Below are 57,671 nucleotides of genomic sequence, written 5' to 3'. Positions count from 1 at the left end.
AAACTGCACCGGCAAAAGGAGCAGCAGGCAAGGTTAAAGTAGCTTCCAGCATATCAGATTCAAGCGGCGCGAACATTGCTTTCTCACTGACTGGCGCAGCCAACGATAATTCAAATGCAATAAAACTAGCCAATGTGTTAACAGGTGATATAACCATTAATGGTAAAAAGACAAGTGTGCTGGATTACTATTCAGGTCTGATTGGCGAGCTGGGAATTAAAGCACAAGAAGCAAATCGTTTGTCGTCTAATACTGAAACACAGCTGAATGACGCGGACATAAACCGCCAGCAAATGAGCGCAGTTTCTTTAGACGAAGAAATGACGAATATGATTCAATTCCAACACGCATACAATGCTGCCGCAAGAATGGTGACTTTACAAGACGAAATACTCGACAAAGTGATCAATGGCATGGGTGTAGGAGGAAGGTAGGTAGATCAAATGAGAGTAACACAAGGTATGATTCAGCAAAACTCATTGAGATATATCGGTTCAAGCTACTCAAAGCTGGATAAACTTCAATCACAGATTTCGTCTGGAAAAAAATTCTCAAAAGCTTCCGACGATCCTGTATCAGCGATGAAAAGCTTAAAGTATAATACGCAATTGTCTCAAGTGCAGCAATATCAAAGCAATGCTTCTCAAGCCTTTACCTGGCTCGAAAACACTGAAACAAACATTACTGAAGGAATTGACATCTTATCAAAGGTCAGAGATTTAGCTGTCCAAGCTCAAAATGATACAAACGGCGAAACGGAGCGGCAAGCGATGGGTGTTGAAGTGAAGCAGTTAAAGGACCAGCTTTTAAATATTGCTAATACACAAGTGAACGGCAGATATATCTTTAATGGCACAAATTCAGACAAGCCTCCGGTTACAGATAACGGAGACGGAACTTATACTATTTCTGATACTGCTGATGTCAATGTCAATATTTCTAATAATATGACATTGAAAGTGAATTCAGATCCAAAGTCAGCTTTTGGTGGCACTTCTGGAAGCGGACAGAATGTGTTTGAAATGCTTGACTCATTTGAGAAGGCGCTTAGTTCAGGTTCAGTCGATGGGATGAACAGCGTTTTAGATGATATTGATCAATTTTCTGACGGCATGAGCGCTGAACGTTCTGATCTTGGAGCGAGATATAATCGTCTTGAACTGGTTAATACAAGGCTTTCAGCTCAAGAAGAAACAGCTACAAAAGTGTTGTCAGACAATGAAGATGTAGAACTGGAAGAAGTAATAACAGAGTTTATTGCGCAGCAAAGCGTGCACAGGGCTACTCTGTCTGTAAATGCGCAAATTGTTCAGCCTACATTGATTGACTTTTTAAAGTAAGCGGCTCTCAGGAGTTCGCTTTTTTTATAGTTCGGGAGGTAGAGTGATGCAAATCCCCAGATTGATTATGCATAGTGTTCAAGGAAAAATTGGTTTAACAACGACGCCTGCCAATTTAAAAATGGAGCAGCCGCAAGCCGATCTTGAGATTCAGCAGCCAAACGCGGAAATGGAAATATCGGTGACACCTGGAAAACTTACGATTGACCAGACGCAAGCATGGGAAGAATTAGACAGAAAACATATATTCAAACGGATTGAAGAAGCCGCCCAACAAGGCCGTGAGGATGTAATGCAGGGTATAGCCCGCACAGCAGAAGAAGGGGCCGAGCTTATGAGAATTGAAAATAAGGGGAACCCAATCGCTTCACAAGCAAAGAGGAACTCTGAGATGCATCAGATTCAATTAGGTGAGAATTATGCTATTTCTCTTTCAAGGGTGAAAATACAATATACCCCGTCACAGCTTGATATTCAGATTACGCCGCGAAAACCTGTTATTGAGGCTGAACCGCGAAAACCAATTGTTGAATATACGCCGGGAGACGTTAAGGTTGACATGCTTCAATACCCTGATTTAAATATAGATGTAGAATACCCAAAAGAATCATCAGAAAAGTAAACAGAAAAGGATCGTGAACAATGATCATTCATACGAAATACCATGGCCAAATGAACGTAAAAGAGGAGCAAATTATTCTTTTTGAAAACGGGATTCCCGGCTTTATAGAGGAAAAACAGTTCGTCATTCTTCCGCTTTCAAAAGACTCTCCATTCGTGGCGCTGCAGTCCGTCACTTCGGAAAATCTTGCGTTCATCGTTGTAAGTCCGTTCATCTTTTTTAAGAATTATGAGTTTGACCTTGATGAATCAACTGCGGAACTTTTGGATATCGATCATATTGAAGATGTAGAAGTCATGACAATCTTGACGATGGCTGAGCCATTCGAAAAATCTACTGCCAATTTATTGGCTCCCATTATTGTAAATCGCAAAAACATGATGGCTAAGCAAGTCGTTTTACACGACTCCTCATATACGACAAAGCATCTGATTGGAGGAGAATCATGCTAGTTTTATCGCGGAAAATAAACGAAGCGATTCAAATAGGTGCTGATATTGAAGTGAAAGTCATTGCGGTTGAGGGTGATCAAGTGAAACTCGGAATTGACGCCCCAAAACATATCGACATTCACAGGAAAGAAATTTATTTGACCATTCAGGAAGAAAATAACCGTGCTGCAGCGTTATCCAGCGATGTGATCTCCGCATTATCCTCACAAAAAAAGTGAGGATTTTTTTATTTTTGTATTAACAAATTCAGAGACAATCCGATATTAATGATGTAGCCGGGAGGAGACGCAAAAGACTCCGCCAGTTATAAAAATGAGGCACAAGGACGTGCCTAAAAACATATTCAGGGAGGAACAAAACAATGAGAATTAACCACAATATCGCAGCACTTAACACATTAAACCGTTTAGGCGCAAACAACGGTGCTAGCCAAAAGAACATGGAGAAGCTTTCTTCAGGTCTTCGTATCAACCGTGCGGGAGATGATGCAGCTGGTCTTGCGATCTCTGAAAAAATGAGAGGACAAATCAGAGGTCTTGATATGGCTTCTAAAAACTCTCAAGATGGAATCTCTCTTATCCAAACAGCTGAGGGTGCATTAACTGAAACTCACTCTATCCTTCAACGTGTTCGTGAACTTGCAGTACAAGCAAACAATACTGGTACTCAAGACGCTACTGACTTAGGTGCTATCCAAGAAGAGATCAATTCTTTGAAAGAAGAAATTGGTGGTATGACAGGTGGAAGTAAAGGTATCTCTGATAGAACTGAATTTAACGGTAAGAAGCTCCTTAATGGCGACTTTGCAACTAATAAATTAACATTCCAAATCGGTGCAAACGCAGGGCAGCAACTTGCAGTTAATATCGGTGATATGAGTGCAACTGGACTTGGAGTTGACGCTATCGATGTTACTGCATTCAAAGATGATGCAACAGCATTTGATACACAGCTTGGTTTGATTGATACTGCTATTAACAATGTTTCAACTCAACGTTCAAAACTTGGTGCGGTACAAAACCGTCTTGAGCACACAATCAACAACTTGAGCGCTTCTGGTGAAAACCTGACAGCTGCTGAGTCTCGTATCCGTGACGTTGACATGGCGAAAGAAATGAGCGAGTTCACAAAGAACAACATTCTTTCTCAAGCTTCTCAAGCGATGCTTGCTCAAGCAAACCAACAGCCGCAAAACGTACTTCAATTGTTACGTTAATTTTAAAGAAGACCTTGGCGTTGCCAAGGTCTTTTATTTATATGTCTAACTCCGAATCATTCTCCATGCTGTCATTAACTCATGATATAATAACCGGATTCTCCACTAACTTATTATAAATGTATTTCCAAACAAGAAATTTAAAACGGAAGAGATTTTTTCCAAAAATATGTGTAATCTTATCTCGATTTAGTCGATATAAACGTTAGATTGGCGCATAGGGGATGATCAATTGAACATTGAAAGGCTCACTACGTTACAACCTGTTTGGGATCGTTATGATACTCAAATACATAATCAGAAAGATTACGAGAATAAAGTTCCTGCTCATCAAGTTTCATATACCAACCTTTCCGAAATGGTAGGGGAAATGAACAAGCTGCTGGAACCTTCGCAAGTTCACCTGAAGTTTGAGCTTCATGAGAAGTTAAATGAATACTATGTAAAGGTAATAGAGGACTCTACAAATGAGGTCATTCGTGAAATTCCGCCAAAACGATGGCTTGATTTTTATGCGGCTATGACTGAATATCTTGGGTTATTTGTAGATGAAAAAAAGTAGATTAGGAGTGGTTTGAAATGGTCACGAGAATAACAGGTCTGGCATCAGGAATGGATATAGATGATATCGTCTCAAAGCTGATGAAGACAGAAAAAGCGCCGCTTGACAGGCTGACACAAAAAAAACAGACTCTTGAATGGCAGCGTGACAGCTATCGTGAAGTAAATACAAAAATAAAAGAATTGCAAGATTATATGTCTAAAAATACGCTGACATATCCGAGTACGTATCAGAGCAAAACGGTGAAAAGCTCAGATGAATCTGTGTTAACTGCTACAGGAAACGCAAGTGCGCCAAACTCTTCTTCTACTGTTGAAGTAGCAAGCTTGGCAACCGCGGCGACGTATAAAGCAAATAATTATACGGGATACACGCAAGGCGATTATAATTTGGCATTTAACGTTGTGGCGCCTGGTGAGACAACGGCAAAGACAGTAAACATCAGTGTGACAAGCGCCGATACAATTGATAATGTGATTTCTAAACTTAATAGCTCTGATCTCGGAGTATCAGCATTTAAAGATAAAATTTGGAACGGCACCGCGTATGTGGAAACGATTGCGTTTTCTTCTAAAGCCACAGGTTCAGGCGGCAGCATACAGGCGGCAAATTCTGCTTCAGCCGACTTTATGTCCGGCCAGCTTGGATTTTCTTTGGACGCCGATAATAAGCTAACTGCTTACAAAGAAGGAACAAATGCAAAAGTCACAATTAACGGCTTTGAAATGGAGAAGCTGACAAACAACTTTACAGTTAATGGTGTTACCTATTCGATCAAAAATACAACTGCAGCATCTGGTCCTGTTACGACAGCTGTTTCGACTGATGTTGACGGGATTTACAATCAAATTAAAGAGTTTGTAGACAAATACAATGAATTGGTTGACAGCCTGAATGGAAAGCTTCAGGAAGAAAAATACAGAGACTATACGCCGCTGACGAGTGAACAAAAAGAAGCAATGTCCGATAAAGAAGTAGAACTCTGGGAAGCAAAGGCGAAAAGCGGTTTGCTGAGAAATGATAGCAGTATCAGCACCGGTACGAACCAAATGCGGTCTGATTTTTATTCACAAGTAAATGCGGATGGGAAATCCTATCAATTAACTGAATTTGGCATCTCGACTTCAGGTACTTACCAATTGCGGGGACATCTAGAGATTAATGAAGACAAACTGAAAGCTAAAATACAAGAAGATCCGAAAAGCGTCGCAGCTTTATTTACAAGCGGGTCGAGCAGCAGCGCATATAGTGATAAAGGGATTATGAAGCGCATCGGTGACACGCTGAAAAGTACAGTGAAAAGTATCGAAGCAAAAGCCGGTAACTCTACAATGGGCGCCAATAACTACTCAATCGGTAAAAATTTAAACACGATCAGCACTGATATTATCAAGATGCAGGATCGGTTGAATTCGATAGAAAACCGCTACTATACAAAATTCAGTGCAATGGATTCTGCGATTCAAAAAATGAACGAACAATCGTCCTATTTATCACAGCTTCTTGCACAATAAATGTAATTTGGAGGATGACACATGGCGATCCAAAATCCTTATACAGCCTATCAGCAAAATTCGGTGAATACCGCTACACCCGGTGAACTGACGCTTATGCTGTATAATGGCTGTTTGAAATTTATACGACTTGCCTCTCAGGCCATTGAGAATGATGATATGCAACGAAAAAATGAAAATCTGATTAAAGCGCAAAATATCATTCAAGAATTAAATTTTACACTTAACCGCAACATAGAGCTTTCCGCTTCCATGGGTGCGATGTACGATTATATGTATCGAAGATTGGTACAGGCAAATATCAAAAATGATATGAGTATGCTGGCTGAGGTTGAAGGCTATGTAACAGATTTTCGGGATGCTTGGAAACAAGCCATTCAGAGTGAACGGAAGGACCGGCACGGATCAGGCGGAATCGCATGAAAAACATAGATCAACTGTACACTGAAACGCAGAGTATGCTGTCGCACATACAACAAACACCCGAAAGCGATGAACTTTTAAAGGAAATTGAAGACTTTGTGGCTAAACGGTCTGAACTGATTCAGGAAATATCTCTGCCGCTTTCAAGGGAAGAACAAAAGCAGATGAAGCTTGTTTTGGAATGGGACCAGGCTATTGTGAAGGAAATGGGAAGACTGAAGCAGTCAATCGCAGCAGAACTTCAGCAGGTAAAAAGAAAACGTACAATGCATACAACGTATTTAAATCCTTATAACAACATTACGATTGACGGCAGATATTATGACAAGCGTAAATAGGTGAGTGCCTTGAAGAGCATTGAAGATTATACGCTTTTATCAGCTTATTATCATCTTCTGTTTACTATTGAGGAAGGGCTATGTTATTTGATAGAGGCTGAACAGAATTTATCAAAAACAGAAGGGGATCGGATCTATCAAGATCTGATCCAAGCCTTTTTTTATTTGGATTCAACACATTCCACACTTCTCTTTATTATGGATTCGCGTTGTGCTGAAATTTGTGTGAAAGCATTTGACCAAATTTTTGCAGAGTTTGATCAATTGGTTTCTTTCTCTTTTCCCTCTCATGAGTTCTGCGAGTATTTAAAAGAACATTTTCTGAATCATTATAGAAAATGGATGCTGTCCATACACCAATGTATGGAACCTTTTGTTATCAATTAGGCGTGTGTGAGGTATTTGTTTCTTTTAATCAGCATATACATATACCTCCGAACCGCCAATGCAGCAGGAAATACAAACACAAATCGACAAATTTCACTGAATTTTCACAAAAAGTTTACGTTTTGGCAGGATTGGTGCAGGGTAAAGGAGAAATAGATACATATCCTTAATAAAAGGGAGGCGTTCTTTGATGAACTATAACATCAGAGGAGAAAATATTGAAGTGACACCCGCGTTAAAGGATCATGTCGAGAAGAAGATCGGCAAGCTGGAGCGTTATTTTGACCATAGCGTGAATGCTGATGTGAACGTCAACTTGAAGTTTTACAATGACAAGGAGTCTAAAGTTGAGGTTACAATTCCGATGACAGATCTGGCGCTTCGGTCCGAGGTGCATAACGAGGATATGTACAACGCAATTGATCTCGCTACAAACAAACTGGAACGTCAAATCCGCAAGCATAAAACGAAAGTAAACCGTAAATTCCGTGAGCAGGGCTCTCCGAAGCATTTATTGGCAAACGGCCTTGACTCTGATACAGATATTGCGGTTCAGGATGAAATTGAAGAGGATGAGAGCTTGGACATTGTCCGTCAGAAGCGCTTTAATTTAAAGCCGATGGATAGTGAAGAAGCGATCTTGCAAATGAATATGCTCGGCCATAATTTCTTTGTTTTCACAAATGCGGAAACAAACCTAACAAATGTCGTGTACCGCCGAAATGATGGGAAATATGGCTTGATTGAACCGACTGAATAATGAAGAGAAGCCTTCCGTAATGTCCGCGGAAGGTTTTTGTTGTTTCTTATTTGCAAATTCTTTGGAAATAACAAAAGGTATGATATGATAATGAGAGGTATACATGGACTAGTAAATTATTTATACATGCCTGCAAAAACAGGCATGTGATGATAGAGGAGCGTTATAAATGCTTGGAATTTTAAATAAAATGTTTGATCCAACAAAACGTACGCTGAATAGATACGAAAAAATAGCTAACGACATTGATGCAATTCGCGGAGACTATGAAAATCTCTCCGACGAGGAGCTGAAACATAAAACGATTGAATTTAAAGAGCGCCTTGAAAAAGGGGCGACAACTGATGATCTTCTTGTTGAAGCATTCGCCGTTGTTCGGGAAGCTTCGCGCCGCGTAACCGGCATGTTTCCGTTCAAAGTCCAGCTCATGGGGGGCGTGGCGCTTCATGACGGAAATATCGCGGAAATGAAAACAGGGGAAGGGAAAACGTTAACCTCTACTCTGCCTGTTTATTTAAATGCATTAACAGGTAAAGGCGTACACGTCGTGACTGTCAACGAATACTTGGCAAGCCGTGACGCTGAGCAGATGGGGAAAATTTTCGAGTTTCTCGGTCTGACTGTCGGCTTGAATTTAAACTCAATGTCAAAGGATGAAAAACGGGAAGCTTATGCCGCTGACATTACTTACTCTACAAACAACGAGCTTGGCTTCGACTATTTGCGTGACAATATGGTTCTTTATAAAGAGCAGATGGTTCAGCGCCCGCTGCATTTTGCGGTCATTGATGAAGTTGACTCTATTTTAATTGATGAAGCGAGAACACCGCTAATCATTTCTGGACAAGCTGCAAAATCCACTAAGCTGTATGTACAGGCAAATGCGTTTGTCCGTACGTTAAAAGCGGAGAAGGATTACACGTATGACATCAAAACAAAAGCTGTTCAGCTTACTGAAGAAGGCATGACGAAGGCGGAAAAAGCATTCGGCATCGATAACCTCTTTGATGTAAAGCATGTCGCGCTCAACCACCATATCAACCAGGCCTTAAAAGCTCACGTTGCGATGCAAAAGGACGTTGACTATGTAGTGGAAGACGGACAGGTTGTTATTGTTGATTCCTTTACGGGACGTCTGATGAAAGGCCGCCGCTACAGTGAGGGGCTTCACCAGGCGATTGAAGCGAAGGAAGGGCTTGAAATTCAAAATGAGAGCATGACCTTGGCGACGATTACGTTCCAAAACTACTTCCGGATGTATGAAAAGCTTGCCGGTATGACGGGTACGGCTAAGACAGAGGAAGAGGAGTTCCGCAACATCTACAACATGCAGGTTGTCACGATTCCTACTAACCAGCCTGTTGTCCGTGACGATCGTCCGGATTTAATTTACCGTACGATGGAAGGAAAGTTTAAGGCCGTTGCGGAGGATGTCGCACAGCGTTACATGACGGGACAGCCTGTTCTTGTCGGTACGGTTGCGGTTGAAACATCTGAATTGATTTCTAAGCTTTTGAAAAACAAAGGGATTCCGCATCAAGTATTAAACGCCAAAAACCATGAACGTGAAGCGCAGATCATTGAAGAGGCCGGCCAAAAAGGCGCAGTTACAATTGCGACAAACATGGCGGGGCGCGGAACAGATATTAAGCTTGGCGAAGGTGTAAAAGAGCTTGGCGGTCTCGCTGTTATCGGTACAGAACGACACGAATCACGCCGGATTGACAATCAGCTTCGAGGACGTTCCGGACGTCAAGGAGATCCGGGGATCACCCAATTTTATCTTTCTATGGAAGATGAATTGATGCGCAGATTCGGAGCTGAGCGGACAATGGCGATGCTTGACCGTTTTGGCATGGACGATTCTACTCCAATTCAAAGCAAAATGGTGTCCCGCGCGGTTGAATCGTCTCAAAAACGTGTCGAAGGCAATAACTTCGATTCACGTAAACAGCTTCTGCAATATGATGACGTTCTTCGCCAGCAGCGCGAGGTCATTTATAAGCAGCGCTTTGAAGTTATCGACTCTGAAAACCTGCGTGAAATCGTTGAAAATATGATTAAATCTTCTCTCGAACGGGCAATTGCGGCTTATACACCAAGAGAAGAACTTCCAGAGGAGTGGAAGCTTGACGGTCTTGTGGAGCTTGTCAACACGACTTACCTTGACGAAGGCGCGCTTGAGAAGAGTGATATCTTTGGCAAAGAACCTGATGAAATGCATGAACTCATCATGGACCGCATCATGACCAAATATGATGAAAAAGAAGAAAAATTCGGCGAAGAACAAATGCGTGAATTTGAGAAAGTCATCGTGCTTCGCGCCGTCGATTCAAAATGGATGGACCATATCGATGCGATGGATCAGCTCCGTCAAGGGATTCACCTTCGTGCTTACGCGCAAACAAACCCGCTGCGTGAGTATCAAATGGAAGGCTTTGCGATGTTTGAGCATATGATTGAATCAATTGAGGACGAGGTCGCAAAATTTGTGATGAAGGCCGAGATTGAAAACAATCTTGAGCGTGAAGAGGTTGTACAAGGCCAGACAACGGCTCATCAGCCGCAAGAAGGCGAAGAAAGCAAAAAAGCGAAGAAAGCACCGGTTCGTAAAGTGGTTGATATTGGCCGAAATGCACCATGCCACTGCGGAAGCGGAAAAAAATATAAAAATTGCTGCGGCCGGACTGAATAGTTCGAGTCAGGCAAGTTTTTGACCGCGGCGCTTTGAGCGCCCGCGGATCTTTTAATGAGGTGAATTGGAATGGAATTATCAGAAATCAGGGCAGAGCTCGAAAATATGGCTTCTCGTTTAGCGGACTTTAGGGGGTCTCTTTGACCTCGAATCAAAAGAGGCCCGCATTGCTGAGCTAGATGAACAAATGGCTGATCCGGAATTCTGGAACGATCAGCAGAAAGCCCAAACGGTCATCAACGAAGCAAATGGTTTAAAGGATTATGTCAATTCCTATAAAAAATTGAATGAATCCCATGAAGAATTGCAAATGACTCATGATCTTTTGAAAGAAGAGCCGGACTCAGACCTTCAGCTTGAACTTGAAAAAGAACTAAAATCATTAACAAAAGAGTTCAATGAGTTTGAGCTTCAGCTTCTGCTCAGTGAGCCGTATGATAAAAACAACGCGATTTTAGAACTGCACCCTGGTGCTGGCGGTACGGAATCACAGGACTGGGGCTCAATGCTTCTCAGAATGTATACCAGATGGGGAGAACGCCGCGGCTTTAAGGTGGAAACGCTCGATTACCTTCCGGGTGATGAAGCGGGAATCAAGTCAGTCACATTGCTGATCAAAGGACACAATGCCTACGGTTATCTCAAGGCGGAAAAAGGTGTCCATCGTCTCGTGCGAATTTCACCGTTTGATTCTTCAGGCCGCCGTCATACATCATTCGTATCTTGTGAAGTCATGCCTGAATTTAACGACGAGATTGATATTGATATCCGTACGGAGGATCTTAAAGTTGATACGTACCGTGCAAGCGGAGCGGGCGGGCAGCACGTCAACACGACGGATTCAGCGGTTCGGATTACGCACTTGCCGACGAATGTGGTTGTAACGTGCCAAACAGAACGCTCACAAATTAAAAACCGTGAAAGAGCCATGAAAATGCTGAAGGCCAAGCTGTATCAGCGCAGGATTGAAGAGCAGCAGGCAGAGCTGGATGAAATTCGCGGTGAACAAAAAGAAATCGGCTGGGGAAGCCAAATCCGCTCTTATGTATTCCATCCGTATTCCATGGTAAAAGACCATCGGACCAATACAGAAATGGGGAACGTTCAAGCGGTAATGGACGGTGACATTGATACATTTATTGATGCCTACCTGCGTTCTAAGCTTTCATAAGCACAAAACACACCTGATATATTCAGGTGTGTTTTTTCATTCCTTCATATCCTTGATTTCACTGCTGCTTTAGCATATTACCACTTTATTTGGGTGTTATTTACATCTGATCGGGGAAGGATTAAAATGCTATCGGAGAGCAATGGAAGAAACGGAGGATATATGATGGACATACGGAATAACACATATCGGATTTTACGGGATTATGTATACATACTGATAGGAGCAGCAATTACAGCCGTGTCCTTTAATGTATTTTTGCTTCCAAATAAGATTGCCGCCGGCGGTGTCAGCGGAATCAGCACAATTTTACAGTCATATGGTTTTGAAGCAGCGTATGTGCAGTGGATTATTAATATCCCTTTATTTATTGCCGGTGTCGTTTTGCTTGGCGGAAAATTTGGTCTTAAGACGCTCGCGGGTTCTGTTTTTTTGCCGCTTGTCGTGTTTTTGACAAGAAATATTCAGCCGGCTACCCATCATGAGCTTCTGGCGGCGATTTTTGGCGGCGTCGGCATCGGTGTCGGAATTGGCATTGTGTATTTAGGGAAAGGTTCGACTGGCGGAACCGCCTTGGCTGCACAGATCATTCATAAGTACTCCGGTCTGTCATTGGGAACGTGTCTTGCCATCATTGACGGATTGATTGTCATTACGGCTATGATCGTATTTAATATTGAGCAAGGCTTATATGCCATGCTTGGCGTCTTTGTGTCCAGCAAAACGATTGATGTCGTTCAAGTCGGCTTTAATCGTTCAAAAATGGCGCTTATTATTACAAAGCAGGAGCAGGCAGTCAAGGAAGCCGTTTTACAGAAAATCGACAGAGGCGTGACGAAAATTTCCGCAGTCGGCGGATATACTGACGATGACCGCCCGATTTTAATGTGCGTGGTTGGGCAAACTGAATTCACCAAATTGAAACAAATCGTCAAACAGATTGATGAGTCTGCTTTTGTGATTGTAGCGGACGCGAGCGAGGTATTGGGCGAGGGTTTCAAACGCGCTTAAACGAGGTTATAATATGGTAGAGATCGTAAAGGAGTTGTGCTTCTCAACATGAAATCAAAGTTATCGATACTATTGCTTGGACTTACTCTTTCCGTTCTGTTGGCCGCCTGCGGTTCAAACGATGCAAAAGAAGAGAAGGCAGACACCGGCAGCAAGACTGAAGCCTCTGCATCCGAAGGGGAAGAATTATATCAGCAAAGCTGCGTAGGCTGTCACGGCAAAGATTTAGAAGGTGTATCAGGGCCTAATCTTCAAGAAGTCGGAGGCAAATACGACGAACACAAAATTGAAAGCATTATTAAAAACGGCCGGGGCAATATGCCGAAGGGGCTTGTAAATGATAAAGAAGCCGCTGTTATTGCCAAATGGCTGTCGGAAAAAAAGTAAGATAAAAAAATCTTTGCCGCAGCGCAGGCAAAGATTTTTTTATGCCCTGACAATATGAATGAAAAGAAACTGTAATAGTATTATGTCTAAATTTGACGTATAATGAAGTGTGTTGAAAAATAAAAGTTTCAGATTTTTCATCTTTTTACAAATGAATAGGTCATAAATTGTCGAATGTATTCGACGAGTGTGACCGTGTGATAAATAAAATGATATAAAAGATTAGGTGATTTCATGATAGAGATGAAGGAAGTATACAAAGCCTATCCGAACGGTGTAAAAGCGCTTAATGGGATTTCTGTTGACATTCATCCCGGCGAGTTTGTGTATGTTGTCGGTCCGAGCGGTGCGGGTAAATCTACTTTTATTAAAATGATATACAGAGAAGAAAAACCGACAAAAGGACAAATTTTAATCAATCATAAAGATCTCGCTGCAATTAAAGAAAAAGAGATTCCTTTCGTGCGCCGTAAAATAGGCGTTGTCTTCCAGGATTTTAAGCTTCTGCCGAAACTTACTGTTTTTGAAAATGTGGCATTTGCCCTTGAAGTAATTGGAGAACAGCCGTCTGTCATTAAGAAACGGGTGCTTGAAGTGCTTGATCTCGTGCAGCTGAAGCATAAAGCGAGACAATTTCCTGACCATCTTTCAGGCGGGGAGCAGCAGCGTGTATCTATTGCCAGATCAATTGTGAACAACCCTGATGTTGTCATCGCTGATGAACCTACAGGAAACCTTGATCCGGATACGTCATGGGAAGTCATGAAGACGCTGGAGGAAATCAATAACCGCGGGACAACAGTCGTAATGGCGACACATAACAAAGAAATCGTAAACACCATTAAGAAACGTGTCATTGCAATCGAAGATGGTATCATTGTGCGTGATGAGTCAAGAGGGGAGTATGGTTCATATGATTAAAATTCTCGGGCGCCACTTGCGTGAGAGTTTTAAATCTCTCGGGAGAAACACATGGATGACATTTGCATCCATTAGTGCTGTAACAGTTACGCTGATTTTAGTCGGCGTGTTTTTAGTGATTATGCTGAATTTGAATAACATGGCCACGAACGCCGAAAAACAAGTCGAAATCAAAGTTTTGATTGATTTGACGGCAGACCAGAAGGCACAGGATAAACTGCAGAGCGATATTAAGGAACTGAAGGGCATTCAGAGTGTCACTTTTTCATCTAAAGAAAAAGAGCTTGACCAGCTGGTTGACAGCTTTGGCGACAGCGGTAAATCCCTGACGATGAAGAATCAGGAAAATCCGCTTAATAACGCATATGTCGTTAAAACAACAGATCCGCATGATACGCCGAACGTGGCAAAAAAGATTGAAAAAATGGATCATGTCTATAAAGTCACGTACGGTAAAGAAGAAGTCAGCCGTTTGTTTAAAGTGGTCGGCGTTTCCCGCAACATCGGAATCGCGTTAATTATCGGACTGGTATTCACGGCGATGTTCTTGATTTCCAATACCATTAAAATTACAATTTTCGCAAGAAGAAAAGAAATTGAAATCATGAAGCTTGTCGGTGCGACGAACTGGTTTATCCGCTGGCCGTTTTTCCTTGAAGGATTGCTGCTTGGCGTATTCGGTTCAGTGATTCCGATTGCATTGGTGCTGAGCACTTACCAATACCTCATCGGCTGGGTCGTTCCGAAGGTTCAAGGATCATTTGTCTCTCTTCTTCCTTATAATCCATTTGTATTCCAGGTTTCGTTAGTGCTGGTTGCAATCGGAGCAGTAATTGGAGTATGGGGAAGTCTGACTTCCATCCGCAAGTTTCTGCGAGTATAAAGAGAAAAAGCCGTCCCGCTTCTGTGGGCGGCTTTTCTTTTGCCTTCTTTTTCTTCTATGATTACATGAAATCTCCATCCTCTACATATACTATCTCTAGGTTTTGATAAAGACAGTCTGGCATACAGGAGGAGTAAAGGATGAATCAAAAGATAATGGCTGTGATCGCAGCGGGGAGCATGCTGTTCGGAGGCGCCGGTGTATATGCGGGAATGAACCTGCTTGAGATGGATAAGCCCCAGACTGCAGCAGTTCCCGTCACGGCACAAGCTGACTCTGAACGGAATAAGGCTATGGACAAAATCGAAAAAGCGTATGAGTTAATTTCGAATGAGTATGTAGAAAAAGTTGATAGAGAAAAGCTGCTCGAGGGAGCCATCCAAGGAATGCTGTCTACGCTGAATGATCCTTATTCTGTCTACATGGACAAGCAGACAGCTAAGCAATTTTCTGATTCTCTTGATTCCTCATTTGAAGGCATTGGGGCTGAGGTTGGAATGGCAAACGGCAAAATTATTATTGTTTCCCCATTTAAGAAATCGCCAGCGGAAAAAGCCGGGCTTAAGCCTAATGATGAAATTATCAGCATCAATGGAGAATCAATGGCTGGCAAGGATTTAAATCACGCTGTGTTAAAAATAAGAGGAAAGAAAGGGTCAAGCGTTTTAATGAAGATTCAGCGGCCGGGCACGAAAAAGCAGCTGTCATTCCGGATTAAGAGAGCTGAGATTCCACTCGAAACGGTATTTGCTTCAGAGAAAAACGTGCAGGGGCACTCTGTCGGATATATCAGCATCTCTACTTTTTCCGAGCATACCGCGAAGGATTTTGCAAAAGCGCTGGGCGGTCTTGAGAAAAAAGGAATTGATGGCCTTGTTATTGATGTCCGCGGCAACCCGGGCGGATATCTTCAAAGTGTGGAAGAAATTCTTAAGCACTTCGTTACAAAGGATAAGCCGTATATTCAGATTGCTGAGCGCAATGGAGATAAAAAACGATATTTTTCAACCTTGCCCCATAAAAAAGCGTATCCTGTCAATGTGATTACGGATAAAGGGAGTGCCTCCGCATCAGAGATTCTTGCCGGCGCATTAAAGGAAGCAGGACATTATGATGTTGTAGGCGATAGGTCTTTTGGTAAGGGGACGGTTCAACAGGCTGTGCCAATGGGGGACGGCAGCAACATCAAATTGACGCTCTACAAGTGGCTGACGCCAAATGGAAACTGGATTCATAAGAAAGGAATTGAGCCGACCATTGCGATGAAGCAGCCTGATTATTTTTCCGCCGGACCTTTGCAGCTGAAAGAGCCGCTTAAAGTGGATATGAACAATGAAGATGTTAAGCATGCACAGGTATTATTAAAAGGGCTTAGCTTCGACCCGGGACGTGAGGATGGCTATTTCAGCAAGGACATGCAAAAAGCGGTTTTGGCCTTTCAAGATCAAAACAAGCTGGATAAGACGGGTGTAATCGATATTCGCACTGCTGAGGCCTTAAATCAGCAGATAGAAAAGAAAAAATCAAACGAAAAAAATGATTTGCAGCTTCAAACAGCGCTGAAATCACTATTTGTAAAATAAAGGAGATGGTCTTCCATCTCCTGTTTCTTTATACTTAACGAGTGAATGAATCATAAGTCACATAAAAAATGAGTTTTTGACAAGAAATTAAAAAAATTTCACAAATAAACATTTATAAAGGACTGTGATTACCCGATATCAATATATGAGAGAGACTTTCTAACGAGATAATATGCATTTAAAATGAAACTTTTGCAAGTTGCCTAGTCTCTGTTTACTTCATACAATATAAGAAGGTTCTAAAAAGAACAGTAATCAGGTTTATGGCAGCTGTAAGACAGGTATTTAATGAGAAACGTTAGCGAAAATGCTTGTTAGCACTCCAGTACTGCTGCTTATACTGGCCCGTGCTTATCTGTATAAAGAAAATGGGGGTTCACAATTGAAGAGGGCAAGTATTGTGCGTGAGAAAAAATATTATGAATTAGTCGAACAATTAAAAGACAGAACACAAGATGTAACATTTTCAGCTACAAAAGCACTAAGTCTTCTTATGCTGTTTAGCAGGTATTTAGTCAATTACACCAATGTCGAATCAGTAAATGATATCGATGAAGAATGTGCCAAACATTATTTTAACTACTTAATGAAGAATCATAAGCGATTAGGAATCAATCTGACAGATATAAAAAGGTCGATGCACTTGATCAGCGGTTTATTGGATGTGGATGTAAACCATTATTTAAAGGATTTTTCATTATCGAATGTCACGCTGTGGATGACGCAAGAGGGATAAACGCTCCCGAGGATATCCAAGCCATTTAATATTTGATAGAATAGATGTAATATGTTTGGCTTGAGGCGGTGAAAGATAGTGTCTGTTCAATGGGGATTTGAACTGTTAAAAAGCGTGGGCCTGTTCTTCTTGCACCCGCTTTTCTGGTTTTTTATCATGATAAGTCTGTTTTTCGGCTATGTAAGGATCAAACGGGAAAGAAAAACCTTTCATACTAGAATAGCGGATATTTATGATGAACTGAAATTTACTTATACAAAAGGACTGATCCCTGGCCTCCTTTTGTCGGTTGTTTTAGGCGTACTCGGAATCTCGATTCCTCTCGGTTTACTTGCGATTATTGCCGTTATCACTGCAGCGGCAGCGCTCACTCTTCGCGCAAACTGGATGTCTGCTGCATATATCGTAAGCGCGAGTATGCTGATAGGTTTCGGACTGCAAATCAATCAGGCGGAACCTTTTCTGGAGAGATTCCCGCAAGGATTTGCAGTTGTCTGGCCGGCTATGGCTGTGTTTTTGGGCTTGTTGATTATTATTGAAGGAGCGGTTGCTTATCGCTCTGCACATGTGAGAACATCACCGGCAATTGTCTTGAGCAGCCGAGGTTTGCCGATCGGGCAGCAGTTGGCAAACCGGATATGGCTTTTGCCGTTGTTCCTTCTCGTGCCTGGCAACGGATTAGAATCACATGTCAGCTGGTGGCCTGTGTTTACCATTCCGGGCGGATCATTCCATTTTCTATGGATTCCGTACTTTGTCGGATTTGGACAAAGGGTGCAAGGGTCTCTTCCTGAAACGAGCATAAGGATCACAGCGAAACGTGTTTGTATTCTAGGCTTAATCGTCACAGCTCTCGGTGCAGCGGGTTTACTGTGGACGCCGCTTGCGGGTGCAGCCGTATGTGCGGCTGTATTAGGACGTATTTTTCTATCCATTAAGCAAAGGGTGAATGATAACGCGGCTCCGTTTTATTTCTCGAAACGTGATCAGGGCTTAATGGTGCTTGGGATTATACCAAATACGCCGGCTGAGGACCTGGAATTGAAAATTGGAGAAGTCATTACTAAAGTGAATGGCATACCGGTTAAGAACGTATCTGATTTTTATGAAGCGCTCCAGCATAACCGTGCATATGTGAAGCTTGAAATTATCGGTTTGAACGGAGAAATTCGTTTTGATCAAAGAGCTTCTTATGAGGGAGAACATCATGAATTGGGCATCCTTTTCGTAAAGGATGAACGTGAAGACGAAGCAGCCGCTTTGTCTGGATCATAAAAGACAGCCCAGCACCGCAAGAATATGCGGTGCCGGGCTGTTTTGCGTTACGCTGAGTTTTTTTCCATCCGTGCCGTTTCATCAGATTTGATGCCTAATGAAACAAAAACGCCAATGATGGAGACAGCGAAGAGAATGATAAATAAGGTGTGGTATCCGGAAATCAGACCGATTAAGGCTGATGAAATAATGCTTCCGAAATAACGGAAGGTCGAGAAAATGCCGGACGCCACTCCTGACATGCCGGGATCTACTGTGGCAAGAGATGATATCTGCATGCTGGTCAGTCCCACTCCCGATGCGAGCCCGCCTAGAATAAGGGAGATCATAAGGAACAAGACAGAATGAGAGCTGCTTAACAGCAAAAATAATAGATTCGCACCAGCCATCATCGCAAATGAAAGAAAAATGATTTTTTTTGCTCCCCATTTGTGATGGAGCTGTGCCCCCACCCAGTTGCTGGCCGACATGAAGATCGAAAATACAGAGAGCGCCATGCCGCTGTTAGACGTATTGAGCCCAAATTGGCTCGTCATGAATAACGGCATGATCAATAAGACGGCGTACATCATCAGATTGCTTAATAAGACTGATAGGTTGGCATTTGTAAAGGTTGAGCTTTTAAACAGTCTAAAATCTATGATTGGGTGCTTTGTGCGTTTTTCTCTTCTGAAAAAAAGCGGGACAAAAAGAAGGATCAATACACTGTATACCGCATAGCCCCATGAAGTTTCATTTTTCGTCAGCAGGATGATTGAAACGATGCTGCCTGCAAGCAGGAGAGAACCGATAATATCCAGCGGCGCGTCAGATTTGTTTTCTTTATATTGTGGGAACATGGTTAATGCCGTAATTAAAGCAATGGCGAGAAACGGGATGTTGACCCAAAAAATCGAATGCCAGCTAAAGCTGTCAATCAGCAAAGAGCCGATGAAAGGCCCAAGAGCGGCGCCAAGCCCCGCGCCAAGCCCAAAAAATCCAAACACCTTCGGAAGGCGCTTTTCAGAAACAACGTGACGGATAATGGCGATGCTATTTGGCGTAAGCAGTGCGCCGCCGACAGCCTGCAACGCCCGAAAGACAATCAACAGCACCAGGCTCGGTGAGAGGGCGCAGCCTAAAGACGCGATTAGAAAAAGGCCGACGCCCCATAAGTACATTGTTTTATTGCCGTACATGTCACCGAGTTTTCCAGCAATTGGCTGTGTGACGGCCATCACGATTAAATAAACGGTGACCACCCAAGTGATGCTTGCGATGGACTCGTTATACGTATGGGATATGGATGAGAGCGCGACCGCGATCATCGTTGAGTTGATGGGAGCGAGGATGGCCCCTAATAATAGCGAGACGATCAGCGCCCATTCTTTTCTTGAGCTCATTGGGATCCTCCTTCTTGTTATGCCAAGGAAATCATCAAGAAATTCCTTTGACAAACAGAGCTGTGCTATGCTCCAGCATTTTTTCCTGGGACATTGAAATCACCCTGTCTCCTAAATGGAGACGGTGAATAAAATAACCAAAAATGATCGACATGAACACGTCGGCATGCTCCGCTTCATCTCCTGACTGAATAACCCCTTTTTCGCCCATTGTTTTGAGATAATCAACCAACAGCTGTTTCATACATTGGGGATATTCAGTGACGTGGTTGATGACCCCCTGAAACATGGCCGGTTCACGAAAACTGATTTTAATGATATCTTTTCTTCGTTCGAGCTCCTCCAAGAGACAGGTTCCGATATGAAGCAGGTCTTTGTACAAATCTCCTTCGGTTTGTTCCAGAATGCTGCCTTGATTTGAGGAATACTGAGAAAGCAAAACCTCGACCAGTCCCTGCTTGTTTTTGAAATTCCTGAAAATCGTCGCTTCACTTACGTTTGCTTTTTCCGCGATTTCTTTTGTCGTCATAGCGCGATATCCTTTTTTGACGAGCAGCTGCGTGGCAGCATCAAGGATTCTCTTGTTTGTCGATCTCAATACGCTTCACCTCACGAATATACTGGCAGGACAAGTATACACCTGCCCCGCTTGTATAAGAAAGAGCGGGAACGCATCAAGCCCGGCTGACAACCGTGATTTTGCCGCTGCTTCCGTCGACGGTGACGATATCCCCGTGTCTAAGTCTTTCTGTTGCCGTACGGGTGCCGAGTACGGCGGGAATGCCGTATTCGCGAGCAATAATCGCAGCGTGGGACAAAATGCCCCCTGTGTCTGTAATAATCGCTTTGGCGTCTTGAAACAGGCTGGTCCATAGCGGGGTGGTCATTTTGCAAACGAGGATGTCCCCAGACGCGAATTGAGAAAATTCACTGGCGTCCCGAATGATTTTTACTGGACCTGTGGCAATACCGCTTGATGCCGCGATGCCAAAAATGTGATTCTCCGTGTTTTTTTCATCCTCAATAACAGCGCCGACAATCTCTTCAGCGATTTTGAGCTGTTCTTTTGTCGGAGTACCGAGGTAGGCAGGGGCTTTGGCCAGCTCATACTCATGAAAGGCCTGTCTGCGTTTTTCAGCTTTTTCTTGCAGAGATACAGGATGAAGGAGCGCGTTTTCCACTTCATCATCATACAAGAACCAAAGGTCCTCCCGATCTTGAATGACACCATGTTTCACCAGCAATTCACCTACCTTCAGCAGGAAGACCCTCGCCTTGGCATCCAGCATGGCATCGATATAAAAGTGGTGGTCATCCATTATATTTGCAGAGTTCAGCGTCCACTGATAATACTGGTCAAATTGTTCTCGTACGTGGGGATCTTCTATGTTTTCCAAGAAGTCATGATATAATTTCTCTCGTTTTTCTTTCGTTTTCTGAAATTCATTGTCAAAATGATAGCCATTGCGGACGTAATTTTGAATATTGGCCAGAGCAAAATACGGATTTTCTGCCCAAATCTGTTCAATCAGATCATGGCTCTTTACAGACCTCCACCCGTAATCCTGCAAAAATTCATGAATGTTCTTCAGAAAGTGTCTGCCCTCATCTGTTTGTTCTAATTTTTCTTGGAGCTGTTCCGGCTCGGTGTTTTCAAAAATCGCCAGCAGATTCGGGTTTTCCCGAACTTCAACGGAGTATAGCCACAGGCAGCGGTCAGTTTCCAGTGATTTGTTCATTTTTCCTGTCAGCATTTCGTAAAAATGAGCGGTTTCAGACTCTCCTTGAATGTGCTGGTACATCGCTCGCAATTTGTTTGTCAGAAGCATTTGCGGGAAAACAATATTGAAATGTTCATCATAAGCTCTGAGATAAAAGGCTTTTAACTTTCTAAAAGCATCGAGTGCGCTTTCAGCAGTATGATCAGTTTGTGCGAGCTGATCCAGCGTCTCGTAAAATGGAAGGTAGGTGTGTTTGATGATGTCATACATACGCTCCGATAATATCGGAAAAATCTCTTTGCCGCAGTCCTCATCAGGCTGATGTCCGCCTTGATTTTTGGAATAAATGTGCCCGCGATAAAGCTTCACTTCTTCTGCAATTGCCCCAAGCGGAAACTTTTGCATGTTTCTCTTCAAGCCGTATTCCATAGCCGGTACAATGAATGATGAAAATAACGGACTTACCGGACCTTCAATATTTGACTCCATGTTGATCCAGAAATCTTTCATATCGGCGTCTGTCATCATGAAGCTGCGTTTTTCTTCTGCCGCTTTTTTGTCCTGTTCAATGGTTGTGATCGGGCGGGCTTGCAGAAGGTATACTTGATGATTAGCGATTCCGAATTCGATATCGACTGGATATCCGTACAGGTCTTCGGTTTTTTTCGTGATTTCAGCCAGTTCAATCACTTGTTCATCTGTAAGGCAAAAACGCTTGCGCATATCTTCGCTCGTTTCTTTTTCAGCAATTCCTTCTGCCGCAGACTCCATGTAGATTTCCTTTGTGCCTATTTCTTTCTGAATCTCGAATGAGGATTTATTGACGATAAATGTGTCCGGGGTGACGCTTCCAGAGACGACAGCTTCTCCTAAACCATAGCTTGCGCTGATTAATAGCTCTCTATCATCATGGGTAACAGGATTGCGGCTGAAAATAACACCTGACACTTCTGAATCAATCAGCCCCTGAACGACAATGCCCATTAACGGTTCTGTGATTTGATTGTTCATTTTTTTCTTATAGGTGCTGACTCGGCCTGAAAAAAATGAGCCCCAGCATTCTTTCACTTTAGCCAAAAACTCTTCCTCTGTTTTGATATTTAAGTAGGTTTCGTATTGGCCCGCGAAGGAAGCGCCTTCTAAATCTTCCGAGGCGGATGAAGAACGCACGGCCACAGAGCGGTATGATTCTCTTAGCTTGTAAAAGGAATCCGTCAGCTCCTCTTTCAGTTCATCAGAAAATGTTCCGGCAATGATCCCGCTTTCAATGCTTTCGCTAGTCTCATGAAGCTGGTTTTCCTCCATAAAACGGGCAAGCGCATTCGTCTGAATAATAAACCCGTCTGGTACAGGAAGACCGTGTTTAGTCAGTTTAATCAAATTCATGCCTTTTGCTCCAGCCAGCCGGCTGGACTCTTCTGCTTGGCGAAAAATAACAGAATACATATTTGAACCCCCATTCCTTCATATTTTTTCTCTCTAGTCTTTTATAACGGAGCCTGTGTTCAGAAAAAATGATAGTAAACACTATCGTTCAATTGTAGATTTTCAGGAAAATGCTGTCAAACCCAGAAAGTCCTAAATGAAATGAATAGTTAAGTTAGTTAGAATATCACGAAAAATACAGTCGGACTGGTGCAGTATGCCTATTTTTCTTTTATTCTCGAATTTGGAGAAGGGCATGTATAAACAAAAATAGAACAGCGGCACTCATGTATGTAATCAATTTATTTTTTTAATAGAATAAGTGAAATCATTGTTGCTTTGCTTGTTGTCCTGTAGTCACTCGTCATCGATTTCAGTCTCAAATACACACTTTCTCCCCGCTTAATCGTCGAGAGGTGACCATGATCTTCTGCTTCGAGAACGGTTGTCTTCTCAGGAGCCACATACTGAATTTTAAAATCGTCGCTTTTTCCGCTTGGAGAAGTAAGCGAAGCGGATCGATCACGCTCGCCGGCTGTTTTGTTTTTCCATCGGCGGCCGTCTGGGGCTTTCATCTATAATGATTATCCGGAAGCACTTCATCGGCTAAACCTGTGATTGCAGGAGCGGGATGCGATGCCATCAGGAGGAGACTGGGTAGTACGGCTGCTGTTAAAACAGATGTAACGAACTTGAATTGCATATTCGTCCGCCCCCTGTCCATTTTTATTGAGCTTTCGTAACTGCTAAATCAACCTATTCTATTATTTATCTAGTTTTTTTTCTGTCAGCCGGAACCAAAGTGCAGATATGATGATTGATTTAGGCTGAAAAAGGGTATGGTGTACAAAGAGGGAACGATTGAATGATTGTCCGATTCTTCATTTTTTACTATAATCAGATCAGATGAAGAATCCCTGAGGAGGGTTTTTGTTGATTACAAAAGCCGTTTTTGCATTATTTTTCCCTTTTATGCTTGTTGTGCTATTTACAAGAGTTACCTTTAATCATTATGTGGCGATCGCTCTAACAGCTGCATTGCTGTTTGCCTCCTATTTAAAAGGCTATACAGAAACGTATTTTATTGTAGGGTTGGATGTTGTGTCTCTTGTGGCCGGCGGACTGTATATGGCTAAAAAAGCTGCTGAGAAAAAAGAAGAATAAATCGGACATAATGAATATAAAAGACTGAATTCCTGCTTTTGCGTTTGAAAGCAGGTTTTTTATACACGAAAACAGCTGGAAATAAAAAACCACCGAACTTTAGTTCGTATTTTTGGTGATTTTGCTTTCCGTTGTGTTACTATATCTATAGGAAGATTTCGTTAAAGAAACGGAGGCTTATTTTGTGAAAGATCGCTTTGAGTTAGTCTCGAAATATCAGCCCCAGGGAGATCAGCCAAAAGCCATTGAAAAACTTGTAAAAGGGATTCAGGAGGGCAAGAAGCATCAGACTCTGCTGGGCGCGACAGGAACGGGCAAAACATTTACAGTGTCCAATTTGATTAAAGAAGTCAATAAGCCGACGCTCGTGATTGCCCATAACAAAACCCTCGCCGGACAGCTTTACAGCGAGTTCAAGGAATTTTTTCCGAACAACGCTGTCGAGTATTTTGTCAGCTACTATGATTATTATCAGCCGGAGGCGTATGTGCCTCAAACGGATACATTTATAGAGAAAGACGCTAGTATTAATGATGAAATTGATAAATTGAGGCACTCCGCAACATCGTCTTTGTTTGAACGGAGAGATGTCATTATTATTGCGAGTGTGTCTTGTATATATGGTCTCGGTTCGCCGGAAGAATACCGGGAAATGGTTTTGTCTTTGCGGCCTGAAATGGAAATCGAACGCAACGAGCTGCTCAGAAAGCTTGTAGACATCCAATATGCCCGCAACGATATCGACTTTCAGCGCGGTACATTTCGTGTGCGCGGAGATGTAGTGGAAATCTTCCCGGCCTCTCGTGATGAACATTGTATAAGAGTTGAGTTTTTCGGGGATGAAATCGAACGGATCCGAGAAGTTGATGCCCTGACAGGAGAAATTCTCGGCGACCGCGATCACGTCGCGATTTTCCCGGCATCCCACTTCGTAACGCGTGCCGAGAAAATGGAGAAAGCGATTCAAAATATCGAGAAAGAGCTCGAGGAGCAGCTGAAGGTCATGCATGAAAATGGCAAGCTGCTTGAAGCGCAGCGTTTAGAGCAGCGGACAAGATATGATCTTGAAATGATGCGGGAAATGGGTTTCTGCTCCGGCATTGAGAACTATTCAAGACATTTGACGCTTCGGCCTCCTGGTTCAACGCCATATACGCTTCTTGATTATTTCCCCGACGATTTCATGATCGTGGTGGATGAGTCGCATGTGACGATTCCTCAGGTGCGCGGTATGTTTAACGGAGACCAGGCGCGGAAACAGGTGCTCGTGGATCACGGCTTCCGTCTTCCATCGGCGCTTGATAACCGTCCGCTCCGTTTTGAAGAGTTTGAAAAGCATATGCACAATATCGTGTATGTATCTGCTACGCCAGGGCCGTATGAGATTGAGCACACGGATGAAATGGTTGAGCAGATCATCCGTCCGACCGGTCTTCTTGATCCGCTCATTGAGGTGCGTCCGATCGAAGGCCAGATTGATGATTTGATCGGCGAAATTCAAGCAAGAATTGAGCGAAATGAACGGGTGCTCGTCACAACCTTGACGAAGAAAATGTCAGAGGACCTGACCGATTATTTGAAGGAAATCGGCATTAAAGTAAACTATCTACATTCGGAGATTAAAACGCTTGAACGGATTGAGATCATTCGCGACCTTCGCCTTGGCAAGCATGATGTGCTTATCGGCATCAACCTGCTGAGGGAAGGACTCGACATTCCTGAAGTATCTCTTGTCGCGATTTTGGATGCGGATAAGGAAGGTTTCCTTCGTTCGGAGCGGTCGCTGATCCAGACTATCGGACGGGCAGCCAGGAACTCGGAAGGCCGCGTCATTATGTATGCCGATAAAATAACGAAGTCTATGGAAATTGCGATGAATGAAACAAAACGCCGCCGTGAGCAGCAGGAGCGGTTTAACGAAGAGCACGGCATTACGCCGCAAACAATAAATAAGGAAATTCGTGATGTGATTCGTGCCACAGTAGCAGCTGAAGATAAAGCAGAATACAAAACAAAAGTCGCGCCGAAGCTGTCGAAAATGACGAAGAAAGAACGTCAGAAGGTCGTTGAACAGATGGAGCACGAAATGAAAGAAGCAGCCAAGGCGCTTGACTTTGAAAGAGCCGCGGAGCTTCGCGATTTACTTTTAGAGCTAAAAGCGGAAGGATGATGAGCAAATGGCTATGGATCGGATAGAGGTGAAGGGAGCCAGGGCGCATAACCTGAAAAATATCGATGTAACAATTCCAAGAGACCAGCTTGTCGTTGTCACGGGTTTGTCAGGATCAGGGAAATCCTCCCTTGCCTTTGACACTATATATGCAGAAGGGCAGAGACGGTATGTCGAGTCGCTGTCTGCCTATGCCCGCCAGTTTTTAGGGCAAATGGATAAGCCGGATGTTGACGCGATTGAGGGACTGTCTCCCGCCATCAGCATCGATCAGAAAACAACGAGCCGCAATCCGAGATCAACTGTCGGTACGGTAACTGAGATTTATGATTATCTTCGCCTTTTGTATGCGAGAGTAGGAAAGCCGCATTGCCCTGAGCACGGGATTGAGATTACGTCGCAGACCATTGAGCAGATGGTGGACAGAATTTTGGAATACCCGGAACGGACGAAGCTTCAAGTTCTGGCTCCAATTGTTTCAGGCCGCAAAGGCGCTCATGTCAAGGTGCTGGACCAGATCAGAAAACAAGGTTATGTCAGAGTCAGAATTGACGGCGAGATGGCAGAGCTTTCTGATGATATCGAATTAGAAAAGAATAAAAAGCATTCGATTGAGGTTGTCATTGACCGGATTGTGGTGAAAGAAGGCGTGTCAGCCCGTCTGTCTGATTCATTGGAAACAGCGCTTCGCTTAGGTGAAGGACGGATTATGATTGATGTCATTGGTAAGGAAGAGCTGATGTTCAGTGAGCATCATGCCTGTCCGCACTGCGGATTTTCAATTGGCGAACTTGAGCCGCGGCTGTTTTCGTTCAACAGCCCGTTCGGCGCGTGTCCGACGTGTGACGGTCTCGGAATGAAGCTTGAAGTGGATGCGGATCTCGTCATCCCCAATCAAGAATTATCATTAAAGGAGAATGCGGTCGCCCCTTGGACACCGATCAGCTCACAATATTACCCGCAGCTGCTTCATGCGGTCTGCACCCACTATGGAATTGATATGGATGTGCCGGTAAAAGAGCTGCCGAAGGATCAGTTGGATAAAGTGCTGTATGGCAGCGGAGATGATTTGATTTATTTCCGTTATGAAAATGACTTTGGGCAAATACGAGAAGGCGACATTCAATTTGAAGGCGTCTTGCGCAATATTGAAAGACGCTATAAGGAGACAAGCTCTGATTTCATTCGTGAGCAAATGGAACAGTATATGTCTCAAAAGGCTTGTCCAACATGTAAAGGCTACCGGTTAAAGAGAGAAGCGCTTGCCGTACTGATTGACGGCCGCCACATCGGAAAAATTACCGAGCAGTCTGTAACTGATGCACTCACTTTCTTCAAAGGCCTTACCCTTTCTGAGAAGGATATGCAGATTGCCAATTTGATCTTGCGCGAAATTGTGGAGCGTTTAAGCTTTTTAGACAAAGTCGGCCTTGATTATCTGACATTAAGCAGGGCGGCGGGAACATTGTCCGGGGGAGAGGCGCAGCGTATCAGGCTGGCAACGCAAATTGGCTCACGTTTATCCGGTGTGCTTTATATTTTAGATGAGCCGTCAATCGGGCTGCATCAGCGTGATAACGACCGATTGATCAGTGCCTTGAAAAATATGAGAGACCTTGGAAACACGCTGATTGTTGTCGAACATGATGAGGACACAATGATGGCAGCCGATTATTTAATCGATATAGGGCCGGGAGCCGGCATTCATGGCGGACAGGTGATGTCTGCGGGAACGCCGGAAGAAGTGATGAAAGATCCAGATTCATTGACAGGAAGCTATTTATCAGGGGAAAAGTTCATCCCATTGCCTCCTGAAAGAAGAAAGCCGGACGGCCGTTACATTGAGATAAAAGGCGCTGCAGAAAACAACCTGAAGAAAGTGAATGCCAAGTTCCCGCTTGGAACATTCACAGCAGTTACAGGGGTTTCCGGCTCAGGGAAGAGTACCCTGATCAATGAAATTTTACACAAGGCACTGGCGCAAAAGCTTCATAAAGCGAAAGCAAAGCCTGGCAGCCATAAAGAAATAAAAGGCTTGGATCACTTGGACAAAGTCATAGACATTGACCAGGCGCCAATTGGAAGAACGCCGAGATCCAATCCTGCGACATACACCGGAGTGTTTGACGACATTCGCGATGTATTCGCGCAGACAAATGAAGCGAAGGTCCGCGGCTATAAAAAAGGCCGTTTCAGCTTTAATGTGAAGGGCGGCCGATGTGAAGCCTGCCGCGGAGACGGAATTATTAAAATTGAAATGCATTTCCTTCCTGACGTGTACGTTCCGTGTGAGGTATGCCACGGCAAACGTTATAACCGGGAAACGTTAGAAGTGACGTACAAAGGAAAAAGCATTTCCGATGTGCTTGATATGACTGTTGAAGATGCTCTTTCTTTCTTTGAAAACATCCCGAAAATCAAGCGTAAGCTCCAAACCCTTTATGATGTTGGCTTAGGTTATATTACGCTGGGCCAGCCGGCAACGACCTTGTCAGGCGGAGAAGCGCAGCGTGTGAAGCTCGCATCGGAGCTGCACAAACGCTCAACGGGGCGCACCCTCTACATTTTAGATGAGCCGACGACGGGCTTGCACGTCGACGATATCGCCAGACTCCTTGTCGTGCTTCAGCGTTTGGTGGACAATGGCGATACAGTCCTCGTTATTGAGCATAATCTTGATATCATTAAGACGGCGGATTATATTGTGGATCTGGGGCCTGAAGGCGGAGCAGGTGGCGGAACCATTGTCGCGTCAGGTACACCTGAGGAAATCACCGAAGTCGAAGAATCGTATACAGGCCGTTATCTGAAGCCTGTTATGGAGCGTGACAAAAAACGCATGACATCGATCTTGAAAGCGAAAGAAACAGCTACATCTTAATATCCTCTATTCAGAGAGGTTTCAGCTTGTCAGCAAGTCCATCTTTGGGCTTAGCAGGCAAGCTTTTTTTATGGCCTAGAGGGTGAAGTTCACATTTGTGTCATCATTTCATTTTTTAGTGGAGAAAATTTCTTTGGAAAAACGCCTGAACATTTACAAAGAGCTGTCGATATATGAATTGAAAGGCGAATATGTTTTCCATATTAGGTGAAAAAGCCCTAATAAGGGGTTTAAAGTATCCTGATAAAGTTAGAAGCTTTAATGGAATCTCATACGCCAGAAATCAAAGAAAAGGAAGTCTTTGATTTCAAAACATATACACATGGAGGTATGTTACACATGAGAATTAACCACAATATCGCAGCACTTAACACACTAAACCGTTTAGGCTCAAACAACGGTGCTAGCCAAAAGAACATGGAGAAACTTTCTTCAGGTCTTCGTATCAACCGTGCGGGAGATGACGCAGCGGGTCTTGCGATCTCTGAAAAAATGAGAGGACAAATCAGAGGTCTTGAAATGGCTTCTAAAAACTCTCAAGATGGAATCTCTCTTATCCAAACAGCTGAGGGTGCATTGACTGAAACTCATGCGATCCTTCAACGTATGCGTGAACTTACTGTTCAAGCGGGTAACACTGGGACACAACAAAAAGAGGATTTAACTGCAATTAAAGATGAAATGGATGCTTTGACTGACGAGATCGATGGTATCTCTCAACGTACTGAATTTAACGGAAAAAAATTATTAGACGGTACTGTAACAGCAGGATTTACATTCCAAATTGGTGCAAATGCTAACCAAAACATTAATGTTACAATTGGCAACATGGATGCAACAACTTTAGGAGTAAAAGGTATTGATGTTGCAGCGGATGATTTTAGTTTTGACACTGAGATCGAAAAAATTGATTCTGCAATTACAAATGTTTCAGGTCAACGTGCTAAACTCGGTGCGGTACAAAACCGTCTTGAGCACACAATCAACAACTTGAGCGCTTCTGGTGAAAACCTGACAGCTGCTGAGTCTCGTATCCGTGACGTTGACATGGCGAAAGAAATGAGCGAGTTCACAAAGAACAACATTCTTTCTCAAGCTTCTCAAGCGATGCTTGCTCAAGCGAACCAACAGCCGCAAAACGTACTTCAATTATTACGTTAATTTTTGAACGGCTATCGTTCTTTCTGATAGTCACAGCCTGCTGGCAGAGTCCATTCGTTGGACATGCCGGCAGGCTTTTTTTGTTACAATTATATGTAACGGCAGAGAACTGTTTGTTCCTTCAAAACAAAAAAGGCAAGATGCTGTCACCTAACCTTTAGCTTTGTTTTGTTATAATAAACGCAACTTTTTCCGCAATTACAAAGTCTTCTTATACAACTGCTTACTCACACTTATTAAATCTTGAACAATATGTGTATTGCTGCTGTCGAGCAGTACTTTTATGTATTGAATATCGTGAGAGATCGAAAGGGATCCATGAATCTGTTCAAGCTCGGCGATCATTTCACGATTCATTCTTTTTTGTTCATGAATCAGCTTTAACACTGATTCTTGTGTTACTGTATAGTCACTGGGGTCTTTTTCCATTGCTTGTCCAGCCTCCTTGATTGCCGTAAGCTTTTTACATATTGTAATCGGTACAGCCGGAAGATTCTACTTCTGAAACTTTTTAAAATCCAATTTCCGTAAATCGGAGCATGTCTAAAGAATGAATTTGAAACTTGAAGACGTTTGAAACGTATAAATAAGTAAAACGTCCCTGATCTTTTGTCATGGACAATTCAAAACAGGAGTGTGGAATGAATTGAACCGTAATCAGGCTGTTATTGCATCCCTTTGTTATTTCAGTGTGTTCATTGCGCCTATCATTGTGCCGATTGTCGCATATTTTGTTGTAGATGAGAAAGAAACAAAACGCCATGCGATACGTTCTCTTATTTCTCACATTATTCCTTTTGTCGGCTGGCTGTTCCTTTTTATCGCTTTTCTTGGCGGAGCCATTGCGATTGATGAGGACAGCTTGCTGCCTGTATTTGTGATCTTTGGGGGAGCGGTTATTTATTTCTTAGTTGTCATCGGCATTATCATTTGGAATGTGATTCAGGGCATTAAGGTGCTGCGTGCAGCATAAGTAGACAATGGGGAGGAGATCGTAATGAAGCAAGAAAAGGAACGAATCCTTAAGCTTGTTGAGGAAGGAAAGCTTACAGCACAAGAGGCTTTGACACTGATTGAAAAGCTTGACAGCGACTACAAGGAAAAAGAAGAAAAAATCACAGCGCTCTCAGTTCACGTTCATGACGAGGAAGAGCCATTTACAGCAGCAAAAAAAGAAAGCGGTAAGCCGTCTTTGGGAGCCAAGCTGTTTGACTGGATTGATTCAGCTGTGAAAAAGGTCAAGGAAGTTGACCTTGATTTGAATTTTGGCCATGCGTATGATGTTCAGCACATTTTTCAATTTAAAGATACTGACTTTTCCAGTGTTGAACTTCAAATAGCCAACGGCAGCGTGAATATCGTTCCTTGGGAAGACGAGGATATCAGAGCAGAATGCCAGGCGAAGATATATCGTGCTGACAGCCAAGATGCGGCGAGACATGCATTTCTTCAGCATATTGAATGTGAAATTAAAGGAAATAAGTTTTTTATCCGTACTGAGAAGAAAACGATGAAAACGAATGTAACTCTCTATATTCCTCAGAAGGAGTATGATAAGATTCGGGTGAAGCTGTTTAACGGCCCGGTCAGAGGGGAACATTTACATGTAAAAGAGTTCTCGGCGAAAACGACAAACGGCGTGCTGTCGTTCTCGCATTTAACAGCTGAAAAAGCCACGGCGGAAACGGCCAACGGGCAAATTAAACTTGCCAGCCACAGCTGCGGCACGATAGAAGCGGAAACCATTAACGGATTGATCGATCTTCGCGGGAGAAGCGAATCCATTGACGTTCAGAGCTTTAACGGAAATATTGCGATTAACGTAATAGAATCGGATTGCCGCTCCATTTATGCAAAAACGACAACCGGAAGTGTGGAGCTTGCGATTCCGGACGATCTCGCCGTAAAGGCAGAGCTGAAAAGCAATCTCGGTTCGCTGTCCCATGAATTAATGGATGTTGAGATGCTGAAAGAAAAAAATGATACCATTCAAAAAGAAATGATGTTCACTTCAAATCAGGCTCATGATCAAAACATCACCGTCTTCTCAGAATCATTGACAGGCGCCATCAAACTAAAGTACTCACAGAGGTGATCGCATGAATAGACTTTATCGCTCAGAAAAAAACAAAAAAATTGCGGGTGTCGTCGGAGGCCTCGCGGAATATTTCAATTGGGACGCATCGCTCCTCAGAGTCATAACTGTCATCTTAGCTGTTATGACAAGTGTTTTTCCTGTTTTGCTCATTTATATCGTTTGGATTTTTATCGTTCCGTCAGAAAGGGATATGAAATGACATGGTAAAATGGGCAGTCAGTATTTTGGTAAATGCATTATTATTAATCGTTATTGATGGATATATTGACTCCATCCATATCAGCAGTATCGGGGCAGCGATTATCGCCAGCCTCATTTTATCGATCTTAAACGTGCTGATTAAACCGCTTTTGATTATCTTTACACTGCCAGTCACGATGGTCACGTTTGGTCTCTTCTTGTTTGTGATTAACGCCATCACGCTGATGATGACCGCGTCCATTATGGGTGACAGTTTTCAAATCGATGGCTTTGGCACAGCGATATGGGCATCCGTCATCCTGTCTGTGTTCCATTTGCTGATTCAAAAAGGCGTTTTAGAGCCGCTTAGAAAAAAATAAAAAAAGCTGCCGGGCAAAGGCAGCTTTTTTACATGTATGTTTGAAGTTATTGTGCGAGTGTTGCACTTGGGGCAAAAGGCCGAAGCTCAATACAGCAAATACAAGACCTAAAAGCGCCCAAAGGACATGGCAGACGGCATCAGGGTGAGCAGATAGGCAGAAATCATCGGCCCTGCTGCCATGCCTGTATATCTGATAAAGTTAAACATTCCGATGGAGCTCCCTCTGTTGTGTTCAAATTCGTTGGTAATCATTAAAGTGTGCACCGTCTTTTTTTACTTTACAGGTTTGTCAGGAGTCCCATCGGTGTGTTCTGCTTCCAAGTGCAGATGTCAGCTGCTCTAAAAATTTCAGTACAGTATTTTGCTCATCTTGTGAGAATGAGTCGAGGAATTGGTAAAACGTCAGCTCCTTTTTTTTATGCAATTTCTCATGCAAGTCGAAAATCCGTCTGCCTTTACGGGTTAATTTGAAATACACTTCTTTTTTGTTATCTGTCAGCTGATAGCTGTTAATGAATTCCTCCTTAATCAGTTTTGTGCTGATTTTCGTTACATTCGCTTTCGATAAGTTCATTTTTCTGGCGATTCCCGCATTGTTAATCGGTTCATGCTGGCCGATACAGTTAATAACATGAATGCTTGTCATGTTTTTAGGAACTTCGATCATATCCTCTTCTGCGGCTTCCTTAAAAAATTGCTGAAGTGAAGTATTCGCTTTTTGTTCATTAAGGTGCAGCAGTCTCACGTATATGTCGTATATCATCTGCTTTGTCAGATCAGACATGGTTTGTCTCCCTTCACTTCATTATTGTTTACCAGTGAACAATAAAAGGATGTATTATAGATATCAAATTCTGTTGTGATAAAAAATGAAATGTTTATTTGTTAACAATATAGAAAATAAAAAATAAACTCATAAGCTTCCCTATTCAGACGCAAAATACGAAAAAGGGAGGTGTTTTGATGAGGAAATACACAGTTATCGCTTCAATATTTTTGTCTTTTCTTTCAGTTTTATCTGGCGGCCATCATGAACCGAAAGCTGTTCCTGTTATAAAACCGGAGCCATTTCAAACGCCTCATTACATACCCTTGCTTGAAAATCCTCCTCAAATCGATGTGAAGGCTGAAATGAAAAGCAATCTGATGGTTGAGGCTCAAGTGCGTGACAATGAGTATCAAGCATTTTCCGCCTTTCTGTTTTACAAACAAAGTAATGAGCTGGGCTACAAAATGGTGCCCATGGACCCAACGCCTGGAGCGGTCCGCAAGTTTTTTGCGCAAATTCCGAAGCGATTGATTTGGAACAGCGAGCTTGAGTATTACATTGTGGTTTCCAATGGGAAGCAGCGGGTCGAGTCGGAGACGAAAAAATTGAAGCTTGAAGGATATCAGGCTGACCTTTCTCATATTCCGGAGCTTTTGATCACAGAGTTAGCGGTTGATACGAAGAACACGGGACGAGCAGACGGTTATGAATTTATTGAGGTTTATAATACGACTGACAGGACCATTGATTTTAAAGACTATCACATCCGTTACCGCTATCCGAAAGAAGGGCCTGACTCCGATCTCATTTGGAGACCGGAAAAAAAGATCACGATTCCATCCGGCGAAACATATGTGGTTTGGCTGAAGCCTGCCGGGCATCCCGAATTGAAGGCGGAGGATTTCAATCGATATTACCAGACACAGCTAACGGAAGGGAAAAATCTCGCGGTGATAGAAGGGGCAGAGGGCATGGCCAATACCAAGCCGCGGGCAGTCGTGATTTCAACGAATACAGGAAAAGACATTTCGGTTGCACATTATCGGAAACATACGCTGCGCCGGCTGTCGTCTGTGCTTTACAAGTATCCGCTGGACGGAACCGCAGAACTTCTCAATATTTCAATTGGAGAAAAGAGTCCATCCCCCGGAACTGTACTACAGGCGCAGGTGCCTGAGCAGAAACGAAAAATCAAGCTCGATAAAGAAAAACCGGTCATTGAGGATTTGACTGACCGCAAGCCTGTCCGTCCTGCTGAAAGCATTGAACTGCGGGCTGACATACGGGACCGCAGTCTTGTGAAAACAGCGGCTTTTTACTATCGGACAGATGAAAACAAACCGTTTAAGCGCATTCTTGCTGAAAAAGACCGAAATGACAATCTCTACCACTATATTGTGTATTCACCTGAGCTGATCGGGAAGGACCAGCTTGAGTATTACGTGGCGGCAGGAGACGGGATCAATGAAGCAAAAACGCCGGTCAAAATGATTGATATTAAACAAACCAGCAAGTCGCACGGTTTGCGGATGAACATTGAAAACAGAGACACGCTGTCGGGAATCCAGTTTCTCAAAGCGACGACAGACGGGCGCACTGGCAGCATGAAGCTGTGGATTGATGGAAAGAAACAAGTGACAGAGCCCGCTATGGAAAAGGAAGCATTTTTTGCGTTCGATACGAGGAAAACGAATCTTTATTTTAAAAACGCGGTAACGATGGAAGGCAAAGTGTTAAAGGTGTTTGATGATACGACAAATAAATACCGCACCTACTCTGTTCCATTGCCCGAGACGCTGCTTCGTAAAGGGAAGCAGCTGCAGCGTATTACGATACGGTCAGGTTCAAAGGTGTCTCCTTTTGATACGGCTGAAAATCGTGACGATTTCTTAGTCAAAAACGCCCGATTGGTGTTATCTGATGGGACCGTGATCAGGGATCAAAGGGTTTCTCCCGAGAAAGAACTGTTTATTGGAGATAATCAGCGTTCGAATAAAAGCTGGCAATATCAATTCAATCTGCCTGACGAACTTTTTACGTCACAGCTATTGGAGTGGGATACAACAAAGCTTTCTGAAGGCGCTCACCATATTCAAGCAAGCGATGGCAAGGAAAATGTAAGCCTGGTTGTGCGGGTAGATAATTCAGGGCCGCACATCGAGCCGAATATTACCGAGGGACAAACATACAAAGGAAACCTCATTCTGCAGGCGGATATGTATGATAAATGGAGCAAAATTGAGGAAGCGGAAGCGTTTTTAGATGGGGAAAGCATTACACTTCCATACTATACGTCATCCTCCGAGCTTTTGCCGGGAAACCATTCGCTAAAAGTGACAGCAACGGATCTGGCGGGCAATAAAACAGTCATTGAGAGAACGTTTAAAACAGAACGCGAGCATCCTGATCAGCCGGAGGTCATAGACAGCGAAGCCGACACGCATAGAGCTAAGCTTTCTGTGCGGGTGAAGGATCCGACGAATGACACCATGGATGTCGCTTTTTATAGAGGTTTTCAATATACCGCACGGAACAATGTGAAAATATTTAAGCACGCGTCACTGACTGAACCGCCGAAAAGCTTTATGCCGGAAAGCGAGACCCCGTTTACGAATAAAGAATTGGAGCGGGTATCGGCTGATGACGGAAAAACAGTATCGACCGAAGAGAAGGAGCTTTTTCCTTATCATCGCTTTGAAGTGACGGTTGATTCGTCGGTTGAGGAGAATGACTTGGCGGAGGCGGTCTGGAAGGGAAGTTCTTTGCCGGGCAGAAAGGTGACGATGTATGTTTGGAATTACCGGACAAATGAATGGCAGCCGGTTGACAGCTTTGTTGCGAAGGATGACAAGCCGTTTACACTGAAGGCGTCTGTAATCGCCTCCGATTTTGTGCGGAAGTCGAAGATGAATGTGATCGTACAGGATGAAATTCCTCCTGCGAAGAAGATGTACACGTTTGTCTGGATGTCCGATACACAGTATTACGCCGAAAGCTATCCGCATATTTTCGATAAACAAACCGCATGGATAAAAGATAATCAAAAGCAGCTCAATATCAAATACGTGTTTCACACGGGTGATATTGTAGATGATTCCGCCGACATTAGGCAGTGGAAAAACGCTGATCGATCAATGTCCGTTCTGGATAAGAGCGGGATTCCTTACGGTGTGCTGGCCGGTAACCATGATGTCGGACATAAGGACGGGTCCTACAGGGCGTTTGGCAAATACTTTGGCAGTGATCGTTTTGAAAAAAAATTACATTATGGCGGTTCTTATAAAAATAACCGCGGACATTACGATTTGATCTCAAGCAACGGCAATGATTATATCATGCTGTACATGGGGTGGGGCATTACCGATGAAGACATCGCGTGGATGAATCAGGTGCTGAAGAAGCACCCTGACCGGATGGCTGTTTTAGCGTTTCATGAGTATTTGCTGGTCAGCGGCAACAGAAGCCCGATCGGAGAGAAAATCTTCAAAGAAATCGTGAAGCCGAATCCGAATGTGGTGATGGTGCTGAGCGGGCATTATCATAGCGCCATGAGAAAAACAGATGAGCTGGATGATGATGGTGATGGAAAACCGGATCGCCTTGTTCATCAAATGCTGGCCGATTATCAGGGCGGGCCAGAAGGCGGGCAAGGGTATTTGCGCCTGCTGCAATTTGATCAGGCGAATGACATGGTGCATGTGTCGACGTACTCTCCTTATGTAAACGATAAAAACTATTATGATATGGATACCTATGGCAACAAGGATGAGTTTTCTCTTTCGCTTGATCTGAGGCCAAGAATCAAAAAGGTGGAAACGGATTATTTTGAATGCAATGTATATACCAATGAAGAGCTCGGAAAACGGGAGCAAGTGAAGAGCGGGGATACCGCTGAATTCCGCTGGGATCATCTTGAACCCAACTCCGTTTATTATTGGTACACCATTGTGGAAGACAGATTTAACGGCAAAACGAAATCACCGATCTGGAAGTTCAAGACGAAAAAAGAGACATTTCGTCAGGCGCCAGACCAGTTTGATTTTCGCCATGTCTCCAATCCTTAAAAGGGTTGGAGATTTTTTATGACAGCCGATCCATATAATGGACAAATGTATAACGGTCGCTCCTGTATACTGACTTTGCATGTTCAAAAGCAGTTCCGTTCTGTAAATATGTTGTTCGTTTGATTAACAGGACAGGCGCCCCTTTTTGAATGCCAAGAATGCTTGCTTCTTCCGGCGTTGCAGCACTTGGTTCAAGCTCCTGTATTGCACGGGAAATCGGGATGTTGTTGTACTTTTCAATAAGCTCGTAAATTGACGACTGAAAATGCGATTCGTTTAATTCACCCGCTACCTCAAACGGAATATGCGATGATTCGATCGCCATCGGAATATCATTTGATTAATACCGTGACATCAGCATGCAGGTGCAAAGCAGATGCGGGAAAATCTTCAGTGATGGCTCCTTCTAAGAGCTTTCTCGCAGCTTCCGCTTTGCTTTTGCCGGAAATAAGCAGCAGAATGCGCTTGCTTGAGAGAATGGTCTGAATTCCCATTGTGAGCGCTTTTTTCGGCACGCTGTCTATTGAAGGGAAATATCTGGCGTTCGCCTTGCGGGTTTGTTCATTTAATGTCACAACATGAGTTCGCGAATTGAAAGGCGTTCCCGGTTCGTTAAAGCCGATATGTCCGTTCCGGCCGATGCCGAGAAGCTGAATGTCAGCGCCGCCCAGAGATTCGACTAGCTGTTCATACCGTCTGCATTCGGCTTCTAGGTCGTCTGCATTTCCATTCGGAATATAATGCCGGCTGGGTTTGCTGTCGATATGCTGAAAAAAACGGTCGTTCATATAGAAGTGATAGCTGTTCGGGTCATTGCTTGAAAGTCCGGCGTACTCATCTAAATTAACCGTGGTGACGTTTTGGAATGAGAGGTTCTCCGTTTGATGCAGGCGGATCAGCTCGCGATACGTGCCTTCCGGTGTGCCGCCTGTCGCTAAACCGAGAACGGCGTCAGGCTTTTCTATGATTGTGTCAGCCGCTATTCTGGCTGCTTTTTGGCTTAGCTCTTCATATGTTTGACATTCCATTACTTTCATATCAGGTCAGCCTCCTTGGATATAAATGCAATGTTTCCGCGGCAGATGGTGAGCATCACCTCGCAATCACTGTTGACAATTACAAGATCTGCATCTTTTCCTACAGTGACGCTGCCTTTCCGGTCAAAGATGCCCAGCTGTTTGGCCGCGTTTGCAGAAGTTATATTAGCTATATCCATCCAAGAGCAATTTGTAAACTCGCGCATATGCCGTGCGCCTTCGTTCATTTTGAGGATCGAGCCGGCAAGCGTTCCGTCTGAAAGCAGAGCTGTTTTTCCTCTTACCGTCACACTTTGGCCGCCAAACTCATATACACCGTCCTTCAGGCCTTTTGCTCTCATGGAATCGGTAATTAAAATGAGCTTGCTGCTGCCTTTTGCCAAAAAAGCGAGCTTTGCCGCAAAAGGGTGGGAGTGGATGCCGTCGGCAATGAGCTCGGCCGCAAACCCATCATGGGCAAGCGCGGTTCCGATCACTCCGGGCTCTCGGTGATGAAACGGGCTCATCGCGTTGTAAAGATGGGTCATATGGCTCGCGCCTGCTTTCGCGGCCTCGGACAGTAATGCGGAGTCGGCATCTGTGTGCCCCATCGACGCGATAATTGATTCGTCTTTCAAATAGCGGATCAGTTCAAAATGCTGATCCTCCTCCGGCGCGAGTGTGACAATTTTGATCAGTCCGCCCGCCTCCTGCTGCCATTTTTTGAAAAGCGAAACATCCGACGGCCTGATCCATTCCTTTGGCTGCGCTCCGGCTCTTTTAGGTGAAACAAAGGGGCCCTCCAAATGAATGCCGAGCAGTTCCGCGCCTAATAAAGAGGATTCTTCAGCTGCTTTCCAATCTCTTGCATTCACCAAAGCTTGAGAAATATGCCCGTGTTCCTGCGTAATCGTTGTTGCTAAAAAGCTCGTCGTGCCTTCTTCGGGAAGTCTTGCGGACATGGTGTCGAGGGCGGAAAAGGCTGCATCCATCGTATCGGCGCCATACCCGCCGTGAATATGAATGTCAATCATGCCGGGAAGCAAAACGGAATCTGCGGGTGCTTGAATCTCTTTTGAATAAGACTCTTTAGGCCGTTCTGTGGAAACTGTGCTGATTTTCCCGTCATTGACTCCGACATAGCCATTGTTGATGACTTCATTTTCTGTCACGATCGCAATGCCTTTGATAAGAAGACTTTCTGCCATAGGTAATCCGCCTTTCTGGAATATGAATACCTTTATTTTACTTCTTTTCAGACTAGTGATCTAGACCAGCTGAGGCGTTTTCCTGTCTTTTATAAAATCTGTTTTAGGTTCAAGCCCGAAAGTGATAAAATGAAAGTATTGTGAGCAAGCTCGGGGCAGCCCGGAACAGGAGGAACATATCGTGGCAAAGGTTCGCACAAAAGACGTAATGGATCAGTTCAATTTGGAATTAATCAGCGGAGAAGAAGGGGTTAACCGCCCGATTACAATGAGTGACTTATCAAGACCGGGCATTGAAATTGCCGGATATTTTACATATTATCCAAGAGAGCGCGTGCAGCTTCTTGGAAAAACGGAGCTTTCTTTCTTTGAGCAGCTGCCGGAAGAGGATAAAAGGCAGCGAATGGATTCTCTATGCACTGATGTAACACCAGCTATTATTCTTTCTAGAGATATGCCTATCCCGCAGGAGCTGATTGACGCTTCTGAGAAAAACGGCGTGCCTGTCCTCAGATCGCCGCTGAAAACGACAAGGCTGTCCAGCCGTTTAACCAACTTCCTTGAGAGCCGTCTGGCGCCTACAACAGCGATTCATGGCGTTCTTGTCGATATTTACGGTGTGGGCGTGCTGATTACGGGAAAAAGCGGCGTCGGGAAAAGTGAAACCGCGCTGGAGCTTGTAAAAAGAGGGCACCGCCTTGTTGCCGATGATTGCGTTGAAATTCGGCAGGAGGATCAGGATACCCTTGTCGGAAACGCTCCGGAATTAATTGAGCATCTCCTTGAAATCAGAGGGCTGGGCATTATCAATGTGATGACGCTGTTTGGCGCCGGTGCGGTCAGAAGCAATAAACGAATTACGATTGTCATGAATCTTGAGCTCTGGGAGCAGGGCAAGCAATACGACCGTCTCGGGCTTGAAGAAGAAACCATGAAAATCATTGATACAGAAATTACAAAACTGACGATTCCCGTCCGCCCGGGCCGAAATCTCGCAGTCATCATCGAAGTGGCAGCGATGAACTTCAGATTGAAGCGGATGGGCCTGAATGCCGCCGAGCAATTTACCAACAAGCTGGCGGACGTCATTGAAGACGGTGAACAAGACGAATAGGAGTTGGCGTTAAATGAATGAAGCGATTGAACCACTCAATCCGATAGCTTTTCAGCTGGGACCGCTGGCCGTCCATTGGTATGGAATCATTATCGGTGTCGGCGCTTTGCTGGGACTTTGGATTGCGATGAGGGAAAGTGAGAAACGGGGGCTGCAGAAAGATACGTTTATCGATCTTGTCCTGTTTGCCATTCCGATTGCGATTATTTGCGCACGAATTTATTACGTTGCGTTTGAATGGGATTATTATGCGGCGCATCCGGGAGAAATCATTAAGATTTGGAAGGGCGGCATTGCCATTCACGGCGGTTTAATCGGCGCCATTTTAACAGGTTATATCTTTTCAAGAGTGAAAAACCTTTCGTTCTGGAAGCTTGCGGATATTGCCGCGCCAAGCATTTTGCTCGGTCAGGCGATCGGCCGCTGGGGAAACTTCATGAACCAGGAAGCGCACGGCGAGGCAGTCAGCAGAGCCTTTTTAGAAAGCCTGCACCTGCCTGAATTTATCATCAATCAAATGTACATCAACGGGCAGTATTATCACCCTACTTTTTTATATGAATCGCTTTGGAGCTTTGTCGGTGTCATCATTTTACTGCTCCTGCGCCGAGCGAATTTGCACAGAGGCGAGATGTTCTTGATCTATATCATTTGGTATTCAATCGGAAGATACTTTATTGAAGGAATGCGGACTGACAGCTTAATGCTGACTGATGCGCTCCGCATCGCTCAAGTGATTTCAATCGTATTGATCGTTTTGGCTGTGGCAGCCATCATCTTTAGACGTGTCAAGGGATACTCGAAGGAGCGGTACGCGGACTAGACGTCAATAAAGGGGGATGAGGGATGAAGAAGATCTTTCTGGCCGGTCTTGCGGCAGGTCTTCAAACAACTTGGACACTCGGTAAAGTCATTTTCCCGGTAACACTATTGGTTACGTTGCTTCAGCATACGCCTGTCATGGATTGGCTTGTACGGCTGATTACTCCGGTGATGGGATTGTTCGGGCTATCTGGTGAAGCGGCCATTCCGCTTGTACTCGGAAATATGCTGAATTTGTACGCCGGAATTGCCGGGATTTTGACATTGGATTTATCTGTGAAGGAAGTCTTTATTTTAGCTGTCATGCTTTCATTCTGTCATAACTTGATTATTGAATCGACAGTTGCTGCAAAGGTAGGCATCAGAATAGGCATCATATTGGCGGTGCGCATCGGCTTGGCCGCAGTGTCAGCAATCGTCATCAACCTCATCTGGCATGGCGGACAGGAAACGGCGCAGTACGGTTTTATCGCCGCGAAGAGCGCGGCGCCTGATGGCTGGCTGGGAATACTGGCCGAGTCTTTAACGAAAGCCGGACTCGGTGTTTTGCAGCTGGCGGCAATTGTGATTCCGCTGATGATCATCATTCAGTTTTTAAGAGATTTAGGCTGGCTGCATCGGTTTTCCAGATGGCTGTCGCCGTTTACGCAGCTGCTCGGAATGAATAAAAATACGTCTATGACGATGGTGGCAGGATTGACGATCGGCCTGGCCTACGGGGCGGGTGTGATGATCAAAGCTGTCGAAGATGACGGCGTGAGCAGACGCGATATGACATTGGCATTTATTTTTCTCGTTGCCTGCCACGCGGTCGTTGAAGATACACTTGTCTTTATTCCGCTCGGCATACCGGTCTGGCTTCTTCTTCTGATTCGTGTCACCACAGCAGTACTGCTGACGATGGCTATTGCGCACACATGGAAAAAATGGAAACCCGCAGCGGTTGGAAAGGAAGCAATATGAACGACAGACAAGTTACGACGATTCTGTTTGATTTAGACGGAACGCTTATCAATACGAATGAATTAATTATCGCGTCCTTTTTACATACACTGGAGCATTATTATCCGAGCAAATATAAACGAGAAGATGTACTCGCGTTTATCGGGCCGTCTCTTTTTGACACATTCTCCTCGATGGACGCTGATAAATGCGATGATATGATCGCCATGTACAGAGCGTACAATCATGATATGCATGACACACTCGTGACTGAATATGAAACGGTGTATGAAACACTGGATGCATTGAAAAAAGCAGGCTTCAAATTAGGGATTGTGACAACGAAATTAAGAGATACTGTCAATATGGGACTCAAGCTGACGGGAATCGGCGAATTCTTTGAAACGGTCGTTACCCTTGATGATGTGACAAATGCAAAGCCTGATCCTGAGCCGGTTCTTTTAGCGCTGAAACAGCTTGAAAGCGAGCCTGAGGAAGCTATTATGGTCGGAGATAATTATCACGATGTGCTGGCAGGGAAAAACGCCGGAACAAAAACGGCTGGAGTCGCATGGACGATTAAAGGGCCGGAAACACTGGCGAAACATGATCCTGACTTTATGCTTGAGAAAATGAGTGATCTATTACAAATCGTTGGAGTGAAGTAATCTGTGAGAAAAACAGATCGGCATCCGGTCTCGGGAGCTAACTCACTATGGCATGTCTATCAGACAGTGCCTTTTTTGAAGGTTGTCAAAAATTTTATTGTCATTCAAATTGCGAGATATACACCGTTTATAGGGATGAAAAACTGGCTGTACCGTACATTGCTGCGGATGGAGGTCGGAAAACAGACATCCTTTGCTCTCATGGTGATGCCTGATATTATGTTTCCAGAAAAAATCTCAGTCGGAACAAATACGATCATCGGATACAATACGACCATTTTGGCCCATGAGTATTTGATTCAGGAATACCGGATCGGCGAAGTCATGATCGGAGATGAAGTTATGATCGGTGCCAACACGACCATTCTGCCCGGTGTGGAAATAGGGGATGGCGCAGTTGTGTCCGCCGGAACTCTTGTCCATAAGGATGTGCCTGCTGGGGCATTTGTCGGCGGAAATCCGATGAAAATCATTTATACGAAGGAAGAAATGCAAGAAAGATTGAAAAAGCCCGCTGAATAAACATCAGCGGGCTTTTTTTATGTTGGTGTATTGTTGTTTTCATAAATATGTGGACGCCAACCCATTTTTTGGAGTAGCGTGTATTTGTCATGCTGACCGTGCTTGTTTTGCTGTTGCTTCTTTCATGTTCGTGATGGTGCGCTTGTCGATGATCACATCAACGTGGAAGGTTGAACCGCCGAGCTGTCTAATGAATTTTCCGCCATGAACCGCTGCCCCTTCCCATCATATGTTGTATTTTTTGGCACGATAATTGTTTCGTGAACCACTTTGTCAGCTGCAAAAGCAGTTGGTGACTGAAACAGGCTGAAACCCACAAACAAACCGAACATAAATAGGATAGACACGATTTTTTAGAGAAGCCTCAGCGTCTTGCACCGGCTTCTCTCACTCAGATCGGGCAAGGCTGAATCTGCTTTCATCATAAAAACAGACAGCCTGAATGTAAAAAAATGTTAGGTGGGAAATGAATCGATATTACGGGATTGCTGCAAAAAGCATGAATATTGTCGTTTTTGCCCAGGGTAGAGCATAGGCACTGTGGAAGCAGGCTGTTTACTTTTGAATCACGATGGCCTGACTGCCCATCTGTTTCCACGCTTTTTCAAAGCTCGTTCTGTCGGTTTTTCTGTTTTTATAGCCATATGGATCATTGAGATATACATATTTCTTATCATATCCCGTAACGGCTACGCTGTGTTCACTGTACGTAATATCAATTGTTCCGTTTGGCGTTTTCCATGTCTGCATGTTGTCAACTGGCGCAAAGCTGGCTGTCGTAATGACCCAAACGGGATTGCCCTTCTCAAGCTGTTGATAAACAGCGGAAATGCCTTTGCCAGTCAGGTCAGACACTTTGTCTCCGGCATAGGTTTTCGCCAGCTGATAGATCGGTCCGTGGTAGACACCGAGACCCGGGCCATTTGCCATATCGCCGACAAATCCGTCATTTGGGTCACCTTTTAATCCGCTGCTGTATGTCAAAGGCACTGTGGTGATCTTGTGAGCCAGTGTGTTTTTGGACACGTTGTATCCAGCGTATTTTAGCACCATCGCAAGGCTTGTGACTTCACAGCCGTTATAGAGCCGAGGTGCATCCATTTGGTTATAAAGGACGACATCCAGCGGTTTTGCGCTTCCCTTCAGCTTCTTTTCGCTGTTTGCGGCTGTGTCCGTATTGCTTTCAAAAACCACTTTTTTAAGGCTGTCCAAAAAAGGAATATCTATATTTTTTGCATCTATTTTAAGTCCGAAAAAAATAACGCCTGAAAGAATGATCAGGACACATAGAGTTCGCAGTGTTTTCATCTTTATCTCCTTGTTCTCTATTTGATTTGTATTATAGCACGCCAAACACAAAGAATTTGAGATATGACGCACCTTTCATGATTTATTCATGCTTCTTTTATTATGAGGAGGAAATCTGAACGAAAAAATTCCCTGGTAAAGTTAAGCGTTGATTTTCACTCTTTCATCTGCTAACATATTATCATATTAGCGAACTAAAGGATTCGGAATTTTCCTTCAAACGATGGCAACGGAGGTGCTCGGGTTAATGTTTATGTTTGAAAAACCGCATGGCATGAGGGATACACTGCCTGGTTTATACGAAACGAAAAAAAAGGTGAGACAATCGTTAACCGATTTGATCAATAAATGGGGATATCAATTTATGGAAACGCCGACACTGGAGTTTTACGATACCGTTGGTGTCCAGTCTGCAATTGAAGAGCAGCGGCTGTTTAAGCTTCTTGATCAGGACGGCAAAACATTGGTGCTTCGCCCGGATATGACTGGACCGATTGCAAGGGTGGCGGCGTCAAAGCTTCTGAAAAACGATCATCCGCTCAGAGTCGGATATGCGGCAAATGTGTTCAGGGCACAGGAACGTGAAGGCGGACGCCCCGCTGAATTCGAGCAGGTCGGAGTGGAATTAATCGGTGACGGCACGACAAGCGCTGATGCAGAGGTCATTGCTTTAGTCGTCGGCGCATTAAAAAGGGTCGGGCTGGCTTCCTTTAAAATTGCCATTGGCCACGCCGGCATTGCGGATGCCCTGTTTGTTGAGGTGCTCGGTAACGTTGAACGCGCTGATGTGCTGCGGAGATTTTTATACGAGAAGAATTACGTCGGCTACAGAGAGCACGTCAAATCTCTTCCGCTTTCCTCCATTGATAAAAACAGGCTGCTCGAGCTTCTTGAACTGCGGGGCGGAATAGAAGTTTGCAGACGTGCAGAGGAAATCGTTGATTCCGTACAAGGAAGAAGCGTGGTTGATGAGCTGAAGGCGCTCTGGGACATTCTTGAGGATTACGGATGTACGGAAAATGTCCGCCTTGATCTGAATATGGTCAGTCACATGAGCTATTACACAGGCATTTTATTTGAGGTGTACGCCGAAAATGTCGGCTTTGTCATTGGAAGCGGCGGCCGTTACAACAAGCTTCTGGGTCATTTTGATTCACCCGCCCCGGCGACAGGCTTCGGGCTTCGAATCGACCGGCTGCTTGAAGCGCTTCATGTGAAAGACGAATCTTGTGAAATAGACGCTGTTATTTTCAGCAAAGAGCAGCGTGCGCAAGCCATCGCCTACGCGAATGAAGCACGTATGAAAGGGAACAAAGTGGTTCTTCAAGATTTATCGGGAATTGAAAACATTGATCAGATGACAAAATCTTTTGCAAACGTCACCTATTTTATCGGTGCCAGAAAGGAAGAGCAAAATGGGTAAGTTACTCACAATGGCGATGCCAAAGGGCCGGATATTTGAAGAAGCGGCAGGGCTGCTGAGGCAGGCGGGCTACAAGCTCCCTGAGGAGTTTGAAGATTCGAGAAAACTGATCATCGATGTACCGGAGGAAAATCTCCGTTTCATATTAGCAAAGCCGATGGACGTGACAACATATGTGGAGCATGGTGTGGCAGACGTCGGAATTGCTGGCAAGGATGTCATGCTGGAGGAGGAACGCGATGTGTATGAGGTGCTGGATTTGAAAATCAGCAAATGCCACTTGGCAGTCGCCGGACTTCCGGATACAGACTGGAGCGGCGTAGCGCCGAGAATCGCGACAAAGTATCCGAATGTGGCTTCCGGTTATTTTAGAGAGCAGGGTGAACAAGTCGAAATCATTAAGCTTAACGGGTCAATCGAGTTGGCCCCGCTCATTGGACTTGCGGATCGGATCGTGGACATTGTTTCCACAGGACAGACGCTGAAAGAAAACGGGCTTATTGAAACGGAGCACATTTGTGACATTACATCTCGCTTTATTGTCAACCCGGTAAGCTATCGCATGAAAGACGATGTGATTGACGAAATGGCATCCCGATTATCCCTCGTCGTGGAAGGAGAAACGGCAAAATGAAGATGAAAACCATCAGCGGGGCAGAACGCCTTTCTCTCAAGCGTTCAATAGATGCCGGAACGGAAGAGCAGAGAAAAGCGGTCCGATCCATTATTGACGATGTGAAAGCAAACGGTGATCAGGCGGTCCGCAGCTACACGGCGAAATTTGACGGCATCGAAATAAACAGCCCGCTTGTTACAAAAGAAGAGATAGAGGAAGCGTACACTTTGCTGGATTCTCAGCTGCTTCAGGTGATTAGGCAGGCAATCGAAAATATTAGGGAATATCACGAAAGACAGCTGCAATCTTCATGGTTTTACCACAGAAAGGACGGCACAATGCTGGGGCAGAAAGTGACCGCGCTTGATTCCGCGGGCGTCTATGTGCCGGGGGGAACGGCCGCATATCCCTCATCTGTTTTGATGAATGTGATTCCGGCGCTCGTAGCGGGCGTTGAAAGAATTGTTCTCGTCACGCCTCCGGGAAGCGACGGGCGGCTGTCTCCGGGTGTTTTAGTCGCTGCTGCCGAGCTGGGCATAAAAGACATTTATAAAATGGGCGGCGCTCAAGCGATTGCAGCGCTGGCGTATGGAACTGAAACCATTGAGCCGGTGGATAAAATCACAGGTCCGGGAAATATTTATGTGGCGCTTGCCAAACGAGAAGTGTTTGGCGATGTCGATATTGATATGATTGCCGGACCGAGTGAAATCGTCGTACTGGCTGATGAAACAGCGATTCCGCGTGAAGTTGCCGCCGACCTGCTTTCACAGGCGGAACACGATAAGCTCAGCTCATGCGTGTTTGTCACAGATTCCATAGCGCTTGCCGAGGCGGTTTCAGCCAAGGTGAACGAGCAGCTGAAAACCTTGCCGCGACGAGAAATAGCGGAAGCTTCAGTGAGTGATTACGGCTGTATCTATGTGGCGGAAACAATGGATGATGCGATTGATATCGTTAATACACTTGCACCGGAGCACTTAGAAATCATTACACAGTCTCCCGAAGCTTTGCTTGGCAGAATCAAACACGCAGGTGCGATTTTCTTAGGCAGATACAGCCCTGAGCCTGTCGGCGATTATTTTGCCGGACCGAACCATGTGCTTCCGACAAACGGAACAGCCAGATTTTCCAGTCCATTAAACGTAACGGATTTCCAAAAGAAATCGAGCATTATTTCTTACAGCCAATCAGCCTTTGAAGAACATGCCGAAAGTATCGCGGCTTTTGCCAGACTCGAAGGATTAGAAGCCCATGCCAGATCAATTGAAGCGAGAGAACGGAGGAATTCAAAATGAGAAAAGCGGAACGCGCCAGAAAAACAAACGAAACAGATATTGAACTGGCATTTGCAATTGACGGCGAAGGACAAGCGGATATTCAAACAGACGTGCCGTTTATGACGCACATGCTGGATTTGTTCACGAAACACGGGCAATTCGATCTTGCCATTAACGCAAAAGGTGATGTTGATATCGATGATCACCATACGACTGAAGACATTGGCATCTGTTTAGGGCAGGCGCTGCTCGAGGCCTTGGGCGATAAAAAAGGAATCAAACGCTACGGATCGGCATTTGTGCCGATGGATGAAGCACTTGCTCAAGTTGTCATCGATTTAAGCAATCGCCCGCACTTGGAAATGCGCGGTGACTTCCCGGCAGCTAAAGTCGGAACCTTTGATACAGAGCTGGTACATGAATTTTTGTGGAAGCTGGCGCTTGAAGCACGGATGAATCTGCACGTCATCGTTCATTACGGCACAAACACCCACCACATGATTGAAGCTGTTTTTAAAGCGCTGGGGCGTGCGCTTGATGAAGCGACAATGATTGATCCGCGTGTTAAAGGAATACCGTCAACGAAAGGGATGCTGTAAATGATCGGTGTGATAGATTACGGAATGGGCAATTTATACAGTGTCTCAAAGGCGCTTGAGCGTGTCGGCGTGCCGTACTTTGTTTCTGAAAAGCCGGAGGAGCTGAAAGAAGCCGATGCCTTTATTTTGCCGGGAGTCGGTTCATTTGGCGATGCGATGGATAATTTGCGCAGCGCGAAGCTCGATCAGTTGATTCACGAGATGGTGTCAGAAGGGAGATTGCTTCTCGGGATCTGCCTCGGCATGCAGCTGTTATTTGACCAAAGCGAAGAAAACGGCACCGCCTCAGGCTTAGCGCTGTTAAAAGGAAAAGCGGTCAGGCTAAAAGCAGAAGATGAGAAAGGAAACAAGCTGAAGGTCCCGCATATGGGATGGAACCGTCTTTCCTTTCATAACGAATCTCCGCTATTGGCTGAAACAGAACAAGGCTACGCTTATTTCGTGCATTCGTATTACATTGACGGGATGGAAGAGGCCGCACTTCTGGCAAGCGCCGATTATGGGGTGAGAGTGCCTGCTGTAGTCGGAAAAGGGAACGTCTTCGGCGCCCAATTCCATCCGGAAAAAAGCAGCACGGTCGGAATGTCGATTTTAACCCAATTCACGAAAATGGCAGCAGAACAGAAGGTGAAAAAATGAGTGCATTTACTTTATATCCGGCAATTGATATGAGAAACGGCAAATGTGTCCGCCTTGTCCAAGGAGATTATAATCAGGAAACGATATACGGCGATTCACCATACGACATGGCCGCACTGTTTGCGAGTGAGGGTGCTGAATGGATTCATCTCGTTGATCTCGACGGCGCCAAAGAAGGAAAAAGAGTAAATGACCGCCATGTGATCGAGATTGCGCAACAGCTGGACCTGAAAGTGGAAATCGGCGGCGGGATCCGTTCCGAAAGTGACGTTTATGAATACTTATCAGCAGGAGTCGATCGAGTCATCCTGGGGAGCTCAGCTGTTTCTAATCCTCCGTTTGTCAAAAAAATGCTGAAACAATATGGCGGGAAAATTGCAATCGGACTGGACGCGAGAAACGGCTTTGTGTCAACTGAGGGTTGGCTGGAAACATCAACACTTAAGGCAGCTGAACTCGGTAAAGAGCTTGCCAATGAAGGAGCGGAAGTCTTTATTTTTACTGACATCGCGACAGACGGAATGCTGTCAGGACCTAATATTGACAGTACGGTCGAGCTTGCTAAGGAAACGGGTAAATCTGTGATTGCTTCCGGCGGAGTCAGCTCTGTCGCGGATCTTAAAGCCCTCGCCCGCTATCAGGCGGATGGCGTGTCTGGAGCGATCATCGGAAAAGCGCTGTACACCAATCAGTTTACGCTGAGCGAGGCGCTTGAAAGGGTGAAGCGCAAATGATCACAAAACGGATTATTCCATGTCTTGATGTCAAAGAAGGACGCGTTGTCAAAGGAATTCAATTTCTCGAATTAAAGGATGCCGGTGATCCGGTTGAACTCGCCGAAGTGTACGACCGGGAAGGGGCCGATGAACTCGTTTTTCTTGATATTTCTGCCTCGCATGAAGGACGCAAAACAATGGTTGACGTTGTGGAGCAGGTCGCCGCGAAGCTCGCCATTCCATTTACAGTCGGCGGCGGCATCAATCAGCTCAGCGATATGAAAACACTTCTGCGTGCCGGCGCGGACAAAGTGTCGGTGAATACGGCAGCTGTTCTCCGCCCAGAGCTGATTACAGAAGGAGCCGAGTTTTTCGGTTCGCAATGTATCGTCCTTGCCATCGATGCCAAGTATGACCAAGAATCCGGAACATATAAGGTCTACACACACGGCGGCAGAAAGAAAACAGATTGGGAAGTAACGAGATGGGCAAAAGAAGGTGTCAAACGCGGAGCTGGAGAAATCCTGCTGACAAGCATGGACTCTGACGGTGAGAAAAAAGGCTTTGACCACAGGCTGACAAAGCTTGTTTCTGATTCTGTCCCAGTACCTGTTATCGCTTCGGGAGGTGCGGGAAACGCGCAGCATATGCTTGAGGCTTTTACAAAAGGAGAAGCCGACGCCGCGCTGGCCGCCTCTATTTTTCATTATAAAGAAACATCGATTAAAGAAGTGAAATCATACTTAAAAGAGTACGGGGTGAATGTGAGATGAAACAGGCAGATGAACTGCGTTTTAATGAGGACGGGTTAATCCCTGCCATCGTGCAGGATGCGGCAAGTAAGGAAGTACTGACACTTGCCTATATGAACAAGGAATCGTACGAAAAAACGCTGGAAACGAAAGAAACATGGTTTTACAGCCGCTCTCGCCAAGCGTTATGGCATAAAGGAGAAACCTCAGGCAACACGCAAGCCGTCAAAGAAATCCGGTATGACTGTGACCAAGACGCACTGCTCGTGCTCGTAGAACCCTCAGGCCCGGCATGCCACACTGGCAGCTACAGCTGTTTTACAAAGGAACAAACAGAAGAACAGGCTGCCGGCCGATTTGACATTATGAACGAGCTGGAACGCGTAATCGCGGAACGCCAAGCGGAAATGCCTGAAGGAGCTTACACGACATACCTTTTCAGAGAAGGCGTCGATAAGATTTTGAAAAAAGTCGGTGAAGAAGCATCTGAAGTCATCATTGCCGCGAAAAACCGAGACCACGAGGAGCTCAAATGGGAAGCGGCAGACCTGCTGTATCACCTGCTTGTCCTGCTCAGAGAACAAGCCCTGCCGCTGGATGATGTGCTCGATGTATTGAAGAAACGACATACTGAGAAATAAGAGCATGGGAGCTGTATAGATGACAGCTCCTTTTTTTATGCATCTTTATGACGGATCTCTTTGTCGTTATTCCAGTAAATGAAATGAAAAATATCTATGTTTATGAGAATAAATACAAAAAATCAATCAAATTTCCTATTCATCGTAAATTTTCCTGATGTAACATAATAAAGGATGAAAATCCTGAATGGACAACAGGTCTTTAGGATGATTTTATACGAACCGGTAAGGAGAGTGAGGAAGAATCATATCATGAAAAAGCGGCTGCTAATTATTCGAAAATGGGGAGAGAATGGTGAACAAAAAAATTGATGAACTGAACAAAAGAGTTGGGCGCTTGGAACAAGAACTGGAAAGTGTCAAAAGGGAGATCCTATACCTTTCTAGAAGCAAGAAAGAACAAGCCATCGTCAAAACGGAAGAGAACCCAAAAATCAACAAAGAAGCCGAAGTTCCAAAAAAGACGCCGGCTCCGCCAAAAGAAAACCGCACGTTAGAAAACTTGGCGGGAAATTGGCTTCCAAAGATCTTTATTTTTGTTTTTCTTCTTGGCATGATTTGGGCGTTTGCGGCGGCTGCTGAAAAAGGATGGGTCAACACATATATGAGGGTGGCTGCAGGACTGATTGTCTCCATAGTGCTATATGTTCTCGGAAGCAGGCAATATAAGAAAAATAGCAGTGTGCTGAGTATTTCATTATTGGCGGGCAGTAATATTGTCTACATAGTTTCCCTATTTGCGGGGAATATGCTGTACCAGATCATACCGACCCCGCTTACCATGATCCTTCTTGCGGCAGGTGTTGCAGGCGGAGTGTACATATCAAGAAAGTATCGATCACAAACACTGATTGCGATTATCGGCGCAGGTGTTTACTTGTATCCTTTTTTATTTGGCGGGGAACATGGGAACGAATACATCTTTTATGTATATGAGGCATTGGTTTTCGCAGGCTTGATGTATGAGACCGTCAAACAAAAGTACATCGTGGCATGGAATATAGCAAACTATGCTTTCATATTAGCGATTTTTGCTTTCTTATCATTTACAGATGCACAGGTGACGGGTTGGACCCTTGCTGTATTTATCCTACAGCAGGCGATTACGATCCTCTCAGCCTTACGATCGAACAGCCAATTTAAAAAAGCTGTCTATCTCACAGCCGTTTCCATCGGAGCTTTTGTCGTTTTCAGCACAGGAATTGTCCTCTATATGAAGAGCGATACAGCATTATACGCATTTTATACTGCTGCATTTGTGTTGTACCTGTTGGTAAGCTTTTGGAAAAGAAAAGAATTTCCCGAAATCAAACATACGTTTTTTCTCATTTCTATGATTTATTTTAATGTATTAGCAGCGGATGCATTAGATGAAAATGAGATTTTGCTGTACATCATATTCACGTTACAAGGAATGATGATGTGTTACGTGTCCTACCGCAAAAAAAGCTGGCTGATCGGCATAGCCGGAGTGATTGTATTATTCCAGGCAGCCTGCGGCCTGATGCAATACCCGGCACATTCATTACACGTTCTCAGCATCGTCTCTTGGCTGGTGCTGATCAGCTCACTATTTTCTGCCTATCTGTATTCGAAAAACATACAGCATAAACAAATCACGATTGTTGTTTCATACGCTGTTTCATTCCTGATGCTTGTATTCTTCAGTAAATTATCCATATGGATGACGGATAGAATTGCCGGCGTATCAGTAAACGTCGGTGTATCCCTGTCTTGGTTTATTTTTGTCATTGTGATGTACGCTGTTTATTACACAACCAAAGACAAGACATGGAACCGAATCGGGCTGATCTTTTTATTCATTACACTAGCCAAAATGATTTTAATAGATTCTGCTTCAATTGATCTTGTTTGGAGAGCGGTCTTATTCATCTTGTTAGGAGTCATTGGCCTGTTTATCTCAAGAATATTTTATTCGAGAAAAGAGTAACAATCATGCCTGATCAAGACTGCCGAGAGAACGCGGCGGTCTTTTGTTCGTTTGATTCCATTTTGTAATATGAATAACAATCTAACAGTTAAACCGTGGAGGATCGCCATGAAAAAGATCATTTTGATTTGCACAAGCTTATTGCTTGCCCTAACAGGCGGATGCAGTATGAATGACACTGATAAAAACAGCACAAATGACAATAAAACAAAAGCCGTAAAACCAAAAGATATGGATCCCAAAGACCTGCCGAAAGTTCCGGCGTTTCAGGACGAAAAAATGAGAGAATACATGGTGTCAACGAAAGAAGCGGAGCCAGGGTATTATTTGCTTGAGTCTAAGCTGAAAGGGTTTAGGATGCTGTTTCCGGAGGATGCGACATATTCAAGCTATTTGTCTAGCTTTGATGAAAATGAAGAAATAATCGCATTTGATAGTTACGATAAACCAAAAAATAAAATGATAAACGCACAAATAGAGTATTACCAAGGAACTTCTTTTATTAATACTCCTGAGACAATGTTAGAGCAAGTTAGCAGTGAAAATGGTTATAAAGGCAAGTTTGAAAAGCTGGAGAACGAAGACAAAGATATTTATATTGCTCATAAGAAAAATCATTTTCAAAACGAGAAAAACAAATACAACTTTTCATACAGATATTTCGGTTATATGAAATCACCCGAGAAAAAACAAGCAGGTATCGTATTTTCATTTATGTTTAGATGTCCGAATGATAAGAAGCCTTGTACATTAGATCAAGATCATTTAGGAGATCAGGTGAAAAAGCAGATGAAATCCATCACCTTTTTAGATCATAAACAGGAGAAATAAACGGAATACAAAGATTAAAATTCAGGCTAAAAATCACTTTTTGATTAAGGACATAAAAGCCAATTAACCAAAAAACCATGGAGGCTCTTCATGAAAAAAATCATTTTGATCAGTTTCAGCTTATTGCTTGTCCTAACAAGCGGATGCAGTATGAATGATAATGAAACAAAAGCCGTAAACCCAAAAGACTTGCCGCAAGTTCCAGCATTTCAGGACGAAAAAATGAGAGAATACATGATGTCAACGAAAGAAGCGGAGCCGGGATATTATGTGCTTGAGTCTAAGCTGAAAGGGTTTAGGATGCTGTTTCCGGGAGATGCGAAATATCTATCAAGAAGATCCTCGTTGACTGGGAAAAATAAAGAAAGTATTGGATTTAATAGTTTTGACAAAGACACCAATGTAATGTTTGATGGGCATGTAACCTATTACAAAGAAGAAAGTTTTGCGAATGAACCTGAAACAATGCTGGATATTGTAAGTGGTAAAAATGATTACAAAGGCGAATACAAAAAAAGCAGCAATAAGAACACGGATATCTACTTTGCTAAGAAAAAAGATATCTTTAACGATATTGATAGAAAATATAATGATTCATACAGTTACTTTGGGTATGTGAAATCTACAGAAAAAGATAACCTAGGAGTTGAATACACCTTTTTCTTCGGATGCAAAAATGAAAATCAGCCATGCTATTTAGATGAAGAAAGGGCTAAAAATAAAGTTGAGAAATTAATTCATTCTATCACCTTTTTAATAGATAAAAAGGAGAAATAAGATGGAAAATGAGAATGAGGGCGAAACATTACGGTTCATTGATGATTTAGAATTCGACCATTAATAATAGTTTCCTCAATGAACGCAAGAAGTTATAGAAATCTAATAAGGTGATTAGCATGATTTTGGGGAAACAAGAAAACCTTTGGAGGGTCATCATGAAAAAGATCATCTTGATTTGCACCAGCATATTACTTGCTCTGACAACCGGATGCAGTACAAATGACAATAAAACAAAAGCCGTAAACCCAAAAGACCTGCCGCAAGTTCCGGCGTTTCAAGATGAAAAAACGAGAGAGTATATGGTGTCAACGATAGAAGAGGAACCGGGATATTATGTGCTGGAGTCTAAGCTGAAAGGATTTAGGATGTTGTTTCCATGGGATGGCGAGTATCTTCCAGACTATTCTACGTCAAATGGGGAGAATAGCGAATCGATAGGGTTTCAAAGCGATAATGAAAAATCAAATATTCTCTTAGATGCACAAATTAGCTATTATAACAAATCTACTTTTATTAATAGTCCAGAGACAATGTTGCACCAAATTAGTAATGAGAATGGTTACAAAGGTGATTTTAAGAAAGAAAAAACTGCTGGAAAAACTGTTTATGCAGCATCAAAAAAAAGCACTTTTAAAAATAGTGCTCGTAAATACAATTATTCCTTCCAATATTTTGGATATATAAAATCTAGTAGTGAAGAATACCTGGGAATCGTATATTCTTTTATAGTTCGTTGTAAAAAAGATGATAAACCCTGTGCTTTGGATGAAGATCAAGCAAGAGAAAGAGCTGATACTCTGATTCGTTCTATCACCTTTTTAGAAGGAGGGAAGAGATAGGCAATAAGAATGTTTACCGGAATAAAAAAGTAAAGTCCTGTTTCATATCACTATAGAATTATTTTACAATCGGACCAGCAGTATTGATTAGTTAAACCTTTTGGAGGGTCGCCATGAAAAAGATCATCTTGATTTGCATCAGCTTATTGCTTGCCCTAGGCGGATGCAGTATGAATGAAACTGATAAAAACAGTACAAATGACAATAAAACAAAAGCCGTAAAACCAGAAGACATGGATCCAAAAGACCTGCCGCAAGTTCCGGCGTTTCAGGATGAAAAAACGAGAGAGTACATGGTGTCAACGAAAGAAGAGGAGCCGGGGTATTATGTGCTGGAGTCTAAGCTGAAAGGATTTAGGATGTTGTTTCCGGAGAATGGGGAGTACTCAGACTCTGAAACTTCAAAGAAAAACGAATCACTATTTTTTGACAGTGTGAATAAAAAAACGAATATAGTCATGAATGCTTCAGTAAAGTTTTATCAAAATGAATCATTTATAAATGATCCGGAGACTATGTTGGATATCGTTAGCGGTAAAAATGAATACAAAGGTCATTTTGAAAAATTAGAAGCGGAGGACAAGGATATTTACTTTGCTTCAAAACAAGAATTCTTCGACAAAGAAGAAAAACCATCTTATATCTATCTTGGGTATATAAAATCAAAAAAACAAGATGATTTAGGTATGGAATATTCTTTTATGTTTAGCTGCTCTGCCAATGCACAGACATGCAAACCAGATCCAAAAGCAAATGAAGAACAGGTTAAAAGAATAATAAATTCTGTTACCTTTGGCGATGGGTAAGAGAAAAATACAAACACTGATGTCAAAGAATTGTTTATCTCGAAGAGGTTTTATTCGAAACAGAAGTAGTAATCGCTCAAAGACTGCCAAGGGAAACAGCGTTTTTTCGAGTAAGAGAAATTTAACCCGTATCTTAAGCACTCCTTTCTGTTTATTGGTGTAAACCGAGTCTATTTTCCTATTTATCAAATTTATTCCATGTTGTAACATGAATAAGGATAAAATAATCACTTTGAAACAGGGTCATTAGTATGATTTTGATTAATCAGCTCAAAAAACCCTTGGAGGTTCGTAATGAAAAAGATCATCTTTATTTGCTTCAGCTTATTACTAGCCCTAACAGGAGGATGCAGTATGAACGACAATGAAAAAAACAAAAAAAATGACAATAAAACAGAAGCTGTAAAACCAAAAGACATGGATCCAAAAGACCTGCCGCAAGTTCCAGCGTTTCAGGACGAGAAAACGAGAGAGTACATGGTGTCAACGAAAGAAGAGGAGCCGGGGTATTATGTGCTGGAGTCT

General features: G+C 43.8%; 58 protein-coding genes and 4 pseudogenes (1 of these 62 running past the window's edge). 49 read left to right on the top strand and 13 right to left on the bottom strand.

What is annotated here, in order from left to right:
- From flgK to minJ, 21 genes are all read left to right on the top strand, one after another.
- Positions 1-434, top strand: partial view of a flagellar hook-associated protein FlgK gene (gene flgK / locus V756_RS0108080; RefSeq protein WP_024714210.1) — the end only. The gene continues 1,090 nt to the left of window position 1, outside the view; 434 of the gene's 1,524 nt are visible here — the last part of the coding sequence; the start codon falls outside the window, past its left edge; its stop codon occupies positions 432-434.
- Positions 435-443: 9 nt separating this feature from the next.
- Positions 444-1,340 carry a flagellar hook-associated protein FlgL gene (gene flgL, locus V756_RS0108075; protein ID WP_024714209.1) on the top strand — a complete coding sequence of 299 codons (897 nt, stop codon included), beginning with the start codon at positions 444-446 and terminating at the stop codon, positions 1,338-1,340.
- Positions 1,341-1,386: 46 nt separating this feature from the next.
- Entirely contained in the window at positions 1,387-1,962 is a 576-nt protein-coding gene (locus V756_RS0108070; RefSeq protein ID WP_024714208.1) for a DUF6470 family protein, read from the top strand.
- A 20-nt stretch (positions 1,963-1,982) separates the two neighbouring features.
- Positions 1,983-2,414 (top strand): flagellar assembly protein FliW, encoded by a 432-nt coding sequence (fliW, locus tag V756_RS0108065; RefSeq protein WP_024714207.1) that lies wholly within the window; start codon positions 1,983-1,985, stop codon positions 2,412-2,414.
- On the top strand, positions 2,408-2,632 hold the full coding sequence (csrA, locus tag V756_RS0108060; RefSeq protein WP_003219727.1) for a carbon storage regulator CsrA: 225 nt from the start codon (positions 2,408-2,410) through the stop codon (positions 2,630-2,632). The genes fliW and csrA overlap by 7 nt, the downstream gene beginning before the upstream one ends.
- A gap of 143 nt (positions 2,633-2,775) precedes the next feature.
- Positions 2,776-3,630: a flagellin Hag gene (gene hag / locus V756_RS0108055; protein WP_024714206.1), complete on the top strand. Its 855-nt coding sequence runs from the start codon at positions 2,776-2,778 to the stop codon at positions 3,628-3,630.
- Positions 3,631-3,862: 232 nt separating this feature from the next.
- Entirely contained in the window at positions 3,863-4,192 is a 330-nt protein-coding gene (flaG, locus tag V756_RS0108050) for a flagellar protein FlaG (RefSeq protein WP_024714205.1), read from the top strand.
- A 17-nt stretch (positions 4,193-4,209) separates the two neighbouring features.
- Entirely contained in the window at positions 4,210-5,706 is a 1,497-nt protein-coding gene (locus V756_RS0108045; protein WP_024714204.1) for a flagellar hook-associated protein 2, read from the top strand.
- Between the two features lie 21 nt (positions 5,707-5,727).
- Complete coding sequence (gene fliS / locus V756_RS0108040; RefSeq protein WP_024714203.1) at positions 5,728-6,129, top strand: flagellar export chaperone FliS; 402 nt, start codon at positions 5,728-5,730, stop codon at positions 6,127-6,129.
- On the top strand, positions 6,126-6,467 hold the full coding sequence (gene fliT / locus V756_RS0108035; RefSeq protein WP_024714202.1) for a flagellar protein FliT: 342 nt from the start codon (positions 6,126-6,128) through the stop codon (positions 6,465-6,467). The genes fliS and fliT overlap by 4 nt, the downstream gene beginning before the upstream one ends.
- Positions 6,468-6,476: 9 nt before the next feature.
- Positions 6,477-6,854, top strand: a complete 378-nt coding sequence (locus V756_RS0108030) for a DUF8042 domain-containing protein (protein ID WP_024714201.1) — start codon at positions 6,477-6,479, stop codon at positions 6,852-6,854.
- 190 nt (positions 6,855-7,044) lie between these two features.
- Positions 7,045-7,614: a ribosome hibernation promotion factor gene (hpf, locus tag V756_RS0108025; protein ID WP_024714200.1), complete on the top strand. Its 570-nt coding sequence runs from the start codon at positions 7,045-7,047 to the stop codon at positions 7,612-7,614.
- A 169-nt stretch (positions 7,615-7,783) separates the two neighbouring features.
- Positions 7,784-10,309, top strand: coding sequence for a preprotein translocase subunit SecA (gene secA, locus V756_RS0108020; RefSeq protein WP_024714199.1), 2,526 nt, complete (start codon positions 7,784-7,786; stop codon positions 10,307-10,309).
- A 69-nt stretch (positions 10,310-10,378) separates the two neighbouring features.
- A protein-coding gene (gene prfB, locus V756_RS0108015) for a peptide chain release factor 2 (RefSeq protein ID WP_111909799.1) occupies positions 10,379-11,480 on the top strand; the annotation gives its coding sequence in 2 pieces (ribosomal slippage) (positions 10,379-10,450 and positions 10,452-11,480; 1,101 coding nt in all).
- 165 nt (positions 11,481-11,645) lie between these two features.
- Positions 11,646-12,491 (top strand): YitT family protein, encoded by an 846-nt coding sequence (locus V756_RS0108010; RefSeq protein WP_024714197.1) that lies wholly within the window; start codon positions 11,646-11,648, stop codon positions 12,489-12,491.
- A gap of 48 nt (positions 12,492-12,539) precedes the next feature.
- Positions 12,540-12,878 (top strand): cytochrome c551, encoded by a 339-nt coding sequence (cccB, locus tag V756_RS0108005; protein WP_024714196.1) that lies wholly within the window; start codon positions 12,540-12,542, stop codon positions 12,876-12,878.
- Positions 12,879-13,112: 234 nt separating this feature from the next.
- Positions 13,113-13,799: a cell division ATP-binding protein FtsE gene (ftsE, locus tag V756_RS0108000; protein ID WP_024714195.1), complete on the top strand. Its 687-nt coding sequence runs from the start codon at positions 13,113-13,115 to the stop codon at positions 13,797-13,799.
- Positions 13,792-14,682: a permease-like cell division protein FtsX gene (gene ftsX / locus V756_RS0107995; RefSeq protein WP_024714194.1), complete on the top strand. Its 891-nt coding sequence runs from the start codon at positions 13,792-13,794 to the stop codon at positions 14,680-14,682. Before ftsE ends, ftsX begins: the two co-directional genes overlap by 8 nt.
- 140 nt (positions 14,683-14,822) lie before the next feature.
- Positions 14,823-16,265 (top strand): carboxy-terminal processing protease CtpB, encoded by a 1,443-nt coding sequence (gene ctpB / locus V756_RS0107990; protein ID WP_024714193.1) that lies wholly within the window; start codon positions 14,823-14,825, stop codon positions 16,263-16,265.
- 382 nt (positions 16,266-16,647) lie between these two features.
- On the top strand, positions 16,648-17,001 hold the full coding sequence (swrA, locus tag V756_RS0107985; protein WP_032681958.1) for a swarming motility protein SwrAA: 354 nt from the start codon (positions 16,648-16,650) through the stop codon (positions 16,999-17,001).
- A gap of 78 nt (positions 17,002-17,079) precedes the next feature.
- Positions 17,080-18,276: a cell division topological determinant MinJ gene (gene minJ / locus V756_RS0107980; protein ID WP_024714191.1), complete on the top strand. Its 1,197-nt coding sequence runs from the start codon at positions 17,080-17,082 to the stop codon at positions 18,274-18,276.
- Positions 18,277-18,323: 47 nt separating this feature from the next.
- Here minJ and V756_RS0107975 read toward each other — a convergent pair whose 3' ends face one another.
- From V756_RS0107975 to V756_RS1000000124350, 5 genes are all read right to left on the bottom strand, one after another.
- On the bottom strand, positions 18,324-19,658 hold the full coding sequence (locus V756_RS0107975; RefSeq protein ID WP_024714190.1) for an MFS transporter: 1,335 nt from the start codon (positions 19,656-19,658) through the stop codon (positions 18,324-18,326).
- 34 nt (positions 19,659-19,692) lie between these two features.
- Positions 19,693-20,256, bottom strand: coding sequence for a TetR/AcrR family transcriptional regulator (locus tag V756_RS0107970; protein ID WP_024714189.1), 564 nt, complete (start codon positions 20,254-20,256; stop codon positions 19,693-19,695).
- Between the two features lie 76 nt (positions 20,257-20,332).
- Positions 20,333-22,825, bottom strand: a complete 2,493-nt coding sequence (locus V756_RS0107965) for a PEP/pyruvate-binding domain-containing protein (protein ID WP_024714188.1) — start codon at positions 22,823-22,825, stop codon at positions 20,333-20,335.
- 281 nt (positions 22,826-23,106) lie between these two features.
- Positions 23,107-23,379: a hypothetical protein gene (locus V756_RS01000000122085; protein ID WP_255210022.1), complete on the bottom strand. Its 273-nt coding sequence runs from the start codon at positions 23,377-23,379 to the stop codon at positions 23,107-23,109.
- Entirely contained in the window at positions 23,376-23,507 is a 132-nt protein-coding gene (locus tag V756_RS1000000124350; protein WP_255210021.1) for a hypothetical protein, read from the bottom strand. The genes V756_RS01000000122085 and V756_RS1000000124350 overlap by 4 nt, the downstream gene beginning before the upstream one ends.
- Positions 23,508-23,737: 230 nt before the next feature.
- On the opposite strand from V756_RS1000000124350, the gene V756_RS0107955 reads away from it, so the two are divergent.
- The 4 genes from V756_RS0107955 (at position 23,738) to hag (V756_RS0107940) (ending at position 30,180) form a co-directional block, all read left to right on the top strand.
- Positions 23,738-23,968: a CsbA family protein gene (locus V756_RS0107955; protein WP_003228053.1), complete on the top strand. Its 231-nt coding sequence runs from the start codon at positions 23,738-23,740 to the stop codon at positions 23,966-23,968.
- A 184-nt stretch (positions 23,969-24,152) separates the two neighbouring features.
- Positions 24,153-26,138, top strand: coding sequence for an excinuclease ABC subunit UvrB (uvrB, locus tag V756_RS0107950; RefSeq protein WP_024714187.1), 1,986 nt, complete (start codon positions 24,153-24,155; stop codon positions 26,136-26,138).
- A 7-nt stretch (positions 26,139-26,145) separates the two neighbouring features.
- On the top strand, positions 26,146-29,019 hold the full coding sequence (gene uvrA, locus V756_RS0107945) for an excinuclease ABC subunit UvrA (protein WP_024714186.1): 2,874 nt from the start codon (positions 26,146-26,148) through the stop codon (positions 29,017-29,019).
- 339 nt (positions 29,020-29,358) lie between these two features.
- Entirely contained in the window at positions 29,359-30,180 is an 822-nt protein-coding gene (gene hag, locus V756_RS0107940) for a flagellin Hag (RefSeq protein ID WP_024714185.1), read from the top strand.
- 198 nt (positions 30,181-30,378) lie between these two features.
- On the opposite strand, the gene V756_RS0107935 is transcribed toward hag (V756_RS0107940), so the two are convergent.
- Positions 30,379-30,609, bottom strand: coding sequence for a hypothetical protein (locus V756_RS0107935; RefSeq protein WP_024714184.1), 231 nt, complete (start codon positions 30,607-30,609; stop codon positions 30,379-30,381).
- A gap of 217 nt (positions 30,610-30,826) precedes the next feature.
- Here V756_RS0107935 and V756_RS0107930 point away from each other — a divergent pair, with 217 nt between their 5' ends.
- The 4 genes from V756_RS0107930 to V756_RS0107915 are packed head-to-tail and all read left to right on the top strand — an operon-like array spanning position 30,827 to position 32,838.
- Positions 30,827-31,153, top strand: coding sequence for a hypothetical protein (locus V756_RS0107930; protein WP_024714183.1), 327 nt, complete (start codon positions 30,827-30,829; stop codon positions 31,151-31,153).
- A gap of 24 nt (positions 31,154-31,177) precedes the next feature.
- A complete protein-coding gene (locus tag V756_RS0107925) occupies positions 31,178-32,275 on the top strand; it encodes a DUF4097 family beta strand repeat-containing protein (protein ID WP_024714182.1) in 1,098 nt (365 codons plus the stop codon).
- Between the two features lie 4 nt (positions 32,276-32,279).
- On the top strand, positions 32,280-32,477 hold the full coding sequence (locus V756_RS0107920) for a PspC domain-containing protein (RefSeq protein ID WP_024714181.1): 198 nt from the start codon (positions 32,280-32,282) through the stop codon (positions 32,475-32,477).
- Position 32,478: 1 nt separating this feature from the next.
- The gene (locus V756_RS0107915) at positions 32,479-32,838 is read left to right on the top strand and encodes a phage holin family protein (RefSeq protein ID WP_024714180.1); all 360 of its coding nucleotides are present in this window, start codon (positions 32,479-32,481) and stop codon (positions 32,836-32,838) included.
- Here the strand turns inward: V756_RS0107915 and V756_RS1000000123380 are convergent.
- Together V756_RS1000000123380 and pchR are read right to left on the bottom strand one after the other, a co-directional pair.
- Positions 32,815-33,104, bottom strand: a pseudogene (locus V756_RS1000000123380) (hypothetical protein); the annotation flags it as partial. The gene V756_RS0107915 and the pseudogene V756_RS1000000123380 overlap by 24 nt on opposite strands.
- A gap of 9 nt (positions 33,105-33,113) precedes the next feature.
- Positions 33,114-33,624 (bottom strand): annotated as a pseudogene (gene pchR, locus V756_RS01000000122080) (pulcherriminic acid biosynthesis transcriptional regulator PchR).
- Positions 33,625-33,803: 179 nt separating this feature from the next.
- Between pchR and V756_RS0107900 the strand changes: the two are divergent.
- Positions 33,804-37,673: a lamin tail domain-containing metallophosphoesterase family protein gene (locus V756_RS0107900; protein WP_024714179.1), complete on the top strand. Its 3,870-nt coding sequence runs from the start codon at positions 33,804-33,806 to the stop codon at positions 37,671-37,673.
- A 16-nt stretch (positions 37,674-37,689) separates the two neighbouring features.
- Here the strand turns inward: V756_RS0107900 and nagR are convergent.
- The 3 genes and pseudogenes from nagR to nagA form a co-directional block, all read right to left on the bottom strand.
- A pseudogene (gene nagR / locus V756_RS0107895) lies at positions 37,690-38,013 on the bottom strand (N-acetylglucosamine utilization transcriptional regulator NagR); the annotation flags it as partial.
- Positions 38,006-38,710, bottom strand: a complete 705-nt coding sequence (gene nagB, locus V756_RS0107890) for a glucosamine-6-phosphate deaminase (RefSeq protein WP_024714177.1) — start codon at positions 38,708-38,710, stop codon at positions 38,006-38,008. The gene nagB and the pseudogene nagR, both read right to left, overlap by 8 nt.
- The gene (nagA, locus tag V756_RS0107885; protein ID WP_024714176.1) at positions 38,707-39,897 is read right to left on the bottom strand and encodes an N-acetylglucosamine-6-phosphate deacetylase; all 1,191 of its coding nucleotides are present in this window, start codon (positions 39,895-39,897) and stop codon (positions 38,707-38,709) included. The genes nagB and nagA overlap by 4 nt, the downstream gene beginning before the upstream one ends.
- Positions 39,898-40,078: 181 nt before the next feature.
- Between nagA and hprK the strand changes: the two genes are divergently transcribed.
- From hprK to V756_RS0107860, 5 genes are read left to right on the top strand one after another with little or no spacing between them, the layout of a single operon-like run.
- Positions 40,079-41,011 (top strand): HPr(Ser) kinase/phosphatase, encoded by a 933-nt coding sequence (hprK, locus tag V756_RS0107880; RefSeq protein ID WP_024714175.1) that lies wholly within the window; start codon positions 40,079-40,081, stop codon positions 41,009-41,011.
- Positions 41,012-41,024: 13 nt separating this feature from the next.
- Complete coding sequence (lgt, locus tag V756_RS0107875) at positions 41,025-41,834, top strand: prolipoprotein diacylglyceryl transferase (RefSeq protein WP_024714174.1); 810 nt, start codon at positions 41,025-41,027, stop codon at positions 41,832-41,834.
- A 23-nt stretch (positions 41,835-41,857) separates the two neighbouring features.
- The gene (locus V756_RS0107870) at positions 41,858-42,796 is read left to right on the top strand and encodes a nucleoside recognition domain-containing protein (RefSeq protein WP_024714173.1); all 939 of its coding nucleotides are present in this window, start codon (positions 41,858-41,860) and stop codon (positions 42,794-42,796) included.
- Complete coding sequence (gene ppaX, locus V756_RS0107865; protein WP_024714172.1) at positions 42,793-43,443, top strand: pyrophosphatase PpaX; 651 nt, start codon at positions 42,793-42,795, stop codon at positions 43,441-43,443. Before V756_RS0107870 ends, ppaX begins: the two co-directional genes overlap by 4 nt.
- Before the next feature lie 3 nt (positions 43,444-43,446).
- Positions 43,447-43,965, top strand: a complete 519-nt coding sequence (locus V756_RS0107860) for an acyltransferase (protein ID WP_024714171.1) — start codon at positions 43,447-43,449, stop codon at positions 43,963-43,965.
- A 17-nt stretch (positions 43,966-43,982) separates the two neighbouring features.
- Here V756_RS0107860 and V756_RS1000000123375 read toward each other — a convergent pair.
- Positions 43,983-44,297: pseudogene (locus V756_RS1000000123375) on the bottom strand (hypothetical protein).
- A 223-nt stretch (positions 44,298-44,520) separates the two neighbouring features.
- Complete coding sequence (locus tag V756_RS0107850; protein ID WP_024714169.1) at positions 44,521-45,273, bottom strand: C39 family peptidase; 753 nt, start codon at positions 45,271-45,273, stop codon at positions 44,521-44,523.
- A 247-nt stretch (positions 45,274-45,520) separates the two neighbouring features.
- Here V756_RS0107850 and V756_RS0107845 point away from each other — a divergent pair, with 247 nt between their 5' ends.
- The 14 genes from V756_RS0107845 to V756_RS01000000122070 form a co-directional block, all read left to right on the top strand.
- A complete protein-coding gene (locus tag V756_RS0107845) occupies positions 45,521-46,696 on the top strand; it encodes an ATP phosphoribosyltransferase regulatory subunit (RefSeq protein ID WP_024714168.1) in 1,176 nt (391 codons plus the stop codon).
- Positions 46,689-47,330 (top strand): ATP phosphoribosyltransferase, encoded by a 642-nt coding sequence (gene hisG / locus V756_RS0107840; RefSeq protein ID WP_024714167.1) that lies wholly within the window; start codon positions 46,689-46,691, stop codon positions 47,328-47,330. The genes V756_RS0107845 and hisG overlap by 8 nt, the downstream gene beginning before the upstream one ends.
- Positions 47,327-48,610: a histidinol dehydrogenase gene (gene hisD, locus V756_RS0107835; RefSeq protein WP_024714166.1), complete on the top strand. Its 1,284-nt coding sequence runs from the start codon at positions 47,327-47,329 to the stop codon at positions 48,608-48,610. Before hisG ends, hisD begins: the two co-directional genes overlap by 4 nt.
- Positions 48,607-49,191, top strand: a complete 585-nt coding sequence (hisB, locus tag V756_RS0107830) for an imidazoleglycerol-phosphate dehydratase HisB (RefSeq protein ID WP_024714165.1) — start codon at positions 48,607-48,609, stop codon at positions 49,189-49,191. The genes hisD and hisB overlap by 4 nt, the downstream gene beginning before the upstream one ends.
- Positions 49,192-49,830: an imidazole glycerol phosphate synthase subunit HisH gene (gene hisH, locus V756_RS0107825; protein WP_024714164.1), complete on the top strand. Its 639-nt coding sequence runs from the start codon at positions 49,192-49,194 to the stop codon at positions 49,828-49,830.
- Positions 49,827-50,564, top strand: coding sequence for a 1-(5-phosphoribosyl)-5-[(5-phosphoribosylamino)methylideneamino]imidazole-4-carboxamide isomerase (hisA, locus tag V756_RS0107820; RefSeq protein ID WP_024714163.1), 738 nt, complete (start codon positions 49,827-49,829; stop codon positions 50,562-50,564). The genes hisH and hisA overlap by 4 nt, the downstream gene beginning before the upstream one ends.
- Positions 50,561-51,319: an imidazole glycerol phosphate synthase subunit HisF gene (gene hisF, locus V756_RS0107815; protein ID WP_024714162.1), complete on the top strand. Its 759-nt coding sequence runs from the start codon at positions 50,561-50,563 to the stop codon at positions 51,317-51,319. The genes hisA and hisF overlap by 4 nt, the downstream gene beginning before the upstream one ends.
- Entirely contained in the window at positions 51,316-51,939 is a 624-nt protein-coding gene (gene hisIE, locus V756_RS0107810; protein WP_024714161.1) for a bifunctional phosphoribosyl-AMP cyclohydrolase/phosphoribosyl-ATP diphosphatase HisIE, read from the top strand. The genes hisF and hisIE overlap by 4 nt, the downstream gene beginning before the upstream one ends.
- A 292-nt stretch (positions 51,940-52,231) precedes the next feature.
- Positions 52,232-53,890 (top strand): DUF2339 domain-containing protein, encoded by a 1,659-nt coding sequence (locus tag V756_RS0107805; protein ID WP_024714160.1) that lies wholly within the window; start codon positions 52,232-52,234, stop codon positions 53,888-53,890.
- Between the two features lie 108 nt (positions 53,891-53,998).
- Positions 53,999-54,721, top strand: coding sequence for a lipoprotein YvcA (yvcA, locus tag V756_RS0107800; RefSeq protein ID WP_024714159.1), 723 nt, complete (start codon positions 53,999-54,001; stop codon positions 54,719-54,721).
- Positions 54,722-54,811: 90 nt separating this feature from the next.
- Complete coding sequence (yvcA, locus tag V756_RS0107795) at positions 54,812-55,498, top strand: lipoprotein YvcA (protein ID WP_024714158.1); 687 nt, start codon at positions 54,812-54,814, stop codon at positions 55,496-55,498.
- Between the two features lie 158 nt (positions 55,499-55,656).
- Positions 55,657-56,340, top strand: a complete 684-nt coding sequence (gene yvcA / locus V756_RS0107790; protein WP_024714157.1) for a lipoprotein YvcA — start codon at positions 55,657-55,659, stop codon at positions 56,338-56,340.
- 113 nt (positions 56,341-56,453) lie between these two features.
- Positions 56,454-57,146: a lipoprotein YvcA gene (gene yvcA / locus V756_RS0107785; protein ID WP_024714156.1), complete on the top strand. Its 693-nt coding sequence runs from the start codon at positions 56,454-56,456 to the stop codon at positions 57,144-57,146.
- Positions 57,147-57,440: 294 nt separating this feature from the next.
- Positions 57,441-57,671 (top strand): YvcA-related protein (locus tag V756_RS01000000122070; RefSeq protein WP_497006352.1); only part of this gene is annotated, 231 nt, incomplete at its 3' end.

Source organism: Bacillus tequilensis KCTC 13622, from assembly GCF_000507145.1.
GTDB classification, from domain to species: Bacteria; Bacillota; Bacilli; order Bacillales; family Bacillaceae; genus Bacillus; species Bacillus tequilensis.
The sequence above is the reverse complement of the archived record's forward strand: the minus strand, read 5'-3'. Positions and strand labels throughout refer to the sequence as shown.

Coding starts and splice junctions, on each gene's coding strand:
- flgL (WP_024714209.1), top strand. CDS start 444: ATGAGAGTAACACAAGGTATGATTCAGCAAAACTCATTGAGATATATC.
- V756_RS0108070 (WP_024714208.1), top strand. CDS start 1,387: ATGCAAATCCCCAGATTGATTATGCATAGTGTTCAAGGAAAAATTGGT.
- fliW (WP_024714207.1), top strand. CDS start 1,983: ATGATCATTCATACGAAATACCATGGCCAAATGAACGTAAAAGAGGAG.
- csrA (WP_003219727.1), top strand. CDS start 2,408: ATGCTAGTTTTATCGCGGAAAATAAACGAAGCGATTCAAATAGGTGCT.
- hag (WP_024714206.1), top strand. CDS start 2,776: ATGAGAATTAACCACAATATCGCAGCACTTAACACATTAAACCGTTTA.
- V756_RS0108045 (WP_024714204.1), top strand. CDS start 4,210: ATGGTCACGAGAATAACAGGTCTGGCATCAGGAATGGATATAGATGAT.
- fliS (WP_024714203.1), top strand. CDS start 5,728: ATGGCGATCCAAAATCCTTATACAGCCTATCAGCAAAATTCGGTGAAT.
- fliT (WP_024714202.1), top strand. CDS start 6,126: ATGAAAAACATAGATCAACTGTACACTGAAACGCAGAGTATGCTGTCG.
- hpf (WP_024714200.1), top strand. CDS start 7,045: ATGAACTATAACATCAGAGGAGAAAATATTGAAGTGACACCCGCGTTA.
- secA (WP_024714199.1), top strand. CDS start 7,784: ATGCTTGGAATTTTAAATAAAATGTTTGATCCAACAAAACGTACGCTG.
- V756_RS0108010 (WP_024714197.1), top strand. CDS start 11,646: ATGGACATACGGAATAACACATATCGGATTTTACGGGATTATGTATAC.
- cccB (WP_024714196.1), top strand. CDS start 12,540: ATGAAATCAAAGTTATCGATACTATTGCTTGGACTTACTCTTTCCGTT.
- ftsE (WP_024714195.1), top strand. CDS start 13,113: ATGATAGAGATGAAGGAAGTATACAAAGCCTATCCGAACGGTGTAAAA.
- ftsX (WP_024714194.1), top strand. CDS start 13,792: ATGATTAAAATTCTCGGGCGCCACTTGCGTGAGAGTTTTAAATCTCTC.
- ctpB (WP_024714193.1), top strand. CDS start 14,823: ATGAATCAAAAGATAATGGCTGTGATCGCAGCGGGGAGCATGCTGTTC.
- V756_RS0107975 (WP_024714190.1), bottom strand. CDS start 19,658: ATGAGCTCAAGAAAAGAATGGGCGCTGATCGTCTCGCTATTATTAGGG.
- V756_RS0107965 (WP_024714188.1), bottom strand. CDS start 22,825: ATGTATTCTGTTATTTTTCGCCAAGCAGAAGAGTCCAGCCGGCTGGCT.
- V756_RS01000000122085 (WP_255210022.1), bottom strand. CDS start 23,379: ATGAAAGCCCCAGACGGCCGCCGATGGAAAAACAAAACAGCCGGCGAG.
- V756_RS1000000124350 (WP_255210021.1), bottom strand. CDS start 23,507: ATGCAATTCAAGTTCGTTACATCTGTTTTAACAGCAGCCGTACTACCC.
- uvrA (WP_024714186.1), top strand. CDS start 26,146: ATGGCTATGGATCGGATAGAGGTGAAGGGAGCCAGGGCGCATAACCTG.
- hag (WP_024714185.1), top strand. CDS start 29,359: ATGAGAATTAACCACAATATCGCAGCACTTAACACACTAAACCGTTTA.
- V756_RS0107935 (WP_024714184.1), bottom strand. CDS start 30,609: ATGGAAAAAGACCCCAGTGACTATACAGTAACACAAGAATCAGTGTTA.
- V756_RS0107925 (WP_024714182.1), top strand. CDS start 31,178: ATGAAGCAAGAAAAGGAACGAATCCTTAAGCTTGTTGAGGAAGGAAAG.
- V756_RS0107920 (WP_024714181.1), top strand. CDS start 32,280: ATGAATAGACTTTATCGCTCAGAAAAAAACAAAAAAATTGCGGGTGTC.
- V756_RS0107915 (WP_024714180.1), top strand. CDS start 32,479: ATGGTAAAATGGGCAGTCAGTATTTTGGTAAATGCATTATTATTAATC.
- V756_RS0107900 (WP_024714179.1), top strand. CDS start 33,804: ATGAGGAAATACACAGTTATCGCTTCAATATTTTTGTCTTTTCTTTCA.
- nagB (WP_024714177.1), bottom strand. CDS start 38,710: ATGAAAGTAATGGAATGTCAAACATATGAAGAGCTAAGCCAAAAAGCA.
- nagA (WP_024714176.1), bottom strand. CDS start 39,897: ATGGCAGAAAGTCTTCTTATCAAAGGCATTGCGATCGTGACAGAAAAT.
- lgt (WP_024714174.1), top strand. CDS start 41,025: ATGAATGAAGCGATTGAACCACTCAATCCGATAGCTTTTCAGCTGGGA.
- V756_RS0107870 (WP_024714173.1), top strand. CDS start 41,858: ATGAAGAAGATCTTTCTGGCCGGTCTTGCGGCAGGTCTTCAAACAACT.
- ppaX (WP_024714172.1), top strand. CDS start 42,793: ATGAACGACAGACAAGTTACGACGATTCTGTTTGATTTAGACGGAACG.
- V756_RS0107850 (WP_024714169.1), bottom strand. CDS start 45,273: ATGAAAACACTGCGAACTCTATGTGTCCTGATCATTCTTTCAGGCGTT.
- V756_RS0107845 (WP_024714168.1), top strand. CDS start 45,521: ATGTTTATGTTTGAAAAACCGCATGGCATGAGGGATACACTGCCTGGT.
- hisG (WP_024714167.1), top strand. CDS start 46,689: ATGGGTAAGTTACTCACAATGGCGATGCCAAAGGGCCGGATATTTGAA.
- hisD (WP_024714166.1), top strand. CDS start 47,327: ATGAAGATGAAAACCATCAGCGGGGCAGAACGCCTTTCTCTCAAGCGT.
- hisB (WP_024714165.1), top strand. CDS start 48,607: ATGAGAAAAGCGGAACGCGCCAGAAAAACAAACGAAACAGATATTGAA.
- hisH (WP_024714164.1), top strand. CDS start 49,192: ATGATCGGTGTGATAGATTACGGAATGGGCAATTTATACAGTGTCTCA.
- hisA (WP_024714163.1), top strand. CDS start 49,827: ATGAGTGCATTTACTTTATATCCGGCAATTGATATGAGAAACGGCAAA.
- hisF (WP_024714162.1), top strand. CDS start 50,561: ATGATCACAAAACGGATTATTCCATGTCTTGATGTCAAAGAAGGACGC.
- hisIE (WP_024714161.1), top strand. CDS start 51,316: ATGAAACAGGCAGATGAACTGCGTTTTAATGAGGACGGGTTAATCCCT.
- V756_RS0107805 (WP_024714160.1), top strand. CDS start 52,232: ATGGTGAACAAAAAAATTGATGAACTGAACAAAAGAGTTGGGCGCTTG.
- yvcA (WP_024714159.1), top strand. CDS start 53,999: ATGAAAAAGATCATTTTGATTTGCACAAGCTTATTGCTTGCCCTAACA.
- yvcA (WP_024714158.1), top strand. CDS start 54,812: ATGAAAAAAATCATTTTGATCAGTTTCAGCTTATTGCTTGTCCTAACA.
- yvcA (WP_024714157.1), top strand. CDS start 55,657: ATGAAAAAGATCATCTTGATTTGCACCAGCATATTACTTGCTCTGACA.
- yvcA (WP_024714156.1), top strand. CDS start 56,454: ATGAAAAAGATCATCTTGATTTGCATCAGCTTATTGCTTGCCCTAGGC.